53 protein-coding genes and 2 tRNA genes (2 of these 55 cut by a window edge) are annotated in these 55,574 nt (G+C 70.1%); 34 read left to right on the forward strand and 21 right to left on the reverse strand.

Annotated features, from left to right (window positions below; translation table 11 throughout):
• Positions 1 to 305, reverse strand: partial view of a thiamine pyrophosphate-binding protein gene (locus tag ACFYMC_RS06065; RefSeq protein WP_388519494.1) — the start only. The gene continues 1,378 nt to the left of window position 1, outside the view; only the first 305 of its 1,683 coding nucleotides appear in the window; it begins with the start codon at positions 303 to 305; its stop codon lies beyond the left edge, outside the window.
• 25 nt (positions 306 to 330) lie between these two features.
• Complete coding sequence (gene speB / locus ACFYMC_RS06070; RefSeq protein ID WP_388519497.1) at positions 331 to 1,302, reverse strand: agmatinase; 972 nt, start codon at positions 1,300 to 1,302, stop codon at positions 331 to 333.
• A gap of 130 nt (positions 1,303 to 1,432) precedes the next feature.
• Here speB and ACFYMC_RS06075 point away from each other — a divergent pair, with 130 nt between their 5' ends.
• Both ACFYMC_RS06075 and ACFYMC_RS06080 read left to right on the forward strand, forming a co-directional pair.
• On the forward strand, positions 1,433 to 2,908 hold the full coding sequence (locus ACFYMC_RS06075; protein ID WP_388519500.1) for a PucR family transcriptional regulator: 1,476 nt from the start codon (positions 1,433 to 1,435) through the stop codon (positions 2,906 to 2,908).
• 179 nt (positions 2,909 to 3,087) lie between these two features.
• Complete coding sequence (locus tag ACFYMC_RS06080) at positions 3,088 to 3,678, forward strand: hypothetical protein (protein ID WP_388519503.1); 591 nt, start codon at positions 3,088 to 3,090, stop codon at positions 3,676 to 3,678.
• Positions 3,679 to 3,883: 205 nt separating this feature from the next.
• Here the strand turns inward: ACFYMC_RS06080 and ACFYMC_RS06085 are convergent, their stop codons facing one another.
• Positions 3,884 to 4,207: a hypothetical protein gene (locus tag ACFYMC_RS06085; RefSeq protein ID WP_388519506.1), complete on the reverse strand. Its 324-nt coding sequence runs from the start codon at positions 4,205 to 4,207 to the stop codon at positions 3,884 to 3,886.
• Positions 4,204 to 4,413 carry a hypothetical protein gene (locus tag ACFYMC_RS06090; protein WP_388519509.1) on the reverse strand — a complete coding sequence of 70 codons (210 nt, stop codon included), beginning with the start codon at positions 4,411 to 4,413 and terminating at the stop codon, positions 4,204 to 4,206. Before ACFYMC_RS06090 ends, ACFYMC_RS06085 begins: the two co-directional genes overlap by 4 nt.
• Positions 4,414 to 4,573: 160 nt before the next feature.
• Between ACFYMC_RS06090 and ACFYMC_RS06095 the strand changes: the two genes are divergently transcribed.
• From ACFYMC_RS06095 to tesB, 6 genes are all read left to right on the forward strand, one after another.
• Positions 4,574 to 5,368 carry a helix-turn-helix domain-containing protein gene (locus ACFYMC_RS06095; RefSeq protein WP_388519512.1) on the forward strand — a complete coding sequence of 265 codons (795 nt, stop codon included), beginning with the start codon at positions 4,574 to 4,576 and terminating at the stop codon, positions 5,366 to 5,368.
• The gene (locus ACFYMC_RS06100; RefSeq protein ID WP_388519515.1) at positions 5,361 to 5,576 is read left to right on the forward strand and encodes a DUF397 domain-containing protein; all 216 of its coding nucleotides are present in this window, start codon (positions 5,361 to 5,363) and stop codon (positions 5,574 to 5,576) included. The genes ACFYMC_RS06095 and ACFYMC_RS06100 overlap by 8 nt, the downstream gene beginning before the upstream one ends.
• Positions 5,577 to 5,744: 168 nt before the next feature.
• The gene (locus ACFYMC_RS06105; RefSeq protein ID WP_388519518.1) at positions 5,745 to 6,392 is read left to right on the forward strand and encodes a hypothetical protein; all 648 of its coding nucleotides are present in this window, start codon (positions 5,745 to 5,747) and stop codon (positions 6,390 to 6,392) included.
• A gap of 205 nt (positions 6,393 to 6,597) precedes the next feature.
• Positions 6,598 to 7,473 carry a DUF4253 domain-containing protein gene (locus ACFYMC_RS06110; protein WP_388519520.1) on the forward strand — a complete coding sequence of 292 codons (876 nt, stop codon included), beginning with the start codon at positions 6,598 to 6,600 and terminating at the stop codon, positions 7,471 to 7,473.
• 212 nt (positions 7,474 to 7,685) lie between these two features.
• Positions 7,686 to 8,843: an acyl-CoA dehydrogenase family protein gene (locus ACFYMC_RS06115; RefSeq protein ID WP_388519521.1), complete on the forward strand. Its 1,158-nt coding sequence runs from the start codon at positions 7,686 to 7,688 to the stop codon at positions 8,841 to 8,843.
• A 6-nt stretch (positions 8,844 to 8,849) separates the two neighbouring features.
• Positions 8,850 to 9,725, forward strand: a complete 876-nt coding sequence (gene tesB, locus ACFYMC_RS06120; protein WP_388519524.1) for an acyl-CoA thioesterase II — start codon at positions 8,850 to 8,852, stop codon at positions 9,723 to 9,725.
• A gap of 196 nt (positions 9,726 to 9,921) precedes the next feature.
• Here the strand turns inward: tesB and ACFYMC_RS06125 are convergent, their stop codons facing one another.
• Together ACFYMC_RS06125 and ACFYMC_RS06130 are read right to left on the reverse strand one after the other, a co-directional pair.
• Positions 9,922 to 10,713: a phosphatase gene (locus ACFYMC_RS06125; RefSeq protein ID WP_388519527.1), complete on the reverse strand. Its 792-nt coding sequence runs from the start codon at positions 10,711 to 10,713 to the stop codon at positions 9,922 to 9,924.
• 31 nt (positions 10,714 to 10,744) lie between these two features.
• Positions 10,745 to 11,353 carry a TetR/AcrR family transcriptional regulator gene (locus tag ACFYMC_RS06130; protein WP_388519530.1) on the reverse strand — a complete coding sequence of 203 codons (609 nt, stop codon included), beginning with the start codon at positions 11,351 to 11,353 and terminating at the stop codon, positions 10,745 to 10,747.
• A gap of 87 nt (positions 11,354 to 11,440) precedes the next feature.
• On the opposite strand from ACFYMC_RS06130, the gene ACFYMC_RS06135 reads away from it, so the two are divergent.
• The 12 genes from ACFYMC_RS06135 to glmS all read left to right on the forward strand — a co-directional run bounded on the left by ACFYMC_RS06135 (position 11,441) and on the right by glmS (position 27,589).
• On the forward strand, positions 11,441 to 13,057 hold the full coding sequence (locus tag ACFYMC_RS06135; protein ID WP_388519533.1) for a carboxyl transferase domain-containing protein: 1,617 nt from the start codon (positions 11,441 to 11,443) through the stop codon (positions 13,055 to 13,057).
• An 11-nt stretch (positions 13,058 to 13,068) separates the two neighbouring features.
• Positions 13,069 to 15,108 carry a biotin carboxylase N-terminal domain-containing protein gene (locus ACFYMC_RS06140; RefSeq protein ID WP_388519536.1) on the forward strand — a complete coding sequence of 680 codons (2,040 nt, stop codon included), beginning with the start codon at positions 13,069 to 13,071 and terminating at the stop codon, positions 15,106 to 15,108.
• An 11-nt stretch (positions 15,109 to 15,119) separates the two neighbouring features.
• Positions 15,120 to 16,043 carry a hydroxymethylglutaryl-CoA lyase gene (locus ACFYMC_RS06145; RefSeq protein ID WP_388519806.1) on the forward strand — a complete coding sequence of 308 codons (924 nt, stop codon included), beginning with the start codon at positions 15,120 to 15,122 and terminating at the stop codon, positions 16,041 to 16,043.
• A 4-nt stretch (positions 16,044 to 16,047) separates the two neighbouring features.
• Positions 16,048 to 17,208, forward strand: a complete 1,161-nt coding sequence (locus tag ACFYMC_RS06150) for an acyl-CoA dehydrogenase family protein (protein ID WP_388519539.1) — start codon at positions 16,048 to 16,050, stop codon at positions 17,206 to 17,208.
• A gap of 685 nt (positions 17,209 to 17,893) precedes the next feature.
• Positions 17,894 to 18,946, forward strand: coding sequence for an ABC transporter substrate-binding protein (locus ACFYMC_RS06155; protein WP_388519542.1), 1,053 nt, complete (start codon positions 17,894 to 17,896; stop codon positions 18,944 to 18,946).
• A 45-nt stretch (positions 18,947 to 18,991) separates the two neighbouring features.
• Positions 18,992 to 19,885, forward strand: coding sequence for a siderophore-interacting protein (locus tag ACFYMC_RS06160; RefSeq protein WP_388519545.1), 894 nt, complete (start codon positions 18,992 to 18,994; stop codon positions 19,883 to 19,885).
• A gap of 188 nt (positions 19,886 to 20,073) precedes the next feature.
• On the forward strand, positions 20,074 to 21,555 hold the full coding sequence (locus ACFYMC_RS06165; RefSeq protein ID WP_388519547.1) for a pyridoxal phosphate-dependent decarboxylase family protein: 1,482 nt from the start codon (positions 20,074 to 20,076) through the stop codon (positions 21,553 to 21,555).
• On the forward strand, positions 21,539 to 22,852 hold the full coding sequence (locus tag ACFYMC_RS06170; RefSeq protein ID WP_388519550.1) for a lysine N(6)-hydroxylase/L-ornithine N(5)-oxygenase family protein: 1,314 nt from the start codon (positions 21,539 to 21,541) through the stop codon (positions 22,850 to 22,852). Before ACFYMC_RS06165 ends, ACFYMC_RS06170 begins: the two co-directional genes overlap by 17 nt.
• Positions 22,849 to 23,466 carry a GNAT family N-acetyltransferase gene (locus ACFYMC_RS06175; protein ID WP_388519553.1) on the forward strand — a complete coding sequence of 206 codons (618 nt, stop codon included), beginning with the start codon at positions 22,849 to 22,851 and terminating at the stop codon, positions 23,464 to 23,466. The genes ACFYMC_RS06170 and ACFYMC_RS06175 overlap by 4 nt, the downstream gene beginning before the upstream one ends.
• Positions 23,463 to 25,244 (forward strand): IucA/IucC family protein, encoded by a 1,782-nt coding sequence (locus tag ACFYMC_RS06180; protein ID WP_388519556.1) that lies wholly within the window; start codon positions 23,463 to 23,465, stop codon positions 25,242 to 25,244. The genes ACFYMC_RS06175 and ACFYMC_RS06180 overlap by 4 nt, the downstream gene beginning before the upstream one ends.
• A 153-nt stretch (positions 25,245 to 25,397) precedes the next feature.
• On the forward strand, positions 25,398 to 25,676 hold the full coding sequence (locus ACFYMC_RS06185; protein WP_388519558.1) for a hypothetical protein: 279 nt from the start codon (positions 25,398 to 25,400) through the stop codon (positions 25,674 to 25,676).
• A 95-nt stretch (positions 25,677 to 25,771) separates the two neighbouring features.
• Positions 25,772 to 27,589, forward strand: coding sequence for a glutamine--fructose-6-phosphate transaminase (isomerizing) (gene glmS, locus ACFYMC_RS06190; RefSeq protein ID WP_388519561.1), 1,818 nt, complete (start codon positions 25,772 to 25,774; stop codon positions 27,587 to 27,589).
• A gap of 85 nt (positions 27,590 to 27,674) precedes the next feature.
• Here glmS and ACFYMC_RS06195 read toward each other — a convergent pair whose 3' ends face one another.
• Complete coding sequence (locus tag ACFYMC_RS06195; RefSeq protein WP_388519564.1) at positions 27,675 to 28,241, reverse strand: acetate uptake transporter; 567 nt, start codon at positions 28,239 to 28,241, stop codon at positions 27,675 to 27,677.
• A 160-nt stretch (positions 28,242 to 28,401) separates the two neighbouring features.
• On the reverse strand, positions 28,402 to 28,923 hold the full coding sequence (locus tag ACFYMC_RS06200; RefSeq protein WP_388519567.1) for a universal stress protein: 522 nt from the start codon (positions 28,921 to 28,923) through the stop codon (positions 28,402 to 28,404).
• Positions 28,924 to 29,258: 335 nt separating this feature from the next.
• On the opposite strand from ACFYMC_RS06200, the gene ACFYMC_RS06205 reads away from it, so the two are divergent.
• The 4 genes from ACFYMC_RS06205 (at position 29,259) to ACFYMC_RS06220 (ending at position 32,210) form a co-directional block, all read left to right on the forward strand.
• The gene (locus tag ACFYMC_RS06205) at positions 29,259 to 29,567 is read left to right on the forward strand and encodes a hypothetical protein (protein ID WP_388519570.1); all 309 of its coding nucleotides are present in this window, start codon (positions 29,259 to 29,261) and stop codon (positions 29,565 to 29,567) included.
• Positions 29,568 to 29,942: 375 nt separating this feature from the next.
• Positions 29,943 to 31,142, forward strand: a complete 1,200-nt coding sequence (locus ACFYMC_RS06210; RefSeq protein WP_388519572.1) for a helix-turn-helix domain-containing protein — start codon at positions 29,943 to 29,945, stop codon at positions 31,140 to 31,142.
• A gap of 83 nt (positions 31,143 to 31,225) precedes the next feature.
• Positions 31,226 to 31,828 (forward strand): oligoribonuclease, encoded by a 603-nt coding sequence (gene orn / locus ACFYMC_RS06215; protein WP_388519575.1) that lies wholly within the window; start codon positions 31,226 to 31,228, stop codon positions 31,826 to 31,828.
• Positions 31,829 to 32,137: 309 nt separating this feature from the next.
• Positions 32,138 to 32,210, forward strand: a tRNA-His gene (locus ACFYMC_RS06220).
• A 59-nt stretch (positions 32,211 to 32,269) separates the two neighbouring features.
• Here ACFYMC_RS06220 and ACFYMC_RS06225 read toward each other — a convergent pair.
• Complete coding sequence (locus ACFYMC_RS06225; protein WP_388519577.1) at positions 32,270 to 33,310, reverse strand: LacI family DNA-binding transcriptional regulator; 1,041 nt, start codon at positions 33,308 to 33,310, stop codon at positions 32,270 to 32,272.
• A 168-nt stretch (positions 33,311 to 33,478) separates the two neighbouring features.
• Here ACFYMC_RS06225 and ACFYMC_RS06230 point away from each other — a divergent pair, with 168 nt between their 5' ends.
• The 4 genes from ACFYMC_RS06230 to ACFYMC_RS06245 are packed head-to-tail and all read left to right on the forward strand — an operon-like array spanning position 33,479 to position 38,119.
• Positions 33,479 to 34,792: an ABC transporter substrate-binding protein gene (locus ACFYMC_RS06230; RefSeq protein WP_388519580.1), complete on the forward strand. Its 1,314-nt coding sequence runs from the start codon at positions 33,479 to 33,481 to the stop codon at positions 34,790 to 34,792.
• Positions 34,793 to 34,797: 5 nt separating this feature from the next.
• Positions 34,798 to 35,799 carry a carbohydrate ABC transporter permease gene (locus tag ACFYMC_RS06235; RefSeq protein WP_388519809.1) on the forward strand — a complete coding sequence of 334 codons (1,002 nt, stop codon included), beginning with the start codon at positions 34,798 to 34,800 and terminating at the stop codon, positions 35,797 to 35,799.
• Positions 35,793 to 36,635 (forward strand): carbohydrate ABC transporter permease, encoded by an 843-nt coding sequence (locus tag ACFYMC_RS06240; RefSeq protein ID WP_388519812.1) that lies wholly within the window; start codon positions 35,793 to 35,795, stop codon positions 36,633 to 36,635. The genes ACFYMC_RS06235 and ACFYMC_RS06240 overlap by 7 nt, the downstream gene beginning before the upstream one ends.
• On the forward strand, positions 36,635 to 38,119 hold the full coding sequence (locus tag ACFYMC_RS06245) for a glycoside hydrolase family 1 protein (RefSeq protein WP_388519583.1): 1,485 nt from the start codon (positions 36,635 to 36,637) through the stop codon (positions 38,117 to 38,119). Before ACFYMC_RS06240 ends, ACFYMC_RS06245 begins: the two co-directional genes overlap by 1 nt.
• Before the next feature lie 15 nt (positions 38,120 to 38,134).
• On the opposite strand, the gene ACFYMC_RS06250 is transcribed toward ACFYMC_RS06245, so the two are convergent.
• The 3 genes from ACFYMC_RS06250 to ACFYMC_RS06260 all read right to left on the reverse strand — a co-directional run bounded on the left by ACFYMC_RS06250 (position 38,135) and on the right by ACFYMC_RS06260 (position 40,609).
• Positions 38,135 to 38,425 carry a hypothetical protein gene (locus tag ACFYMC_RS06250; protein WP_388519815.1) on the reverse strand — a complete coding sequence of 97 codons (291 nt, stop codon included), beginning with the start codon at positions 38,423 to 38,425 and terminating at the stop codon, positions 38,135 to 38,137.
• Between the two features lie 103 nt (positions 38,426 to 38,528).
• Positions 38,529 to 39,923, reverse strand: a complete 1,395-nt coding sequence (locus ACFYMC_RS06255; RefSeq protein WP_388519586.1) for a sensor histidine kinase — start codon at positions 39,921 to 39,923, stop codon at positions 38,529 to 38,531.
• The gene (locus ACFYMC_RS06260) at positions 39,920 to 40,609 is read right to left on the reverse strand and encodes a response regulator transcription factor (RefSeq protein ID WP_388519589.1); all 690 of its coding nucleotides are present in this window, start codon (positions 40,607 to 40,609) and stop codon (positions 39,920 to 39,922) included. The genes ACFYMC_RS06255 and ACFYMC_RS06260 overlap by 4 nt, the downstream gene beginning before the upstream one ends.
• 69 nt (positions 40,610 to 40,678) lie before the next feature.
• Here ACFYMC_RS06260 and ACFYMC_RS06265 point away from each other — a divergent pair, with 69 nt between their 5' ends.
• Positions 40,679 to 41,248, forward strand: coding sequence for a hypothetical protein (locus ACFYMC_RS06265; protein WP_388519592.1), 570 nt, complete (start codon positions 40,679 to 40,681; stop codon positions 41,246 to 41,248).
• A gap of 170 nt (positions 41,249 to 41,418) precedes the next feature.
• On the opposite strand, the gene ACFYMC_RS06270 is transcribed toward ACFYMC_RS06265, so the two are convergent.
• Positions 41,419 to 42,288 (reverse strand): spermidine synthase, encoded by an 870-nt coding sequence (locus ACFYMC_RS06270; protein ID WP_388519595.1) that lies wholly within the window; start codon positions 42,286 to 42,288, stop codon positions 41,419 to 41,421.
• Between the two features lie 34 nt (positions 42,289 to 42,322).
• Positions 42,323 to 42,718 (reverse strand): hypothetical protein, encoded by a 396-nt coding sequence (locus tag ACFYMC_RS06275; protein WP_388519818.1) that lies wholly within the window; start codon positions 42,716 to 42,718, stop codon positions 42,323 to 42,325.
• Between the two features lie 374 nt (positions 42,719 to 43,092).
• Here ACFYMC_RS06275 and ACFYMC_RS06280 point away from each other — a divergent pair, with 374 nt between their 5' ends.
• Positions 43,093 to 44,481 carry a hypothetical protein gene (locus ACFYMC_RS06280; RefSeq protein WP_388519598.1) on the forward strand — a complete coding sequence of 463 codons (1,389 nt, stop codon included), beginning with the start codon at positions 43,093 to 43,095 and terminating at the stop codon, positions 44,479 to 44,481.
• A 13-nt stretch (positions 44,482 to 44,494) separates the two neighbouring features.
• On the opposite strand, the gene ACFYMC_RS06285 is transcribed toward ACFYMC_RS06280, so the two are convergent.
• From ACFYMC_RS06285 to ACFYMC_RS06305, 5 genes are all read right to left on the reverse strand, one after another.
• On the reverse strand, positions 44,495 to 44,842 hold the full coding sequence (locus tag ACFYMC_RS06285) for a hypothetical protein (RefSeq protein ID WP_388519600.1): 348 nt from the start codon (positions 44,840 to 44,842) through the stop codon (positions 44,495 to 44,497).
• Positions 44,843 to 44,961: 119 nt separating this feature from the next.
• Positions 44,962 to 46,296, reverse strand: a complete 1,335-nt coding sequence (locus ACFYMC_RS06290) for an AAA domain-containing protein (protein WP_388519603.1) — start codon at positions 46,294 to 46,296, stop codon at positions 44,962 to 44,964.
• 8 nt (positions 46,297 to 46,304) lie between these two features.
• Complete coding sequence (locus tag ACFYMC_RS06295) at positions 46,305 to 47,891, reverse strand: hypothetical protein (RefSeq protein ID WP_388519606.1); 1,587 nt, start codon at positions 47,889 to 47,891, stop codon at positions 46,305 to 46,307.
• Positions 47,882 to 49,165 carry a hypothetical protein gene (locus ACFYMC_RS06300; protein WP_388519609.1) on the reverse strand — a complete coding sequence of 428 codons (1,284 nt, stop codon included), beginning with the start codon at positions 49,163 to 49,165 and terminating at the stop codon, positions 47,882 to 47,884. Before ACFYMC_RS06300 ends, ACFYMC_RS06295 begins: the two co-directional genes overlap by 10 nt.
• Positions 49,065 to 49,937: a phosphatase PAP2 family protein gene (locus ACFYMC_RS06305; RefSeq protein WP_388519612.1), complete on the reverse strand. Its 873-nt coding sequence runs from the start codon at positions 49,935 to 49,937 to the stop codon at positions 49,065 to 49,067. The genes ACFYMC_RS06300 and ACFYMC_RS06305 overlap by 101 nt, the downstream gene beginning before the upstream one ends.
• A 135-nt stretch (positions 49,938 to 50,072) precedes the next feature.
• Between ACFYMC_RS06305 and ACFYMC_RS06310 the strand changes: the two genes are divergently transcribed.
• From ACFYMC_RS06310 to ACFYMC_RS06320, 3 genes are all read left to right on the forward strand, one after another.
• Positions 50,073 to 50,666: a histidine phosphatase family protein gene (locus ACFYMC_RS06310; RefSeq protein WP_388519615.1), complete on the forward strand. Its 594-nt coding sequence runs from the start codon at positions 50,073 to 50,075 to the stop codon at positions 50,664 to 50,666.
• A gap of 167 nt (positions 50,667 to 50,833) precedes the next feature.
• Positions 50,834 to 51,463 (forward strand): bifunctional DNA primase/polymerase, encoded by a 630-nt coding sequence (locus ACFYMC_RS06315; RefSeq protein WP_388519618.1) that lies wholly within the window; start codon positions 50,834 to 50,836, stop codon positions 51,461 to 51,463.
• A tRNA-Lys gene (locus ACFYMC_RS06320) sits at positions 51,454 to 51,527 on the forward strand. Before ACFYMC_RS06315 ends, ACFYMC_RS06320 begins: the two co-directional genes overlap by 10 nt.
• A gap of 70 nt (positions 51,528 to 51,597) precedes the next feature.
• Here the strand turns inward: ACFYMC_RS06320 and ACFYMC_RS06325 are convergent.
• Positions 51,598 to 52,863, reverse strand: a complete 1,266-nt coding sequence (locus ACFYMC_RS06325; protein ID WP_388519621.1) for a M6 family metalloprotease domain-containing protein — start codon at positions 52,861 to 52,863, stop codon at positions 51,598 to 51,600.
• Positions 52,864 to 53,276: 413 nt separating this feature from the next.
• On the opposite strand from ACFYMC_RS06325, the gene ACFYMC_RS06330 reads away from it, so the two are divergent.
• A complete protein-coding gene (locus tag ACFYMC_RS06330; protein ID WP_388519624.1) occupies positions 53,277 to 55,067 on the forward strand; it encodes a putative bifunctional diguanylate cyclase/phosphodiesterase in 1,791 nt (596 codons plus the stop codon).
• Positions 55,068 to 55,153: 86 nt separating this feature from the next.
• Here ACFYMC_RS06330 and ACFYMC_RS06335 read toward each other — a convergent pair whose 3' ends face one another.
• Positions 55,154 to 55,574: the end of a glycosyl hydrolase family 18 protein gene (locus ACFYMC_RS06335; RefSeq protein WP_388519627.1), read on the reverse strand. Its footprint extends 1,262 nt past the window's final position; 421 of the gene's 1,683 nt are visible here — the last part of the coding sequence; its start codon lies off the right edge, out of view; the stop codon is at positions 55,154 to 55,156.

Here is a 55,574-nt window from a genome sequence, read left to right on the forward strand (position 1 = left end):
GTCAGGGCGCCCGGGCCGGTGGAGAGCAGCAGCGGGGCTGCCTCGCCGGTGATCCGTCCGTACGCGTCGGCGGCGAAGGCGGTGTTGTTCTCCACGCGCAGGCCGACCAAGCGCAGGTCGGAGCGGCGCACGGCGTCGAAGAGGGCGAGCGCGTGCTGCCCGGGGAGCCCGAAGAGGGTGGTGGCCCCTAGCCCTCGGAGGGTCTCCACGACCAGGTCTGCGCCGGTGCGGCCGGGGGGCGGCGCGAGGGCCGCCGCCGTCTGGGCCGCGGTGGGACGGAGTACCTGGTCGTGGTCGTGCGTCACGCTCTGCTTGCCTTTCGAGGCGGCGCTAGCGGGCCTGCCTGCCCGCGGCGATCTGTCGGCTCATGATCGTGGTCAGCTCGTACGCGGTGTGGGAGGCCGCAACGGAGGTGATCTCGGCGTGATCGTACGCGGGGGCGACCTCGACCACGTCGGCGGAGACCAGGTTGCAGGAGGACAGACCGCGGATGATCTCCAGCAGTTCCCGGGAGGTCATGCCGCCCGCCTCGGGAGTGCCGGTACCGGGCGCGTGGGCCGGGTCGAGTACGTCGATGTCGATGGAGATGTACAGCGGGCGGTCCCCGATGCGCTGGCGCAGCTGGTCGGCGACCTCGTCGGCACCCCGACGGTAGACGTCGGCCGAGGTCACGATGCCGAAGCCCATCTTGGCGTCGTCGTCGAGGTCCTGCTTGCCGTAGAGGGGGCCACGGGTGCCGACGTGGGAGAGGGCCTCGGTGTCGAGGACGCCCTCCTCTACGGCGCGGCGGAACGGCGTTCCGTGGGTGTATTCGGCACCGAAGTAGGTGTCCCAGGTGTCGAGGTGGGCGTCGAAGTGCAGCAGGGCCACCGGGCCGTGCTTCTTGGCGACCGACCGCAGCAGCGGCAGCGCGATGGTGTGGTCACCACCCAGGGTCATCAGTCGGGAGCCATTGCCGAGCAGCTCGTCGGCGGCGGCCTCGACGGTCTCCACCGCCTCGTTGATGTTGAACGGGTTGACGGCGATGTCGCCGGCGTCAGCCACCTGCGCCAGCGCGAAGGGGGAGGCGTCCTGGGCCGGGTTGTACGGGCGCAGCAGTCGGGAGGCCTCGCGGATGGCGTTGCCGCCGAAACGGGCACCCGGCCGGTAGGAGACACCCGAGTCGAAGGGCACGCCGACTACGGCTACGTCGGCGGAGCCGACCTCGTCGAGCCGGGGCAGTCGGGCGAAGGTCGCGGGGCCGGCGTACCGGGGAATCCGGGAGGAGTCGACGGGTCCGCGCGGGGTCTGCTCGGTGCTCATGGAGGTGCCCTTCTGTGTCCGGCCGCCGGGTGGGGGTGCTCCGGCTCCGTGTTCGAGCGTAGGTGGCCAGCGGGAATGCGCGAAGTGTAGGTTTCATCCATAACTCTTCTCCCATATGTGCGGACCATCCATGCAGTCTCCCGCGAGCGACCCCTCTGCTCCCACCACACCGGCCCAGCCGCCCACCACCGGCATCCCCCTGGAGCTGCTGCTCGCGGACCGCGGCCTCGGCCTCCGGCTGGTGGCGGGGGCGACAGGCGTCGTACTACACGGAGTGCACGCCTCCGAGATGCGTGACCCCTCTCCGTACCTGCTCGGCGGAGAACTGCTGCTGACCGCCGGGCAGGAGCTGGGGCCCGGCGCCGAGGGGTATGTGGCACGACTGGTCACCGCCGGAGTAGCGGCGCTCGGTTTCGGTGTCGCGCCGGTCCACGAGGCGGTGCCACCGGAGCTGGCGCGGGCCTGCGAGCGACACGCACTGCCGCTGTTGGAGGTCGCCCCTCACACCCCCTTCACCGCGGTGGCCCGCGCCGTGTGGCGGCTGATGGCGCAGGAACGCACCCGCGAGCTGCGCCGGGTGACCGAGGCCCAACAGGCCCTGGCCGCAGCCGCCGCCCGCCCCGACCCGGTCCCCGCGGTGCTGCGCCGACTCGCGGCCACCTTGAGCGGTTGGTCGGCGCTGTTCTCACCACGGGGCGAGGTCATGCACGCGGCCGGCTCGCCCCCTACCCCGCGGGCAGGCGACGCACTGTCCCAACTCGCCCGCCGGCTGGCCTCCGGCGGCCCCGCCACGGCCACGGACAGCGTCGACTCCCGGCACCTGTCCGCCTACGCCCTCAGCCCGGCCGGGCCCGAGGCCATGCCGCCATCCGCAGCCCCGGCCGCCCGGCTCACCCTCGGCATCGCCACCGGCCTGCGCTCCCCCGGCGACCGCACCATCGCCGGAGTGGCCGCCGTACTGCTGACCCTCCTCACCTCTTCCCGAAGGGAACACACCGCGACGACCGCGGCGACCTTGCTGGAGGTACTCCTCGGCGGCGACCGCGAACGGGCCGCCGGCCGGCTCGGCCCCGGCCCCTGGACGGTCGTCCACGCACGGCCCCACGAATCCGGGACCGGCGAACCGGCCGCTCTGGGCGCGGCCCTCGGCGCGGTGCTCCTGGAAGCCGGGCCTGATCGGGTGCGCCTCCTGTGCGAACACCAGCCGGGCCCGCAAGCCGGCTGGACCCTGGGAGCGAGCGCCCCCGCCCCGGCGGTGGAACTAACGGTGGCGGACACCCAGGCGGCCCGAGCGCTTCGCCGCGCCGAAGCGGCCCGAGCGCCGCTGGTACGGCACACCGGAGCCGGCCTCGACGCGCTGATCGGCCAGGAGGAGGCCCGCGCCCACGCCCGCGCACTTCTGGCACCGCTGGGCCCGGTACTGGTGGAGACGCTGCGCAGCTGGCTGACCCACCACGGCGGCTGGGACCGTACGGCGGCAGCCCTGAACGTGCACCGCAACACCGTCCGCCAGCGCATCGCCCGCTGCGCCGCACTCCTCGACCGTGATCTGGACGACGCGGACGTCCGGATGGAGTTGTGGTTCGCCCTCCGGCACGGCACCTGAGGGCCGCCGCCCGCGCGAGCCGACGACGGAAGCCGTCGTGGGTCGCGCAGCACCTCGAACGTGGGCCGCCGGTGAAACACCCTTTCCGGCACGGGCCTCCCGCGTGATCCACATTTTGCGATCACCACACCTTTGGATCAGAAAGCGAACGACTTCCGGGCACTTCACACCTTTCGAACATGCGGATAAAGTATTCCAGAAGCGGGATCGACAAACCAAGTGAGCCCCTAAAGTCGAAAGTGGCGACACAAATGCTTTACGCTCTGGCGCATGGGCATTACGAGCACACGACTTACACCTCCACACTCGACAGATGGGAGGTGTCAAGCGAACCGTTCACACTGGAACCCTGCGACTGGAAAGTCGCCCACTACAGCCATGCGGCGACCGTCGCATGCTCAGCATGCGAAGCCGACGTGACCATCGGTCGCCACAGTCCAGCGTGGCGAATGAAAGAGCAGCGCAGCATTTTGGTTGAGTATCGAGCACTGAGGAGATGGTCCTGGATTCCCATTCTCATCCCACTGATAATTGGCTACGCCCTCTGGAAAACCTTGCCGGCGGGAAGCTTGCTTGCGCCGTTCCTCTTCATCAGTCTGATCTTCTGCAAAGGCGCGCTGGTCGATCTACTCACGGGCCCCGAGGATGCCGATGAATACGAATTCAGCCCCAAGAACTCGTACGGAAACATAAGACATCGACTGATTCCGCATACACCCCAAACGAGAAAAGGGGAGACCCGCCCGGCATCCTTTTGGGCCACAAGCTGACAAGTTCACGTGGGCTCGTGGTCGATCCACGCCGGCGGATGAGCCGACCACATCTCGACTCGACCGCCAGGCCGCGCGACAGCGAAGGTGCCGCACGGAGTCGACACCGCCCACAGGAATCGGCTGACCCACGCAGGCGGTGTCGCCCCGAGCCCCGGAGAGGCGGCGCCCGTCCCCGCCCCACGCCACGATCACCGCTCGACCCCTACGGCCCCGGGGGCGGCTCGCTTCCGTCGTGAACCGGTACGGGCAGTCGGGCGCCCCGGCTACGCGCGATGCGGTGGAGGTCGCGCAGCGTCTCCGCCATGCAGGCGGCAAGGTAGCGCAGTTGGGCGGAGGTGGCGTGCTGGTCGGCGAGCATGTCGTCTGCGTGATCGAGTAGTTCGACCGCCATCCCGAGCTGGACTCGCTCGATGTTGTCGGCCACGCGGGAGAGATACCCGTGCCCGTCACCGATCAGGTAGCAGGGCTTGCCCTCCGGACCGACCCAGGGCAGCAGCCGCCCTTCGTCGGCGGTCCGCCCAATCACGCGGCCACCGCCCAGCCGCGACTGACACGCGGCGCGAGGTCGACCGCCCGCACGGTCAGCCGCGAGGCCACCTTCAGGCCCCCTTGCCAGCGGGCGGGAGCGGAGCGGCGCAAGGTGGCGTAGCCGTCTGGCGTTTCCCCGGGCACCGGGAGACGCCCGAACGCGTACGGCAACACCTCAAGGAGGCGGGCGATGTAGTGCAACACGTCTTCAACTCCAGCTGGTTGGCGGACGCGTCACCCGAACCTTCGACTCGTCCATCGCGATACACCACTGAGTAGCGGTGCACTCACAGAGTGGGACGAACCGGAGTAGCCTCACCAGTAGTGGGCGTGTGACAACGCCTCTGTCACGTGGGAGTTGACCGTGAGCAACATCTATGGCGACTGGTTGAAAGCCCAGCGCGAGACGGCCGGGCTCACTCAGCAGCAACTGGCCGACGCGGCGATCATGACGCGTTCGCACATCTCCCACATCGAGGCGGGCCGCCGCGTCCCCTCCCGCGAGGACGCCCGGCGCCTGGACAGGGCCCTGAACACGGGAAACGTGCTGAGTAGCTTCCTGCCTGAGGGGGATCCGGCAGTCGCGGACTACTTCGAAACAGCACGGCAGCTCGAACAACAGGCTACCTTGATCAAGGAGTTCGCGCTGTCCGTTGTGCCCGGCATCTTGCAGACACGGCGCTACGCCGAAGCAGTCCTGCGGTCCTGGTTCCCTCCGAGGAGTGAGTCGGAGTGTGACAGGCTCGTTGTCACACGGCTTGAACGTGCCAGGATCCTTGAGGATCCGCTCACGCCCGCGGTGTGGGTACTTCTGGATGAGGCGGTCCTGCGCCGACCGGTAGGTACTCCCCAAATCATGGCGGAGCAGGTGACGCATATCGCCGAATTAGCAGAACGCAAGCGCGTACGCGTTCACGTCCTACCGTTCGGAGCCGGCTACCAGCCGCTACATCAAGGGATGCTCTCGCTGATGTCCTTCGAGGACCAGCCTCCGGCCGCCTACAGCGAGGGGGCGTTCACGGGCAAACTCTACGATTCGCCCACCATGGTCCAGAGGTTGGAACACACCTACACTCTGGCTGTGGGCGATGCGCTCCCGACAACGGAGTCACTCGCACTCCTGAGGGCAATCGCGGGGGAATACGGACACCATGACTGAGCGCAGAATCCAGTACGCGGCCGGATGGAGCGGCTGGCGCAAGTCCTCGTACAGCAACAGCGAGGGCGGAAGCTGCGTCGAGGTGCTGGACGGCCACCCGGCGGGCGTGCCCGTTCGCGATTCCAAGAACCCCCACGGCCCTGCCCTGTTCCTCCCGGCCACTGCTTGGTCCGTATTCGTCTCGGCCGTCCGGGAGGACGCCTTCTGAGGCCGCGGCGATCGTTGACCTGGTAGCGCTCCCAGGAGTTGCGCGGTTCTCTCACGGGGGCCCGATGGCCTGTCGGGGCGCGGGTTCATGGCTTCAGGACCGCTGGTGCGATCTCCGTCGCGGGCCCTGCCACCTGTGGTGTCAGAGTCAGCGGCCAGGATGACGGTCATGGCCAACGAAACGACCTGGCTCGCCGCTCCCCGGTCCGTAGCCTTCGGGGGCTACCACGTGGTGCTCGCCCGCGGGCTCTGCGAGCAGGAGCTCGCTGAACGGCTCGCGGCGACCCTGGTCTACGACGCCGCGCACGTCGTCGTACCGGTCGGGGAGCACACCGGAGCCTCGCTCCTGGAGCTGATGGACGACGCCTACGGAGACTCCTGCGACGGCATCGGGATGCGCCTCGGTTGCGCGGGGGGCTGGACGTACGCGGTCGCGTACGGCGGTTGGCAGGGGGAGTTCCACTCGCCGGCACCCGTCTCACGCGGCGGCGTGCACGTCTGCCTCCTGGAGTACGAGGAGGAGAACGGCAAGCCCGTCCCTCCCCGGTTCGGGTACTTCCACGACGGCCTACTGGTGAGCGGCTGCAACCTGCGCCTGGACGCGTCGTGGGGCTACCAGGGCGTCGACGGCGACCCCGCCACAGCCGCACGCGTACAGGAGCGGTTCAGAGCCGCCGGCCTCCCGGGCCCTGGGCGCGACCAGAACGAGGTCGACCGCGCCGCGCTCGCTGTGGTCGCGGAGTTCTTCGGGCTTGCACTGCCGAGGGACCCGATATTGAGCGGGAGGCTTGCGGCCGTGCTGTTGGAACCGGCGTAGTCCGCGGCCGGGCCGGCACGAGCTTGCCAAGGGTGCTCCCTGCTTCTGGCGGGCGCTCCCCCGGGCGGGCCAGCCCTCGCTGGGTTGGGGAACTCATCGGCAGCCGCTTCTGGTTGGTCCACCCACACGTCGATTCGCGGGAGTCTCCTGCGCACCGGGGGAGGTCCTGGTCTCCGATGTCACTGGTCCCCCATACCTTCGGGGCATGACGACGCCTACGAATCCCCTGACCCAGCTCGCGGCCGATCCGAGCGGGAACAGCCTGGGCCTGAGTCTCCCCGCGGGGAGACTCGTTGACGAGACGTATCAGGGCCCCTGGATCGAGCCTCTGCTCTGGCTGGCCGAGGCGCCCGCGGTTCCGGGCGAATGGGCCGCCCAGGAGGCCGCCTGGCGAGCGGCCGGCCTGCACCCGGTGCTGATAGACGTCGCGGGTCCGCTGGGAGGTCCGGAGGGCTGGGACCTGATGTGCGGGAACCTGTCGTATCCGGAGGACTTCATTGCCGAGGAGGTGCTGGGCGACTACTGGATCGAGATATGGTCGCGCCAGTCTGCCGAGGACCCGCCCGGCCAGCAGGGGGGTGACTCCCCACTGGGCGCGCCGGGAGCGGTCGCCGAGGTGGTCGCCCCGTTCGGCCCGAAGTGGCCGGGGCTCGCGGCGGCGGGGCGACTCGCGGAGGACCCCGATGCATGTGCCGCCGAGGTGGCCGACTCCCTCGTGGGCGGCGGATCCCGGCTGGAGGAGCCTCACCTGGCGCTGGTCACGGCTGACCGTAGCGCCGACATCCCCGCGGCCACCGGCTGGACCGGCTCGCTGAACCACGAGGACGACCCCGGTCTCCTGTCCGCCGTCCTGCGCGGGTGGGAGGAGCGCTTCGGCACGCGCGTCGTGGCGCTCACCGCGGACCAGGTGGTGCTCTCCGTCGCCGCCCCCGTGACTGACCCGTCCGAGGCGGAGGCCGTGGCTGCCGAGCACTTCGCGTTCTGCCCGGACAACATCGGCTGGGGGTCCCACGGCACGCTGCGCGCGTACGCCACCCAGGAGGTGCTCGGTCAGCGGATCTGGACGTTCCGGTGGGCCTGACCAGGGCGGCTGTGCGGCTACCGCGGTCGGTCTGGGCGGCCCCGTGCGAGTGCGGCGTGGACGTTTTGGACATCGGGGTGGAACTGTGGTGCGCACCGCACTGGATCACGAGCTCTGGACAGTCGCGGTGACCGCCGGGTAACTTAAATCTCAACCAAGGTGAGCAAGCGCTTAGCCACGGCGGCGGAGAGCCGCGACGAAGGGAGCCGGCCGTGCGCCGTACCGTATTCAACGAGGACCACGAGGCGTTCCGCGAGACCATCCGCGCCTTCATCGAGGCCGAGGTCGTCCCCGTCTACGACGAGTGGTTCGCGGCCGGCCAGGCCCCGCGCGAGTTCTACTACAAGCTCGGCGAGCTGGGCGTCTTCGGCATCAACGTGCCGGAGGAGTTCGGCGGCGCAGGTCTGGACACGCACAAGTTCGAGGCGGTGCTCTACGAGGAGACCGCCCGCGCGGGCGTGAACTTCGGCGGCTCCGGTGTCCACGTGCTGCTCGCCCTGCCGTACATCAAGATGCTCGCCAACGACGAGCAGAAGAAGCGCTACCTGACGAAGTTCGTCACCGGCGAGGAGATGTGGGCCCTGGCCATGACCGAGCCGGGCACCGGCTCCGACGTGGCAGGTATGAAGACCACCGCCAAGCTCTCCGAGGACGGCACCCACTACGTCCTCAACGGCGCCAAGACCTTCATCACCGGCGGTGTCCACGCCGACCGCGTGATCGTCTGCGCCCGCACCTCCGCCCCCCGCGAGGACGACCGCCGCTTCGGCATCTCGCTCTTCGCCGTGGACACCAAGTCCGAGGGCTACTCCATCGGACGCAAGCTCGACAAGCTCGGCCTGCGCACCTCCGACACCGCCGAGCTGGCCTTCGTCGACGTCAAGGTCCCGGTCGAGGACCTCCTGGGCGAGGAGAACAAGGGCTTCTACTACCTGGGCCAGAACCTGCCCTCCGAGCGTTGGGGCATCGCCTTCGGCGCCTACGCGCAGGCCAAAGCAGCCGTCAGGTTCGCCCAGAACTACGTGCAGGAGCGCACGGTCTTCGGCAAGCCGGTCGCCCACTTCCAGAACACCAAGTTCGAACTCGCCTCCTGCCAGGCCGAGGTGGACGCCGCAGAGGCCGTCGCCGACCGTGCCCTGGAGGCCCTGGACGCCGGTGAGCTCACTGCCGCTGAGGCTGCCTCCGCCAAGCTGTTCAACACCGAGGTCGCACACCGCGTGATCGACAAGTGCCTCCAACTGCACGGCGGCTACGGCTACATGAACGAGTACCCGATCGCCCGCCTGTACGCCGACAACCGCGTGAACCGGATCTACGGCGGCACCAGCGAGGTCATGAAGTCGATCATCGCCAAGTCGATGGGTCTGTAAGTCCCCTTGAACAAGGCACTCTCCGATCTCCTCGATCTGCTCGACCTGGAGCAGATCGAGGAGAACATCTTCCGCGGCACGAGCAGGCCCTCGCTGGTCCCGCGCGTGTTCGGCGGGCAGGTGGCGGCGCAAGCACTCGTCGCGGCCGGCCGTACCGTGCCCGCCGACCGGAACGCCCACTCGTTGCACTCCTACTTCCTGCGAGCGGGCGACCCGGGCGCACCGATCGTCTACTCCGTGGACCGGATCCGCGACGGCCGTTCCTTCACCACCCGCCGGGTGGTAGCCGTGCAACACGGACAGCCGATCTTCCACCTCTCCGCGTCCTTCCAGACCTACGAGGAGGGGCTGGACCACCAGAGCGACATGCCGCCCGCCCCGGACCCGGAGTCCCTGCCGACCGCGGCCGAGGCGCTGCCTCACTACCGGAAGATCTTCCGCGATCCCGACACCGTGGAACGACTGCTCACCGGTCGCGCAGCGGTCGACCTGCGGTACGCGACGACCCCGCCCTGGGGCAGCGTCGGCGAGCCCGTCGAGCCGCGCAGCCAGGTGTGGTTCCGCACCGAGGGCAAGCTCGCGGACGATCCCCTGCTGCACACCTGTCTGGCCACCTACGTCTCCGACATGACCCTGCTCGACTCGGTGCTGCTGGCGCACGGCCGGGGCGGCTGGGCGGTCGGCGACGTGGTCGGCGCCTCGCTGGACCACGCCATGTGGTTCCACCGCCCCTTCCGGGCCGACGAGTGGCTGCTGTACGACCAGCAGTCCCCTTCGGCACACGGCGGCCGGGGGCTGGGCCAGGCCCGGATCTACACACAGGACGGGCGGCTGGCGATCACGGTGATCCAAGAGGGCGTGGTCCGCGTCCCGCGCGGCTGACCCGCCCGCCCCTTCGACGGCGGCCCCCGCCTGTGCGGCGGGTGGGGGCCGCGTCAGTTCTGCTCCGCGCGTTCGGCCCGGCGCGGTTCCCCCAAGGACGCCACCACCAGGCCACGCACCACAGAGCCAGAGCGGCCCATCCGGCCACAGCAGGAGCCAAGCACCTGGCCCACCGGCCGTGAACTGCGCCGGTGACCTACGCTGCGAGCCCCGCCTCGGCGAGCAGGAAGGCCGTCATCAGGTCGTAGGAGCGCGGGTCGGGGACGTGGTCGTCCAAAGGAACGGCGACCTCGACGGTGCCTTCCGCCTCACCGATGAACAGCGCGGGGTCGTTGCAGTCGGCGTAGCCGACCGCGTCCACCCCCCGCTGACCGGCGCAGCCCGCCCAACCGTGGTCGGCGACGACCAGATCGGGGGCGGGGCGACCCTCGCGCAGCAACCCGTCCAAGATCGCGGCCATGGGCTCCGGCGAATGGGTGTGCCACAGCGTGGCGCCGCGCTCCAAGACCGCCACGTCGGCGAACTGGACCACTCGCCCCTCGTCGGCGCCCAGCCCGCCGGGGACGACCACGATCTCGCAGCCAGCGGCGCGTAGCGCAGCGGCCGTGGCCCGGTGGACGTCGAGTAGGCCGCCCGGGTGACCGGTGGCGAGGAGCACCCGCTCGCGGCCGGCGGCGGCCTTGCGCAGTCGGGCCGCCATCCGCTGGAGACCGGCGACGGTCAGCTCGGGATCGATAGTGTCCTGACCCCGCCGGTGATCGGGGTCGGCGTTGACACCGCACCGCTCCACCATGACGGCGAGCACGTCCAGTTCCTCGCTCCAGCGCTCGGCGAGTTCCAGGCCGAACCAGTGGTGCCGGTCACCGCGGCTGAGCTTGCGGTAGTGGGAGAGGTTGTTCTCGCGCGCAGTGGCGACCTCGCCTGCGATGCGGGTCCGGACGAGGTGCTCGATCAGGGCGGCGCGGCTGGGTATCGGCATGGATCCCATTCTGCCGCCGGACGGCCACGGGTGGGCAACTTCAGCCGGCTGCTGGGGTCAGGGCGGCAAAGGCGCCGTGGGCCAGCCGGCGCAGCAGCGCTTCGGCGGCTCCCCGGCCCGGCAACCCGTAGGAGCCGAGGTGCGGGGTGGAGTTCAGCAGGCCGAAGACGGCGTGGACGGCGGTGCGGGCCTCACCCTCGGGCACGGTGGGGTGGAGCTCCCGCACGGTCTCCACCCAGAGCTCGACGTACTGGCGCTGGAGTTGACGGACCAGTTTGCGGTCGGCCTCACGCAGCCGGTCGAGCTCCCGGTCGTGGAGGGTGATCAGCGGTCGGTCGTCGAGGGCGAAGTCGATGTGCCCGTCGATCAGCGAGGAGAGGACCGCGGCCGGGTCGCCGGCGGCTTCCTTCACGCGCCGCCGGCCGCCCGTCAGCAAGCGCTCACTGATGCCGACCAGGAGCTCGGCGAGCATGGCGTCCTTGCCTGCGAAGTGGCGGTAGAGGCCGGGCCCACTGATGCCGACGGCCGCGCCTATCTCATCGACGCCCACGCCGTGGAAACCGCGCTCCGCGAAGAGGCGGGCGGCCTCTTGGAGGATCTGCTCACGGCGGGTCGGAGCGTCGGTCCTGGCGGCGGCGTTCGGGCTCATGAGAAATCATTCTAGACAGGGCTGTTAGCGCTCGTTAACCTTATGGATAGCGTTAACGCTCATTAACCGAGCAAGGGAGCTCGACGGATGCAGCAGGCACCAGTGCTGACGAGCGCCGCGGACCCGGCGTCCGAGGCCTGGCGGACCAATGAGGCCGCCCACCAGGAACTCGCGGAGGACCTGCGGGCCAGGCTGGCCGCCGCCCGCCTCGGCGGCGGCGAGCGGGCCCGCGCCCGGCACACCGCGCGCGGCAAGCTGCTGCCGAGGGACCGGGTGGACACCCTCCTGGACCCCGGCTCCCCCTTCCTCGAACTGGCCCCGCTGGCCGCCGAGGGCATGTACGGGGGCGCGGCCCCGGCCGCCGGAGTGATCGCCGGCATCGGGCGGGTCAGCGGGCGCGAGTGCGTGGTGGTGGCCAATGACGCCACCGTCAAGGGCGGCACCTACTACCCGATGACCGTCAAGAAGCACCTGCGCGCCCAGGAGGTCGCGCTGGAGAACAGGCTGCCCTGCGTCTACCTGGTGGACTCCGGCGGTGCCTTCCTGCCCATGCAGGACGAGGTCTTCCCGGACCGCGACCACTTCGGCCGCATCTTCTACAACCAGGCCCGGATGTCGGGGGCCGGCATCCCCCAGATCGCCGCCGTCCTCGGCTCCTGCACCGCCGGCGGCGCCTACGTCCCCGCGATGAGCGACGAGGCCGTCATCGTGCGTGGCCAGGGCACGATCTTCCTGGGCGGTCCACCGCTGGTGAAGGCGGCCACCGGGGAGGTGGTCACGGCCGAAGAGCTCGGCGGCGGCGAGGTGCACTCCAGGATCTCGGGGGTCACCGACCACCTGGCCGAGGACGACGCCCACGCGCTGCGGATCGTAAGGAACATCGTCGCCACGCTCCCCGGGCGCGGCACGCTGCCCTGGTCGGTGGAGGCCGCCGAGGAGCCGAAGGTCGACCCGTACGGCCTGTACGGGGCGGTGCCGGTGGACTCCCGCACCCCTTACGACGCGCGGGAGATCATCGCGAGGATCACCGACGGGTCCCGCTTCCAGGAGTTCAAGGCCGAATTCGGGCAGACCCTGGTCACCGGCTTCGCCCGGATCCACGGTCACCCGGTGGGGATCGTCGCCAACAACGGCATCCTCTTCTCCGAATCCGCCCAGAAGGGCGCCCACTTCATCGAACTGTGTGACCAGCGCGGCATCCCCCTGCTGTTCCTTCAGAACATCTCGGGATTCATGGTCGGTCGCGACTACGAGGCCGGTGGCATCGCCAAGCACGGCGCCAAGATGGTCACTGCGGTGGCCTGCACCCGCGTGCCCAAGCTGACGGTGGTCGTCGGCGGCTCCTACGGCGCCGGCAACTACTCGATGTGCGGGCGGGCCTACTCGCCCCGCTTCCTGTGGATGTGGCCGAACGCGAAGATCTCTGTGATGGGCGGTGAGCAGGCCGCCTCGGTGCTGGCGACCGTCAAGCGGGACCAGCTGGAGGCCCGCGGTGAGCAGTGGCCGTCCGAGGAGGAAGAGGCCTTCAAGGCTCCGGTGCGGGCCCAGTACGAACAGCAGGGCAGTGCCTACTACGCCACGGCCCGGCTGTGGGACGACGGGGTCATCGACCCGATGGAGACCCGGCAGGTGCTGGGACTGGCCCTGACCGCGTGCGCCAACGCCCCACTGGGCGAAGGCGGCTTCGGCATCTTCCGGATGTGAGGACCTCTTCGATGTTCAGCACAGTGCTCGTGGCCAACCGTGGCGAGATCGCGGTCCGCGTCATCCGGACGCTGCGAAAGCTCGGTGTGCGTTCGGTGGCCGTCTTCAGCGATGCGGACGCCGACGCCCGGCACGTCCGGGAAGCCGATACCGCGGTGCGGATCGGGCCGGCGGCTGCCGCCGAGAGCTACCTGTCGATCGAACGGCTACTGGACGCCGCTCGGCGTACCGGGGCCGAGGCCGTCCACCCCGGCTACGGATTCCTCGCGGAGAACGCCGCCTTCGCGGCGGCCTGCGAGGAGGCGGGCATCGCCTTCATCGGGCCGCCCGCCTCGGCCATCTCCCTGATGGGCGACAAGATCCGGGCCAAGGAGACGGTGCTGGCGGCCGGCGTCCCGGTGGTCCCCGGCTCCTCGGGCAGCGGACTCTCGGACGGTGAACTGACCGCGGCGGCCATGGAGATCGGCATGCCGGTACTGCTGAAGCCCTCGGCGGGCGGCGGCGGCAAGGGCATGCGACTGGTGCGGGACGAGGGGCTGCTGGCGGAGGAGATCGCCGCTGCCCGCCGTGAAGCTCGCTCCTCGTTCGGCGATGACACCCTGTTGGTGGAGCGGTGGGTGGACCGGCCCCGGCACATCGAGATCCAGGTGCTTGCGGACCGCCACGGCCAGGTGATCCACCTCGGTGAGCGGGAGTGCTCCCTCCAGCGTCGCCACCAGAAGATCATCGAGGAGGCCCCCTCGGTACTGCTGGACGAGGCGACCCGGGCGGCGATGGGTGAGGCCGCGGTATCCGCGGCACGCTCCTGCGGCTATGTGGGCGCCGGCACGGTCGAGTTCATCGTCCCGGGAGGCGACCCCTCCTCGTACTACTTCATGGAGATGAACACCCGTCTCCAAGTCGAGCACCCGGTGACGGAGCGGATCACCGGACTGGACCTGGTGGAGGAACAGCTGCGGGTCGCAGCGGGCGAGGCTCTTGGCCGCAGCCAGGCCGAGGTCCGGCTGACCGGCCACGCCGTTGAGGCCCGGATCTGCGCCGAGGACCCGGCGCGGGGCTTCCTGCCCTCGGGCGGGACGGTGCTGGCCCTCGGCGAGCCGGGATCCGCGGCCGACCCCGCGGAGTCGGTGCGCACCGACTCCGGGCTGCTGGCCGGTACGGACGTGGGCAGTACCTACGACCCGATGCTGTCCAAGGTCATCGCCTGGGGCCCGGACCGGGCCTCGGCACTGCGTACCCTGCGGGGCGCACTGGCCGAAACGGTCATCCTCGGCGTGCAGACGAACGCCGGCTTCCTACGGCGGCTGCTGGCACACCCCGATGTGGTAGCGGGCGACTTGGACACCGGTCTGGTGGAGCGGGACCTGAGCCTGCTGCTGCCCACCGGGGTGCCGGCGGAGGTGTACGCGGCTGCGGCACTCTTGGCGCAGCGGGCCACAGAGCGCGGGTCGAGCTGGCAGGACCCGTTCGCCGCCCGAAGCGGCTGGCGGCTCGGCGGCGAGCCGGCGTGGACCGTCCACCACTTGCGCGTCACGGGAGCCGAACCGCTCGCGGTGCGTGTCCGGGAGTGTGCCGGTGGCCGCCGCCTGGAACTGGCCATCGGCGCGGAGCCTGCCGTTCCGGTCCGGCTGGTGCAGGCCGAGACGGGTCGGGCCACGGTCGAACTGGACGGGGTGACACACACGTTCAGTCATGTGGACGGCCCCGGCGGGGTCTGGCTGGGCCGCGAGGGCGACTCCTGGCACGTGCAGACCCACGATCCGGTCGCGGCCGGCTTGGGCGGGGCCCGTCGTGGCGGCGCCGACACCCTGGCCGCACCGATGCCGGGCACCGTCACGGTGGTGAAGGTAGCCGTGGGCGAGGAGGTGACGGCGGGGCAGAGCCTGCTGGTGGTGGAGGCCATGAAGATGGAACACGTCATCTCCGCCCCGCACGCCGGCACCGTCACCGAGCTCGATGTGATCGCCGGTGCCACGGTGGCCATGGACCAGGTGTTGGCCGTGGTCGCCCCGCACGCGGACACCTCCGTGGCCGAGGAGGTGCTCTCGTGAACGGATTGCCGATGGAGGTTGGCACCGACGGCCTCCCCGCGCGGGTACGCATCTACGAGGTGGGTGCCCGTGACGGATTGCAGAACGAGAAGGCGACCGTCCCGGTGGAGGTCAAGGCGGAGTTCGTCCACCGGCTCGCCGACGCCGGACTGGGCACCATCGAGGCGACCAGCTTCGTGCACCCCAAGTGGGTACCGCAGCTCGCCGACGCCGAACAACTACTGCCCCTGCTCGATGACCTGGCCGATCGGGTGAGCCTGCCGGTGCTGGTGCCGAACGAGCGCGGTTTGGACCGTGCCCTGGCGCTCGGAGCACGCCGGATCGCGGTGTTCGGCAGCGCGACGGAGACCTTCGCGTCCCGCAACCTCAACCGGACGGTCGACTCCTCGCTGGCCATGTTCGCGCCGGTCGTCGCCCGCGCCAAGGACGAGGGCGGGCACGTGCGGGGCTACCTGTCGATGTGCTTCGGGGACCCCTGGGAAGGCGCGGTACCAGTTGGGCAGGTGGTCCGCGTCGCCAAGGCCCTGTACGAGTTGGGCTGTGACGAGCTGAGCCTCGGAGACACCATCGGGGTGGCCACCCCCGGACACGTCGTCGCGCTGCTGTCCGCCCTGAACGAGGCGGGCGTACCGACCGAGGCCCTGGGCGTCCACTTCCACGACACCTACGGCCAGGCACTCGCCAACACCCTTGCGGCGCTCCAACACGGTGTCACCACCGTGGACGCCTCCGCGGGCGGCCTCGGCGGCTGCCCGTACGCCAAGAGCGCCACCGGCAACCTCGCCACCGAGGACCTGCTGTGGATGCTCGACGGCCTCGGCATCGAGACCGGGGTCGACCTCGGCCAGCTCACCGCCACCAGTGCGTGGATGGCCGAACAGCTGGGCCGCCCCAGCCCCTCCCGCACCGTCCGTGCCCTCTCCCACAAGGAATGACCCCATGACCCTCGACCACCGGCTCTCCCCCGAGCACGAGGAACTCCGCCGCACCGTCGAGGAGTTCGCGCACGATGTGATCGCCCCGAAGATCGGCGACTTCTACGAGCGCCACGAGTTCCCCTACGAGATCGTCCGCGAGATGGGCCGCATGGGCCTGTTCGGACTGCCCTTCCCCGAGGAGTACGGCGGCATGGGCGGCGACTACCTGGCCCTCGGCCTGGTCCTGGAGGAACTGGCACGGGTGGACTCCTCCGTGGCCATCACCTTGGAGGCGGGCGTCTCGCTCGGCGCGATGCCCCTGTACCGCTTCGGCACAGAGGAGCAGAAGCGGACCTGGCTGCCGAAGCTGTGCTCGGGCGAGATGCTGGGCGCCTTCGGCCTGACCGAGCCGGACTGCGGCAGCGATGCGGGCGGGACCCGCACGACGGCGGTCCGGGACGGGGACGAGTGGGTGATCAACGGCTCCAAGTCCTTCATCACCAACTCGGGCACGGACATCACGGGGCTGGTCACGGTCACCGCCGTCACGGGCCGCACGCCCGAGGGCAAACCGCTGATCTCCTCCATCCTGGTGCCGTCCGGGACGCCCGGTTTCACAGTTGCCGCCCCCTACTCCAAGGTGGGGTGGAACGCTTCGGACACCCGGGAGCTCTCCTTCTCCGACGTCCGGGTACCGCTGGCCAACCTGGTCGGTGAGGAGGGGCGGGGCTACGCGCAGTTCCTGCGGATCCTGGACGAGGGCCGGATCGCCATCGCAGCCCTCGCGACGGGCCTCGCCCAGGGCTGCGTGGACGAGTCGGTGCGCTACGCCAAGGAGCGGCACGCCTTCGGCCGTCCGATCGGTGACAACCAGGCCATCCAGTTCAAGCTCGCCGACATGGAGTTGAACGCCTACACGGCGCGCTTGGCCTGGCGGGACGCGGCCTGTCGGCTGGTGGCGGGCGAGCCGTTCAAGAAGGAGGCGGCGCTGGCGAAGCTGCACTCCTCCACGGTGGCGGTGGACAACGCCCGCGAGGCCACCCAGATCCACGGCGGGTACGGCTTTATGAACGAGTACCCGGTGGCCCGGATGTGGCGCGACTCGAAGATCCTGGAGATCGGCGAGGGCACCAGCGAGGTCCAGCGCATGCTGATCGCCCGCGAGTTGGGCCTGTCCGGCTGACCGGCGCGACATTCGGTGCTGTTTGACGGTCCCGCTGCTTCGACGCGCCTCTCGAAGCAGCGGGACCGATGGCTGACTGGCCCTGTCGGCCCCTGGGGTAGGGCCCTGAACGACCGCCAGGGCCGTACCCGGCCGGAGCGGGGGACGACCTGGCCGTGCGGTCTTCGGGTCGGCCCTCCCCCTCCCGGATCGCCGGTCAGCGCCCGTGGCGGGGTCCCGGCCCGCTCGGGCCACGGTTGCCTTCGACGCCCACCTCGCTGGGGCGATGCATCACCCCGTCGCCTCCGTTCCGGCCGGCCCTACCTCGCCCACGTCGCTGGAACCGTTGTCGGTGATGTCGGCGCCGGAGTTCGAGGCGTCTTCGCTGTTTCCGCCCGGCGCACCGTGGAGCATCCCGCCCAGGCCCACGCCCTTCAGGGACCCTCGGGGACTGAACGCGCCGCCGTTCGTTCGGGAGGCTGTGGAGCACCGATGCGGGGCTCGCGTTCCGGTGTGGCTCGGGTCCTGGCACCCGGACTCCCCCGATATCCCTTTGCGTACGTCACGTTGGGGCTCACCATGCGGGGTCCACGGGCTTGGGGACACAACTACTTAGGACCCCCTTACCTGAGCGAATGAGGTTAGGCTAACCTTTCTAGCGATCGGCCCCGTGGCCACACCACCGCGCACGAAAGCAGACATCCCCATGCCCAAGTCCGGAGCATCCATCCTCAACCGTCGCGGCCTGCTCGCCGCCAGCTGCGCACTCGGCCTCAGCGCCGTGCTCACCGCATGCGGCGGCGGCGACACGAAGAAGGGCTCATCGGACTCGGTCGCCACCCAGGGCGCGGACGCTGAGGCGAAGAAGGGCCCGTGGTCCTTCAAGGACGACCGCGGCACCGAGGTCACGCTGCCGCAGACCCCGAAGAACATCGTGGCCTTCACCGGCACCGCCGCGGCGCTCCACGACTTCGGCGTCCCGGTCAAGGGCGTCTTCGGACCCACGAAGCTCGCCGACGGCAAGCCGGACGTCCAGGCCGGCTCGATGGACATCTCCAAGGTGGAGATCATCGGCAACGTGTGGGGCGAGTTCAACGTGGAGAAGTACGCCGCCCTCCAGCCGGACCTCCTGGTCACCAACATGTGGGTCAAGGACCAGCTCTGGTACGTCCCGGACGAGTCCAAGGACAAGATCCTCAAGGCCGGCGGCCCGAGCGTCGCCCTGTGGGCCGCCGAGACCACCATCCCCACCGCCATCCAGCGCCACGCCGACCTCGCCGCGTCCCTGGGCGCGGACCTCAAGGCCCCGAACGTGGTCTCCGCCAAGGCCCGTTTCGAGAAGGCAGCCGAGCGCCTGCGCCAGGCAGCCAAGGCCAAGCCGGGCCTGAAGGTCCTGATCGGCTCCGGCTCCAAGGACCTCTTCTACGTCTCCGCCCCCAAGCCCTCCGCGGACACCCGCTACTTCCAGGAGCTCGGCCTGACCTTCGTCGAACCCAAGGTCAACGCGCAGGGCTTCTTCGAGGAGCTGTCCTGGGAGAACGCGGGCAAGTACAAGGCCGACATCATCATGCTGGACAACCGCACCGGCACCGCCCAGCCGGCTGAACTGGCCAACGTCGCGACCTGGGCGAACCTGCCCGCCGTCAAGGCCGGACAGGTCGTCCCGCGGGTCACCGAGCCGATCTTCTCCTACGACAAGTGCGCGCCGATCCTCGAAGACCTGGCGGCGGCCGTGGAGAAGGCGAAGAAGGTCAGCTGACCCCGCCGCTCTCGCGGTTCACTGACCCCCGAAGGGATTCGCCCGATGACCGTCACTGCTCCCGCACCGGCCACGGTGGAGTTCCAGTTCTTCACCTTCGAGGTACTGCGCACCCGCCGGATGGGCCACTCGTTCCTGCGGATCACCTTCGGCGGCGAATCCCTCGGGGAGTTCCGCTCCGGCGGGCTCGACCAGAGCCTGTCGCTCTTCCTGCCGCCTCCCCACCGCGCGCACACCCAGTTGCCCACCACAGGGGAGGGCACCTGGTTCGCCGCTTGGCGCGCGATGCCTCAGGAGGAGCGACCGGCCATGCGCTCGTACACGGTACGTGCGCAACGCCGCACCCCCGCAGGGGGCGTCGAGGTCGATATCGACTTCGTGCTCCACGGCTCTTCCCCGGCCTCGGGATGGGCGGCCCGCGCCACCCCCGGCCAACGGATCACGGCGATCGGTCCGACAACGGCGAAGAACCGCTCAGTGCGCTTCCAACCCCCTGCGGACAGCGACCTGTTGGTGCTGTACGCGGACGAGAGTGCACTTCCGGCGGCCACCGCGATCCTTGAACAACTGCCACCCGGGACGCAGGTGCAAGCCGTCTTCCAGGTGCCCCACGCGGAGGACCGCCTGCCGCTGCGCACCGCGGCGCTGGCCGAGATCCACTGGCTGGTGTGCTCCGACGTCAATCCGGCCCGGGTCGAGCAGGCCCGTTCCGCACTGCGGGAGTTGGACCTGCCGCCAGCGAAGGCCCCGTACGCCTGGGTGGCCGGGGAAGCGGGTGCCGTGCGCACCGTGCGCCGCGAGCTGGTGCGGGGGCACGGAATCGACCGCCGCCGAGTGCGGTTCACCGGCTACTGGCGCCTGGGCGTCAGCGAGGAGGAGCTCTTGGCGCAAGCGCGTGCGGGTCGGGCCCCCAGCGAGGATCCCGATTCCGCCCTCTGACCACGGCCGTTCGGGCCACGGGCCCCGGTGCACACCGGGGCCTTTCTTTTCGCACCGGCCCGTCGGGGTGCCCGAGGCGCCCTTCGGCGGGCGCACTTCAGGACGCCGACTTTGGGATGTACTTAGGTTAGGCTAACCTAAGTACATCGCTTCTCGCCCCCCCCCTTTCCCCGCCCGGAGGACAGTTGATGCGTGCGCATCTGCTCAACGAGACGACCGCGGAGCTCTATCGGAGCTACCTCACCGAGGGAGTCGAGCGCGTGGCCGCCAAACTGGCCGCCACCGAGAAGCCACACACCGGGATCTCCGTCGACGAACTCGCCCCGGTCATCGCCGGAATCGACCTGGACCGCCCACTGGCCGATCCGCTCGCCGCCCTGGACGAACTGGAAGAGGTCTACCTGCGGGACGCGGTGTACTTCCACCACCCGCGCTACCTCGGCCACCTCAACTGCCCCGTGGTCATCCCCGCAGTGCTAGGCGAGGCGGTCATGGCCGCTGTCAACTCCTCGCTGGACACCTGGGACCAGTCCATCGGCGGCACGCTCATCGAGCGGCGCCTGATCGACTGGACCACCCAGCGGATCGGGCTCGGTCTGGCCGCCGACGGCATCTTCACCTCCGGCGGCAGCCAGTCCAACCTGCACGCTCTACTGCTCGCCCGCGACGAGGCATGCCGCGTCGTGATGAAGAACAGTGAGCAGGAACTGCCGAAGTCCGAAGTCCTGCCGAAGCTGCGCATCCTCACCTCCGAGGCCAGCCACTTCAGCGTGAAGAAGTCCGCGGCGATGCTGGGACTCGGCTACGAGGCCGTGATCTGCGTACCCACCGATTCCAACCGCCGGATGCAGAGCGCCGCACTCGCCCGCGAACTGGCCGAATGCGAACGGGCGGGCCTTTACCCGATGGCCGTCGTCGCCACCGCCGGCACCACCGACTTCGGCTCCATCGACCCGCTCCCCGAGATCGCCCTGCTGTGCGGCCACTACGGCGCCTGGATGCACGTGGACGCCGCCTACGGCTGCGGCCTGCTGGTCTCACCCACCCGCCGGCACCTCCTCGACGGCATCGAACGCGCCGACTCGGTCACCGTGGACTACCACAAGTCCTTCTTCCAGCCCGTCAGTTCCAGCGCCGTCCTGGTCCGCAACCGCGAGACCCTCCAGCACGCCACATACCACGCGGACTACCTCAACCCGCGCCGCATGGCCGAGGAGCGCATCCCCAACCAGGTTGACAAGTCCCTCCAGACCACCCGCCGCTTCGATGCGCTCAAACTGTGGATGACACTGCGCATCATGGGTGCTGACGGCGTCGGCCAGCTCTTCGACGAGGTGATCGACCTGGCGTCGGCCGGCTGGCAGATCATCGATGCCGATCCGCGCTTCGAGGTCGTCGTACGGCCTCAGCTGTCCACCCTCGTCTTCCGCTACCACCCGACCGCCACCATGCGCCCCGAGCTGGTCGACGAGGCCAACCTGCATGCCCGCAAAGCGCTGTTCGCCTCCGGAGAGGCCGTGGTGGCCGGGACCAAGGTGGACGGCGACCAGTACCTGAAGTTCACGCTCCTCAACCCGCAGACCACCACGGCCGACCTCGTCGCCGTGCTCGACCTCCTCGCCACACATGCCGAGCAGTACCTGGGAGAAGCCCTTGTCCACGCCAGTTGAGTCCCGTGACGTGCGCGACTTCATCGCCATCGGCCTGGGGCCGTTCAACCTGGGACTGGCCTGCCTGACCGCGCCGATCGATGAACTCGACGGCCTGTTCATCGAGTCGAAGCCGCGCTTCGAGTGGCACGCCGGCATGTTCCTGGACGGCGCGCACCTCCAGACGCCCTTCATGTCGGACCTGGTCACCCTCGCCGACCCGACCTCCCCGTTCTCCTTCCTGAACTACCTCAAGGACCGGGACCGGCTGTACTCCTTCTACATCCGGGAGAACTTCTACCCGCTGCGCACCGAGTACAACGACTACTGCCGCTGGGCCGCCGACCGCCTCACCAACGTGCGGTACTCGACCACAGTCACCGAGGTCCGCTACGACGCTCGGGCCGAGGTGTACGAAGTGGCCACCGATCGGGGCGAGACGCACCGCGCCCGCCACCTGGTGCTCGGCACCGGCACCCCACCGCACGTACCCGACTCCTGCGCGAACCTCGGTGGTGACTTCCTCCACAACTCCCGCTACCTCGACCACAAGGCGGAGCTCCAGCGCAAACGCTCGATCACGCTGGTCGGCTCCGGGCAGAGCGCCGCGGAGATCTACTACGACCTGCTCAGCGAGATCGACGTCCACGGCTACCGGCTGAACTGGGTCACCCGCTCCCCCCGGTTCTTCCCCCTGGAGTACACCAAGCTGACCCTGGAGATGACCTCCCCCGAGTACGTGGACTACTTCCACGCCCTCCCCGAGGACACCCGCTACCGTCTGGAGGACCAGCACAAGAACCTCTTCAAGGGCATTGACGGCGATCTGATCGACGCCATCTTCGACCTGCTCTACCAGAAGAACGTGGAGAGCCGCGGTGCCGGCGTCCCCACCACGCTGCTCACCAACACCTCGCTGAACTCGGCCGCCTACGACTCCACCGAGGGCACCTACACCCTGGGGCTGCGCCAGGAGGAACAAGAACGCGACTTCTCGCTGTCCACCGAGGGCCTGATCCTGGCCACCGGGTACAAGTACACCGCCCCCGCGTTCTTGGAGCCGATCCACGACCGGCTGCGGTTGGACGGCCACGGCCGCTTCGACGCGGCCCGCAACTACGCCATCGACATCACCGGCCGTGGCGTGTTCCTCCAGAACGGCACGGTGCACAACCACTCGATCACCTCGCCCGACCTGGGCATGGCTGCCTACCGCAACGCCTACATCATCAGTGAGCTGCTCGGCCGCGCCTACTACAAGGTCGAGAAGTCCATCGCGTTCCAGCAGTTCGCAGCCCCGGAAGGCCACCTGGTATGACCAGCCCGCTCCACCACCACGAGCACGCCGCCGCCGACGTGCTCTACTCCCGCACCGACGCCACCCTCGGTACCTTCGCGCTGCGCCCACTCGACCCCGTCGCCGATGCGGAACTCCTGCACGGCTGGGTGACCCATCCGAAGGCGGGGTTCTGGATGATGCAGTCCGCCACCTTGGCGGACGTGGAGCGCGAGTACGCAATGATCACCACGCACCCGCACCACGGGGCCCGCATCGGCCTGCACGAGGGCCGGCCGACCTTCCTGATGGAGCTCTACGACCCGGGCCAAATCGAGCTCGTCGGCCTGTACGACGCACAGCCCGGTGACGTCGGCATGCACTTCCTCGTCGCGCCCAGCGACACCCCCGTGCACGGTTTCACCCGGGCGGTGCTGACCACTGTGATGGCGGCGCTGTTCGCCGACGGCCGGACCCGCCGGGTCGTGGTGGAGCCCGACGTCCACAACAGGGCGGTGCACGCACTCAACGAGGCCGTCGGCTTCGTGCCCGAGCGGGAGATCGAGAAGCCGGAGAAAACCGCTCTCCTCAGCTTCTGCACCCGCGAGCAGTTCGAAGCGGCCACTGGGCTGCGCACCACCGGAGCTTCCGCATGAACCTCTCTGACGCCATCACCCATCTCGACCCGGAGCTGTGGGCCCGCGCCAACCGGCAACTGGCCCGCAAGGCGCTCGCCGAGTTCTCCCACGAGCGGCTGCTGTCTCCCACCGCGCTGGGCGGCAACCGCTACGCAGTGCGTAGTGACGACGACACCGTGGAGTACCGCTTCACCGCCACCCGGCACGCCCTGGACCACTGGGCGATCGACGAGCAGTCGATCACCCGTCATCGCGGCGAGAACGAGCTTCCCCTGGACGCTCTCGATCTCCACATCGAACTGCGCGAGTCGCTCGGCCTGAGCGCGGAGGTGCTGCCGGTCTACCTGGAGGAGATATCCTCCACCCTCGCCGGCAGCGCCTTCAAGTACACCAAGAAGCAGACCCCGGCCGCGATCCTGGCCAAGAGCGACTTCCAGGACATCGAGACCTCGATGACCGAGGGCCACCCCTGCTTCGTGGCCAACAACGGTCGCCTCGGCTTCGGTATCCACGAGTACCGTGCCTACGCCCCGGAGGCAGCCAGCGAAGTCCGCCTGGTCTGGGTGGCGGCCCGCAGGGACGTCTCCACCTTCACCGCCGGCTCCGGACTGGACCACGACTCCTTCATCCGCGCCGAACTGGGCCAGCGGACCCTGGACCGGTTCGCGGCGCACCTGGCCGGCCTCGGTCTGGAGTTGTCGGACTACCACCTGCTGCCCGTCCACCCCTGGCAGTGGTGGAACAAGACGGCGGTGACCTTCGCCGCCGAGATCGCCAGCCGTCGCCTGGTGCTGCTGGGCGAGGGCGAGGACGCCTATCTGGCGCAGCAGTCCATCCGGACCTTCTTCAACACCAGCGCGCCTCACAAGCACTACGTCAAGACCGCCCTGTCGGTGCTGAACATGGGCTTCATGCGCGGCCTGTCGGCCGCCTACATGGAGGCGACCCCCGCGATCAACGACTGGTTGCACCAGCTGATCGAATCGGACGAGGTACTGCGGTCGGTCGACTTCTCGATCATTCGGGAACGGGCTGCCATCGGCTACCACCACCGCCAGTACGAGCGCGCCACCGACCGTTATTCGCCGTACCGCAAGATGCTCGCCGCGCTGTGGCGGGAGAGCCCGGTGAACGCGATCGACGGCGAGGAACGGCTGGCCACCATGGCTTCGCTGCTGCATGTGGACAGCGAGGGCCGCTCCCTGGTGGGGGCCCTGATCGCCGAGTCGGGACGCACGCCCGCCGAGTGGTTGCGCTCGTACCTCACGGCCTACCTGGTGCCGCTGCTGCACAGCCTTTACCAGTACGACTTGGCGTACATGCCGCACGGCGAGAACGTGATCCTCGTCATCGAGGGCGGCGTGGTGCAGCGGGTGATCTTCAAGGACATAGCCGAGGAGATCGTCGTGATGGATCCCGGCGCCGTGCTGCCGCCGGCGGTCGAGCGGATCCGGGCGGACGTGCCCGAGGAGATGAGGCTGCTCTCCATCTTCACGGACGTCTTCGACTGCTTCTTCCGCTTCCTGGGCTCGATCCTGGCCACCGAGGGCATCTGTGAGGAGGAGGTCTTCTGGCAGGCGGTCGCCGAGTGCGTGCAGGCCTACCAGGAGTCGGTGCCACAGCTCGCGGAGCGCTTCGAACGGTACGACCTGTTCGCTGCAGAGTTCCAGCTGTCCTGTCTCAACCGCCTCCAGCTGCGCGACAACCAGCAGATGGTGGACCTCACCGACCCCTCGGCCGCGCTGCAACTGGTCGGCACCCTGAACAACCCGCTGGCCCCCTTCGCCCGGCGCTGAGCAGCAGACGGTGGGTCTTCCTCGGAAGCCGAGGAAGACCCGCCGCCCCTTATGTCCCTTTTCCGCCTTTCGCTTTGTGCCCGCAGCGTGAGTTCTGCCCGAATTCGGGCAGGATTCTTGCTTTGACTCACCGATAGGCCGCAATATCGGCGAGTGCTCGATCATCGCCCGTCGTCCCACGACGATCTCGTCGACCACCTGGTGCGCAGCACCGCGCTCCAGCGCGGCGAAGCCGTCCGGGTGGTGCTCGACGTGCTGGCGTACTTCGACGAGACGACCGAGGAGTTCGTCCGGCGCCGCCACCGGGAACTGCAGTCCGGCGGACTGGTGAACGCAGAGATCTTCGACCGGATCGCGGCCGAACTACCTCACCGCGCGGTGGCACCACGGGAACTCTCCCTGCGCCAACTGCGGCGGATCGTCTACGGCTGACCACCGCCACGGCGACCCCCGGTCGCCACTGTCCGTCGTCACTGCTCGGGCCCACTTGCCTGCTTGTTCGTCGTTTTCTTGAGGGGCGGAACCCTATGTGCGGAATCGTTGGATACATCGGTAAGCGAGATGTCGCTCCCCTGCTGTTGGAGGGCTTGCAGCGGCTGGAGTACCGCGGCTACGACTCCGCCGGCATCGTCGTCAACAGCCCGAAGTCCAACGCGTTGAAGATGGTCAAGGCCAAGGGCCGGGTGCGGGACCTCGAAGCCCGCGTGCCCAAGCGGTTCGCCGGTACCACCGGCATCGCACACACCCGATGGGCCACCCACGGCGCCCCCAGCGACCACAACGCCCACCCGCACCTCGACCCCGAGAACAAGGTCGCCGTCGTCCACAACGGCATCGTCGACAACGCCTCCGACCTGCGCGTGAAGCTGGAGGCCGAAGGCGTTGTCTTCGCCTCCGAGACCGACACCGAGGTACTGACCCACCTCATCGCCCGCGCCGGCGCCGAGACGCTGGAGGAGAAGGTCCGCGAGGCCCTCAAGGCCGTCGAGGGGACCTACGGCATCGCCGTGATGCACGCGGACTTCGCAGACCGCATCGTGGTGGCCCGCAACGGCTCCCCGGTCGTCCTCGGCATCGGCGACAAGGAGATGTTCGTAGCCTCCGACGTCGCCGCGCTGGTTTCGCACACCCGTCAGGTCGTCACCTTGGACGACGGCGAGATGGCCACCTTGAAGTCGGACGACTTCCGCACGTACACCACCTCGGGCACCCGCACCACGGCAACCCCCGAGACCGTCGAGTGGGAGGCAGCCTCCTACGACATGGGCGGCCATGACACGTACATGCACAAGGAGATCTCGGAGCAGCCGGACGCCGTGGACCGGGTCCTGCGCGGCCGTATCGACGAACGCTTCTCCACCGTGCACCTGGGCGGTCTGAACCTGGACGCCCGCGAGGCCCGCGGCATCCGCCGGGTGAAGATCCTGGGCTGCGGCACCTCCTATCACGCGGGCATGATCGGCGCCTCGCTGATCGAGGGCATGGCACGCATCCCCGCGGACGCCGAGCCCGCCTCCGAGTTCCGCTACCGCAACCCCGTGGTGGACCCCGACACGCTCTACATCGCGGTCTCCCAGTCCGGCGAGACCTACGACGTCCTCGCTGCGGTGCAGGAGCTCAAGCGCAAGGGCGCCCGCGTCCTGGGCGTCGTCAACGTGGTCGGCTCCGCTATCGCCCGCGAGGCGGACGGCGGCGTGTACGTGCACGCCGGTCCCGAAGTCTGCGTGGTGTCCACCAAGTGCTTCACCAACACCGTCGTCGCCTTCGCCCTGTTGGCCCTGCACCTCGGCCGCATCCGTGACCTGTCGGTCGCCGAAGGCAAGCGGATCATCGAGGGCCTGCGCCGGCTTCCCGCCCAGATCCAGGAAATCCTGGAGGGCGAGGAGGACATCAAGAAGCTGGCCGCGGAGTACGCCGACGCCAAGTCGATGATGTTCATCGGCAGGGTGCGCGGCTACCCGGTGGCGCTGGAGGCTTCCTTGAAGCTCAAGGAGATCTCCTACATCCACGCCGAGGCGTACCCCGCTTCCGAGCTCAAGCACGGACCGCTGGCCCTCATCGAGCCGGCCATGCCCACCGTGGCGATCGTTCCGGACGACGGCCTGTTGGAGAAGAACCGGGCTGCGCTGGAGGAGATCAAGGCCCGCAGTGGCCGGATCCTGGCCGTCGCCCACCAAGAACAGGAGAAGGCCGACCACACGATCGTGGTGCCGAAGAACGAGGACGAGCTGGACCCGATCCTGATGGGCATCCCGCTCCAACTGCTCGCCTACCACACCGCACTGGCCCTGGGCCGGGACATCGACAAGCCGCGGAACCTGGCGAAGTCGGTCACCGTGGAGTGAGTCTGCCCGGGGCGCCCGAGCGCCCCGCAACCGAGCACAGGAACGGCCCCCGCCTGCGCGGGGGCCGTTCGCGTTCCTCTCGGCCTCAGCTCGCAGCCACCGCGCCACGCGAGGCGCGCCCGAGCGCCGTCGGCCAGTGCGCGAGCGCCGCGGTGGCGCCGTACCAGGCGAGCAGACCGGTGACCGCCGTCACCCAACCGGCGACCTTGCCCAGAGCGTTGCTCTCGGCGAAGGCGCCGATGCCCATGAGGAGCAGGGACAGTGACAACAGCGCGTACATGCCCTGCCCGAAGAGGCCGGACGGGGCCCCCAGCGCGAGCGTGAGCGCCAGCAGGGCGAACAGGACGAGGAACAGCCCGGCCGCTTCGGCGGAGGTCTTGGCGCCGGCTCCCGAGGACCAGGTGAACCAGAACGCCCCGAGCCCCGCGAACGCGGTGCCGTTGAAGCCGTTCCCGTCTCGGAATTCGAGGACCCCGAGGACGAACAGGGCGACGCCGCCGACGTACATGGCGAGCGTGACGGCGTCGGCGGAGGCCACGCCGTCGACGACGCCCGTCTGGCCGATTCCCAGGGCGAGCAGGGTGAGTCCGAGGGCCAGATGACCCAGGGTGGAGGTCGTGGCGGTGCTTCCCGCGGAGACTTCGCTGTCCACGGCGGGCTCCCTTCGATCTGAAGTTTTGGGTGCTGCGAACCAGCGAGATTTATGTACCCTTCACAAGCACACAATTCACCCCTACGCGTCAGTAGGTTCGCATGTTGTGACCTTTGCCGGTTCAACCCTGCCGCCCGGTCTCACCTGGGAGAACCTCTGATTACGGGATGACAACGACCGGGCGTTGCGCCCTCTTCGCCAGCCGCCCGGCAACCGAGCCGAAGATGCGTCCGACGATGCCGTGGGTGGAGCCGACGACGATCGCGTCGGCGCTGTACTCGCGCCCCACGTCCTCCAGTTCGTGACAGATGTCGCCCCCGCGCTCCACCAGGATCCAGGGGACTTCGGTCAGGTAGTCCGCACATGCGAGCTCCAGACCGAGTACCTCGGTGCGATGGTCCGGCACGTCCACGAAGACGGGCGGCTCGCAGCCCGCCCAGACGGTCGTGGGAAGCCGGTTGGCCACATGCACGATGATCAGCGCGGAGCCGGAGCGACGGGCCATGCCGATGGCGTACGCGAGGGCGCGCTCACTGGAGTTGGAGCCGTCGAAGCCCACCACGACACCGTGCCGGAAGGCTGGATCGCAAGGGTGACGGGCTTCCTCCGCCGCACGGAGGTCTGACGCGGAATCGGCGACCTGCTTGCGGTCCGCGGGTTCGGGGATTTCGTGACCGGCCATGGATGTCTCGGCGAGGAGGTCCTAAGGGAGGGAACGGAGCGTGACGGAGCTGTGTCCGGGAATCATCTTCCCTAGCCCTTACCCCCAAGGGTACGGCGCCATTCCTACCCGGCGCAGCGCATACCGCCCTTGGGAGAGCGTCCCCCGGAGCATGCCGGAGCCGAGGCCGGTTGGCAATGGTCCGTCCCCCAAACGGACACCTGCGACCGACACAGCCAGTGACGATCGGCCCGGGTCGCGCGTTGGACACACGCTCGGCCCGCTACCTGTGCGGGGCCTGCGAGAGCAGCCCCCGCACCGCCCGATCCGCCGCACCAGCCCCAGGGAGCCCCCTCGTGTCCGGTCGCCCGATCCAGTCCGTCCAGCCGTCACCGACGCAACCGGGCGTTCACTCGTCCGCGTCCACCCACGGGGACCCCGCGGGTGACGTCGTCCGGTGGGCCGCCTTCTCCTGCGTTCTGGTCCCGGTCGTGCTGGTGGTCTACGGGACCTCCTTCGGCGGCGCCGCAGTGGCCACCTTGGGCCTGGTCGTGGTCACCGCGGTGTGCCGCGTGCTGCTGCGGCACTCGGAGCGGACAGCAGCCCGGGTCATCGCCGAGCAAGCGGGCGGCCATCGCCGACACGGGCCCCGCACGCAGGACTGACCGGTTCGCACGCCAGCACCCGCCTATTTCAAGCCAACTTCACCACCCCTCATTGGGCTTGCCGGAATGTCCCCTCCGTCCCGCTACCACCAGCGACGAAACCGCAGGAGGGAGTCGGGGACCCTACGCGTACTGGCCACCCTTGTCCGGCGCACTTCCTTCCGACGGCACCGGAGTGGAACGCTTCCTGATCGAATGCTTTACGCCAAGTTGCCAAGTCGACATAGCTCTGCGTGCTGAACTTGTCACGCCGGTATCACGAGAAGCAGTAGATTCGATCATGTATCTACGGCGGGGGACACGTGCAAGGCCGAGGGGAAAAGTGCAGGAGCGACCAGACCAAGGAGTCGCGACACCTGAGGGGGGCTTAGCGCCATGAGCCAGGACTCCATCGCCGTAGCGGAGGCCGCGCGGAAGCTCTCCGGCAGGCGCCGCAAGGAGATCGTCGCGGTCATGCTGTTCAGCGGCGGACCGATTTTTGAAAGTTCCATCCCACTCTCCGTGTTCGGCATTGACCGGCAGGACGCGGGAGTGCCGCGCTATCGCCTGTTGGTGTGCGCGGGTGAGGACGGGCCACTGCGGACCACCGGCGGACTCGAACTCAGCGCACCGTACGGGCTGGAGGCGATCTCGCGGGCAGGCACGGTCGTCGTGCCGGCCTGGAGATCGATCACCTCCCCGCCTCCACTGGAGGCACTTGAGGCCCTACGCCGGGCCCATGAGGAGGGAGCGCGCATCGTCGGGTTGTGCACGGGTGCCTTCGTGCTGGCGGCAGCCGGCCTGTTGGACGGGCGCCCAGCCACCACCCACTGGATGTACGCGCCGACGTTGGCCAAGCGGTACCCGTCGGTCCATGTGGACCCACGGGAGTTGTTCGTGGACGACGGCGATGTGCTGACGTCCGCGGGCACGGCGGCCGGAATCGACCTGTGTCTGCACATCGTGCGAACGGACCACGGCAGCGAAGCCGCCGGGGCCCTGGCCAGACGCCTGGTCGTGCCACCGCGCCGCACCGGCGGGCAGGAGCGCTACCTGGACCGGTCCCTCCCCGAGGAGATCGGTGCCGACCCGCTGGCCGAGGTCGTCGCATGGGCGCTGGAGCACCTCCACGAACAGTTCGACGTGGAGACACTGGCTGCCCGGGCGTACATGAGTCGGCGGACCTTCGACCGGCGCTTCCGCTCGTTGACCGGCAGCGCACCACTCCAGTGGCTGATCACCCAGCGGGTCCTCCAGGCCCAACGGCTGCTGGAGACCTCCGACTACTCGGTCGACGAGGTCGCCGGTCGCTGCGGGTTCCGTTCACCGGTCGCCCTGCGCGGGCACTTCCGCCGGCAGCTGGGGTCCTCCCCGGCCGCCTATCGGTCGGCGTACCGGGCACGGCGGCCACAGGGCGAGGCTTCGTCGAACGGTGAGGCTCCACTGCCGCACCAGCGCATCCCACAGCCCCATCGGGCCGCGGCTGCGTTGGCCGCCAGCGGTCCCTCCGTGGGCCAGCCCGGCCCGCTGGAGATCGGCAAGCCGATCTCGGAGCTGTACGGCAGGGTGCTGCCCGGACAGCGCGAGCGGGCCTGAGGCCCTGACGAACCGGATGTGAAGAAGGCTCGGTGCCCGGCGGATCGGTTGGATCCGCCGGGCCCTCCCATAAGCTGAGACACATGAACGATCGCATGGTGTGGATCGACTGCGAGATGACCGGGCTCTCGTTGACGGACGACGCACTTATCGAGGTGGCCGCACTGGTCACCGACTCGGAGCTGAACGTGTTGGGCGAGGGCGTGGACATCGTGATCCGCCCACCGGACAGCGCGCTGGAAACCATGCCGGAGGTGGTGCGGCAGATGCACACCGCCTCGGGGCTGTTGGCGGAGTTGCCTGCCGGCACCACCTTGGCGGACGCCGAGGCCCAAGTCCTCTCCTACATTCGCGAACACGTGAAGGAGCCGGGCAAGGCGCCCCTGTGCGGAAACTCGGTCGGCACCGACCGCGGCTTCCTGTTGCGGGACATGCCCGCCCTGGAAGGCCACCTGCACTACCGGATCGTCGATGTGTCCTCGGTCAAGGAGCTCGCCCGCCGGTGGTACCCGAGGGCGTACTTCAACAGCCCGGAGAAGAACGGGAACCACCGGGCGCTGGCGGACATCCGCGAATCCATCGCGGAGCTGCGCTACTACCGGGAGGCGGTCTTCGTCCCGCAGCCGGGACCCGACTCCGACACCGCCAAGGCGATCGCCGCGAAGCACGTGCTGCCGTCCGCCTGAGCCTCACGGCTCCGACCACAGGGCCCCGCCGGGACTCTCGGCGTCCTGGGTCACCGATCGGGGTGCCTCCCGCGTGCAGGAGGCACCCCGGCCCGAAGTCTCGGGCGCCGCGAGGAGGCTCCGCGCCGGCCCAGGCGGTCGGTACGTCCCTTCGACTGCGGCGCCCTCGTCCCGGCCGGGGTCCGGAACGGCTCGGGTGGGGCCGACCTCAGGGGCGCGGAGCGCACGGCAGGTGAAACGGGGGCGCGAGCACCCCTTCGGACCCTGTACGCTTTTCCTCGGCCGGTCGGTGACATCCAACCGGGCATGGTGGGTGTAGCTCAGTTGGTAGAGCACCTGGTTGTGGTCCAGGTGGCCGCGGGTTCAAGTCCCGTCACTCACCCTGAATACCGAAGGACCCCTCCGCTCAGCGGAGGGGTCCTTCGCGTTTCGGCGCATCGCTCAGGAGGAGTCGCGGACCACCAGCTCGGTGGGGACCACGATCCCCGGCCGGTCGGCGGCGCCGGACCGGGCGCCGTCCGCGATCAGCTGGAGCAGCACCAGGGCCATCGTGCGCCCCATCTCCTCGATCGGCTGCCGCACCGAGGTCAGCCTCGGGTCCAGATGCTGGGCCACCACCGAATCGTCGAACCCGACCAGGGCCACGTCCTGCGGGATCCTGCGGTCCGCGAGTCGCAGGGCCTGCCTGGCCCCGGACGCCATCACATCGGAGGCGGCGAAGACCGCGTCCAGGTCCGGCCGGCGGCGCAGGAGTTCGGCCATCGCCAGCCGGCCCCCCTCCTCGGTGAAGTCGCCCTCCGCTATCAGTTCCTCCTCCACGGACTTGCCCGCGTCCGTCAGCGCCCGCCGATAACCGTCCAGGCGGCACTGGGAGGCGTACACGTCCATCCGGCCGGTGATGGTGGCTATCGCGGCCCGCCCACGGGAGAGCAGGTGGTCCACGGCCGCCCGGGCACCACCGAAGTTGTCGGAATCGACGGAGGCGAGCGGCTCGGCGGCGGTTCGCCGGCCGCTGACCACGGCCGGGATGCCCAGTTCGTCGAGGAGGTCCGGCAGTGGGTCATCGGCGTGCACGGAAACCAGCAGCACGCCGTCGACCCGGTGGGCCGCCAGGTACTGGGCCAGCCGCTGTCGCTCGCGGTCGCTGCCGACGAGGGTGAGCAGCAGTTGCATGTCGGTGTCGGCCAGGGCCGCGCCGACGCCGCGCAGCACCTCGGAGAAGTACGGTTCGCTAAAGAAGCGGTCCTCCGGCTCGGGCACCACCAGCGCGATCGCGTCCGTACGGTTGGCCGCCAGGGCGCGCGCGGCACGGTTGGGGACGTAGCCGAGCTCGGCCACCGCTGCCTCGACGGCGGCTCTGGTCCGGTCGCTGACCTTGGGCGATCCATTGATCACACGTGACACGGTGCCACGCCCGACCCCGGCCCGCGCGGCCACCTCTTCGAGGGTCGGCCGCCCCCCGCTGCGTCCACGACCATTCATGACTGCCTCCCGGAGCGAAATCTAACAGTCGCCAAAGCAGCGTTCCGCACCCGGTTGCGCACGACCCTTGACGCGACTGGGAGCGCTCCCACAAGGTGTGAGCCACCGTCAACACCATTGAGGGATAAGACTCTTCAGGTCGATCGGCACCGAGCACTGGAGGAGCAGATGCGGAGCGGAACACACAGGGCCATCGCCGGCCTCGCGCTGGGAGCGGCCCTGCTGGCCGGCTGCGCCACGGACGCGGACGAAGCGGCCGACGGAGGGTCGGCGACAGCGCGCAAGGACGGTGGGACCACACTCACGGTGGGCGTCTTCGGCGCCTTCGGCCTCCAGGAGGCCGGCCTGTACGACGCATACACGGCAGCCCACCCGGACGTCACGATCAAACAGACATCCATCGAGCGCAACGAGAACTACTACCCGCAACTGCTCACCCACCTCAGCACCGGCAGCGGCCTGGCCGACCTCCAAGCCGTGGAGGTCAACAACATCGCCGAGATCACCGCGACCCAGGCCGACCGGCTGGTCGACCTGAGCGCGGTGCCAGGTGTGGACCAATCCGCCTTCCTGCCCTGGAAATGGGCTCAGGCCACCACGAGCGACGGACGCACAGTCGGCCTCGGCACCGACATCGGCCCCCAGGGCATCTGCTACCGCAAGGACCTCTTCGCCGCGGCTGGACTGCCCACTGACCGCGAGGCCGTCGGGCGGCTGTGGGCGGGTGACTGGCGCAAGTACCTGGAGGTCGGCAAGGAGTACGGAGCCAAGGCTCCGGCGGGCAAGGCCTTCGTCGACTCGGCCTCCGGAGTGATGTCGGCGATCACCGGTAGCAGTGCGAAGCGCTTCTACGACGAGGACGGCAAGGTCATCTACAAGACCAACCGGGCCGTCCGGGCTGCATTCGACCTCGCAGCCGAATTCGCCGGCGCCGGCCTGAGCGCCAAACTCCAACAATTCACGCCCACTTGGGACCAAGGCTTCTCCAACGGCAGTTTCGCCACGCTGTCCTGCCCCGCCTGGATGCTCGGCTACATCCAGGACAAGGCCGGCGCCGCCGGCAAGGGGACCTGGGACATCGCGCAGGCCCCCCTTCCCAGCAACTGGGGCGGCTCCTTCCTCGTCGTACCGAAGGCCGGCAAACATGCCGAGGAGGCCGCCCGACTGGCTGCCTGGCTGACCGCTCCCGCCCAGCAAGCCCGCCTGTTCGAAAAGCGGGGCAGCTTCCCCAGCGCCAGCGCGGCCTACCCGCTACCCGCCGTCGCCGGCGCCACCCACCCCTACTTCGGCGGCGCACCCATAGGCGAGATCTTCGCTCGCGCCGCTGAGGGCGTGCCCGTGACGGTCCTCGGCCCCAAGGACCTGCTGATCGCCCAGAACCTCACCGACGTGGGGATGCTCCAGGTCGACCAGAAGGGCCGCAGCGCCCAGCAGGGTTGGGAAGCGGCCGTCAAGGCAATCGACAACGCACTGGACCAGTGAGCCCGTTGACCGAGAACGTGAGTCCCGGCGGCACCGCCGGACTCCCCGTCGCGGAGGGGCGTCCGGCACGGCGGCCGGACCCCGTAGCAGGCGTGTGGCGCAGCCGGCGCTACCGGTGGGATCTGAAATGGAGCCCGTACGCCTTCCTCGCACCGTTCTTCCTCTTCTTCACCGCGTTCGGGCTCTTCCCCCTGCTGTACACGGGTTGGGCGGCGCTGCACCAGGTCGAGCTGACGGACCCGAACGCCATGCACTGGGTCGGTCTGCACAACTTCACCCGGCTGTTGGGCGACGAGTTCTTCTGGAACGCCCTGCGCAACACCCTCACCATCGGGCTCCTCTCCACCGTCCCCCAACTTCTGATCGCCCTCGGAGTGGCGCAGCTGCTCCACCACCGGCTACGCGGTTCGGCCTTCTTCCGCGTGGCCGTCCTCACCCCGTACGCCACCTCGGTGGCCGCGGCCACCCTCGTCTTCGTCCTGCTCTTCGGACGGGACTACGGAATGATCAACTGGGCTTCGGGCCTCATCGGGATCGAACCGGTGGACTGGCAGAACGGCACCCTCGCCTCCCAGCTGGCGGTCTCCACCATCGTCATCTGGCGCTGGACGGGATACAACGCGCTGATCTACCTGGCCGCCATGCAGGCGGTGCCCGAGGAACTCTACGAATCGGCCGCCTTGGACGGAGCCTCGCGCTGGCAGCAGTTCCGGCACGTCACCGTGCCCTCGCTACGGCCCACCATCCTCTTCACCTGCGTGGTCTCCACCATCGGGGCAACCCAGCTGTTCGGTGAGCCGCTGCTGTTCAACGGCGCGGCCGGCGCCACCGGTGGCGCCGAGCACCAGTTCCAGACCCTGGGGCTCTACCTGTACGAGCAGGGTTGGGTGAACCTCCACCTCGGTCGTGCATCGGCGATCGCCTGGACGATGTTCTTGATCCTGCTGCTGGTCGGTGCGGTCAACGGCGCGCTGATGCGGTGGCTGCGGCGTCGGGAGCAATCGTGACGGGCGTGACCCGGCTCCGCCGGCCCGGGCGGCTCGCGGCATACCTGACACTGGCCCTCTTCTCGGCCGGGTCCCTCTTCCCGCTGCTGTGGACCGCCATCGCCGCGTCCCGGAACAACACCCGGCTGGCCCAGACCCCACCGCCGTTCTGGTTCGGCGGCAATCTGGGCAAGAACCTGTCGATCGCCTGGACCGACGCAAACATGGGCACGGCCCTGCTGAACACCACCGCGGTGGCCTCCACCGTCGCAGCAGGCACGGTGCTCTTCGCCACCCTGGCTGGGTTCGCCTTCGCCAAACTGCGATTCCGGTTCAAGAACGCGCTGATGTTGCTGGTGGTCGCCACCATGATGGTGCCGCCGCAACTGAGCGTCGTACCGCTGTACATGATGATCGCGCGGCTTTCTTGGACCGACCAACTACAAGCGGTGGTGCTGCCCTCGCTGGTCTCCGCGTTCGGGGTCTTCTTCATGCGGCAGTACCTCGTCTCGGCGCTGCCCAGGGAACTGATCGAGGCGGCGCGGGTCGACGGGGCGAGCTCGCTTCGGTTGGTGTGGCACGTGGTCTTCCCGGCCGCCCGCCCGGCCATGGCCGTGCTCGGCATGCTGAGCTTCGTCATGGCCTGGAACGACTTCTTCTGGCCCGTCATCGCGCTTACCCAGAACGGCAGCCCCACCGTGCAGGTCGCCCTGACCGGTCTCGGTCGCGGCTACATCCCCGACCAGTCGGTGATCATGGCCGGCGCACTGCTCGGCACCCTGCCCCTGCTGCTCGTCTTCGTCCTGTTCGGCAAGCAGATCGTCGGCGGGATCATGCAGGGCGCGGTGAAGGGCTGATGGCGCCCCCTCGGGGGCACAGAGACAAGGGAGCACTGCAGATGGAATTCCCCCCGGACTTCCTGTGGGGCACCGCCACCGCGGCCTACCAGATCGAGGGCGCGGTGAGGGCGGACGGACGCGGGCCGTCGATCTGGGACACCTTCAGCCACTCGCCCGGCAGGACACTGGGTGGGGATACCGGCGACCGCGCGGTGGAGCACTACCACCGGTGGCGCGAGGACGTGGCCATGATGGCGGACCTCGGCATGGGCGCCTACCGCTTCTCGGTGTCCTGGCCGCGGGTGCGGGCCGGCGGACTTTCCTTCTACGACCGGCTGGTCGATGCACTCCTCGATCGACACATCCGGCCCGCGCTGACGCTGTACCACTGGGACCTGCCGCAGAGCTACGAAGAGGAAGGGGGCTGGCCCGCCCGCGACACCGCCCTGCGTTTCGCCGACTACGCCACCGAGGTGGCCAACGCCCTCGGTGACCGCGTCGAGCTGTGGACCACCCTCAACGAGCCCTGGTGCAGCGCCTTCCTGGGCTACGCCTCCGGTGTGCACGCCCCGGGCCGCACCGACCCGGTCGCCGCGCTGCGCGCCGCCCACCACCTGAACCTGGCCCACGGGCTGGGCGTGGGCGCACTCCGGGCGGTACTGCCGGCCACCGCCCGGATCGGCATCAGCCTCAACCCGAGCGCGGTACGGCCACTGACGGCGGCACGGGCGGACCTGGAGGCACGACGCCAGATCGACGCGCTGGCGAACCGGGTCTTCACCGGGCCGATCCTGCGCGGCGGCTACCCTGCCGACCTCAAGGCGGACACGGCCGCCCTCACCGACTGGTCCTTCGTCCAGGGCACGGACGAGCGAACCATCCACCAGCCGATCGACTTCCTCGGCATCAACTACTACGCACCCGCGCTGGTCTCGGCCGGGCCGCCGGACGGAGCCGGCCGGGGCGAAGGCGTCCGGGGCGACGGCCACGGCGCCTCCCCGCACTCGCCCTGGCCCGCGGCCGATTCGGTGGTCTTCCACCAACCACCGGGCGAACTCACCGAGATGGGATGGTCCGTTGACCCCACCGGCCTGTACGACCTGCTGATGCAGTACGCCGGCGAGGCCCCCGGTCTCCCCCTACTGGTCAGCGAGAACGGCGCGGCCTACGCCGACGAACCCGCGCCCGACGGCTCCGTGCACGATCCCGACCGCATCCGCTACCTCCACGCCCATCTGGCCGCGGTGCACCGGGCCCTGGCCGACGGAGCGCCCGTGGCCGGGTACTTCCTGTGGTCCCTGATGGACAACTTCGAATGGTCCTACGGCTACAGCAAGCGCTTCGGCATGGTTCACGTCGACTACGCCACCCAGAACCGCACTCCGAAGTCCAGCGCCCACTGGTACGCACAGCTGGCCCGTACCGGAATCCTGCCCGGGCTGCCGGACCACCGGGGAGTCCTCGGAGCCGGGCCGGGACTGACCGAGGGGAGGTTCCGGTAGCCGTGCGCATCGCACTCAGAGCTGGCCGGGGACCGCCGCGACACCCTTGCGCAGCTCCTCGGCCGTCATCACCGGAACGATCTCGATCTCCGCGTTGACGTCCATGAAGAGCGGCTCCACCACGATCGGCACCTGCCAGCTCTCCTTCAGGTCGAAGACGAGCACGCAGCTGCGCACCCCCTCACTCAGGCTGAAGTAGGCCGCCTCCGGCTTGAGCATGTCCTGAAGTCGCTGTTGGAACTGCGGCATGCCGCCGCTTCTGATCAGCTCGTTCATCGCGACGGTGTCCATATGGGCCCTGAGCATGACGCGCACGGCTGACTCCCTTCGTCCCGACCACCCTCGGGCCGCCGCTGAAGGACGGCAACATCTGCGCCGCCGTCCGAGCCGCCGGGCCCCGCCCTCTGCTTCAGGGCCGGGCTCGACGGCGGATCGAGGCCGCCCGGTGACCGCGCCGCCGGGTGCGCGGCACCCGGCGGCCCCGGTCGTCCAGGGCCAGCCAGACCCGTACCTCGGTTCCGCCGAGCACCGAACGCCCCAGCCGCACATCGCCGCCGGTGGCCTCGGCCACCCTGCGCACGATGTCCAGACCCAGCCCCGTGGAGCCGTCCCTCTCCCCCGAGTTGCCTCGTCGTAGGGCGGCGTCCGGGTCCTTGATTCCCTCTCCGGCATCCGAAACCAAAACGATCACCGCGTCGCCGGCATCGTGCACGTCCACCGCGAAGGCCGTGCCTTCGGCGGTGTGGCGGAAGACGTTGCCCAACATCGCGTCCAGGGCGGCGGCCAGCTCCGGGCGGGGCACCGGGACGCGAGCCGGTCTCTCCACCCCGGCCAAACGGACCTCACGCCCCTGGTCCTCGGCCAATGCCGACCAGAAGCCCATCCGCTCACGGATCACTTCCGAGGCATCGCAGCCGGCACCGGCCCGCTGGGTCTGCGGGCGCTGTTCGCGTGCGGTACGGATGATGGTGTCGACCTCCCGTTCCAGCTGGGCGACGGCCTCCCGGGTCTGCTCGGCGGCCGGGCCCTCGCCGAGTGAGGCGGCGTTGAGCCGCAGCACGGTCAGCGGGGTGCGCAGCCGGTGGGACAGGTCGGCGGCCAACTCCCTTTCGTTCTCCAGGAGCTGCACCACCTGATCAGCCATGGAGTTGAAGGCGATGGCCGCCGAACGCAGCTCTGCCGGCCCTTCCTCAGGGACCCGGGCACCGAGCCGCCCCTCCCCCAGTTCCTGCGCCGCCCGGGCCAGCCGTTTCGCGGGCTGGATCAGGCGCACCCCCAGCCGATCGGCTACCGCGACCGATCCGAAGACCAGGGCTACCGCGACCAGGGCGAGGACCAGCCAGGCGGCGGCAACCCCGCGGCCGGCCTCGCCCGCGGGGACGTAAATCTCCACGACCGCTATCCCCCCGGAGCCGATGGCCACCGGTTGCAGCAGTGCCGACCCGCCCGGGACCTCCGCGGTTGCGGCCCGCCCGATCCGGCGGGTGTCCTCGACGTCCGCCACATCGGCGCGGCTCCGGCCGAGCGCCATCGGAGGCCGGTTCCCTTCGACCGCCGGGAGCTGCGGCACGTGCACGGCCATCCGCCCCGCCGCGCCCATCTGGGTCGAGGCGATCGCCCGGTCCAACTGTCCCCGGTCGGTGGTGATGGAGAGCGTGGGGCCGATCGCGGCGGCCTGCCGTTCGGCATTGGACAGTGCCCGGTCCCGGGCCATCTCCTGCACCACGAGCCCGAGCGGCACCGCGAACGCCACCACCACCATGACGGTGACCGCGAGGCACACCTTGACCAGGGCCCATCTCACAGCGGCGGCTCCAGCTTCACCCCGACCCCGCGCAGGGTGTGGAGATAGCGCGGATTCGCCGCGGTCTCACCCAGCTTCCTTCGTAGCCAAGACAGGTGGACATCGATGGTCTGGTCATCGCCGTAGGACTGCCGCCATACCTCGGCGAGTAGTTCCCGGCGGGGAACCACGACCCCGGGCCGACTCGCGAGGAAGGCGAGCAGGTCGAACTCCCTGCGGGTCAGGTCCAGTACCCGGCCGTCGAGCTCGGCCTGCCGTCGCAGCGGATCAACGCAGAGGCCGCCCACCCGCAGCACCCCTGAGGGTGCCCCCGCGCTCGCCGCACCGCGCGCCCGTCGCAACACCGCGGCGATCCGGGCGGACAGGTGTTCCACCGAGAAGGGTTTCGTGAGGTAGTCGTCGGCGCCGTCGTTGAGCAGCCGGACGATCTCGCTCTCGTCGTCGCGAGCGGTCGCCACGATCACCGGCACATCGGTGACGCCGCGCAGCATCTTCAGGGCCTCCGCCCCGTCCAGGTCGGGCAGTCCGAGGTCGAGGATCACCACGTCGAAGCGGACGTGGGCGACTTCACGCAGTGCTTCCAACGCCGTTCCCACGCTCCGGACCGTGTGGGAGGCATCGGTCAGATGCCGGATCAAGGCGGAACGTACGAATTGGTCGTCCTCGACCACGAGCACACTTGCCATGACCCCGCACGGTACGCCATCTGGGTCAGGACCGGTGCCTGGTAACGGTCGTGGTGCCATTGGGGCAGGATGGGCCCGGTGCACCGAGGATGGGTACGACTGGCTCACTCATTGGCATGGACCTGCGCCACCGGCGCGGCCGTCACGCTGTCGTGGTGGGGTGTCCGTTCCGTCATGGCCGGCACGGCGTTCGATCCGCCGCGGGCCGTGCCGATCGCCGAGCAGGCGCGGGGGGCCGCTTCCACCAGCGAGCCGCAGACCTCCTCCACACATGCCGCGGCGCCCACCGCCTCCCCTGCCGCCAGCCAGGCTCCGAGCCCCGCCAGGAGCGGGAGTTCACCCTCGCAGCGCCCGTCGGACAACGGCGCCCTCGCCCTTCGGCCGCATGGATCGGGACCGTCCGCCGCCGTACGGGTGCAGGGCTATCCGGTGGCCGGCGGGCGGGTGGTCTTCGCCGTTGGCTCCTCCTCGGCGGAACTGGTGTCGGCCACCCCGTCCGCGGGGTGGCGCATGCAGGTGTGGAAGCAACCGAAGTGGATTCGGGTCACCTTCACCCGTGAGGGCAACGCCCCTCGGGAAGTCTCGGTGTTCTGCACCTGGCACGACCATCCACCGCTGGTCGAGGTCTACGAGAACTGACGGGCCGGACCGCCCGGCGCCACGACCCGGGGCGTGTTGCGAAGGTAGCGCCTCCGCCGCGGGGCAGGCGGGACTCTCGCAACACGACTCGGGCCGGCAACTCAGTTGACGGATCGCCAGATGCCAGGGTCAGAGTTGCCTCGGACCGTCAGCGCCGGACCCGCGTCTGCTCAACGGAAGACCGAGGGCGGCGGCGCCGGCGACGGCGTGGCCCCGGCATCGGCCACGGCGGCTGCCCCGCCCGCGAAGTCGACGAGCTCCCGCCCGTGTACGACCCGGCCCGGGTGCGGGTCGGTGGCCACCCGCCGGGTCAACTCGGCTACCGGCAAGGCCCGGTCGGCGGCGACCAGGACCGCGTTGCCGAAGCGACGGCTGCGAAGTACCGCCGGGTCGGCGGCCAGCGCGAGCTCGGCGAAGCGGGTGGCCGCACTGGCTATCTGACCCCGCAGGTGGGCCAGCGGCGGACCGTCAGCGAGGTTCGCCACGTACCAGCCGGTGGGTTTGAGCGCCCGCCGAACCTCGTCGAGGAACTCCACGCTGGTGAGGTGGGCGGGGGTGCGGGCCGCACTGAAGACGTCGGCGATGACCAGATCGGCCCAGCCGTCCGCGATCTTCGCGAGACCGGCCCGGGCATCGGTGGCCCGTATGCGGATGCGGGCCTGCGGGTCGAGGGGGAGTTCGCGCCGCACGAACTGAACCAGCGCCGCGTCGAACTCAACGATCTGTTGGGTTGAGCGGGGGCGGGCTGCGGCGATGTACCGGGCCAGGGTGAAAGCTCCGCCGCCCAGGTGCACCACGTTGAGCGGTTGCCGGGCGGGAGCGAGCAGATCGGCGAGGTGTCCGATCCGCCGCTGGTAGGGGAAGTCCAGGTGGGCGGGGTCGTCGAGATCGACATGGGACTGTGGGGCTCCGTCGATCAGCAGGGTCCAGGCCGCAGCCCGCTCGCGGTCCGGGACCAGCTCCGCCTGCCCCCCGTCGACCTGCTCGACGACGGGGTCGCCGGTGCGCATGCGCCCGCCGCGCCCTCTGCCCTTCGCCATTGGTCCATTATCCAGGGCGTCCGGCGCTCTGCGCTCACCGGCAGCTGTCGGCCGCCTCGATGATCCGGGCAGCCTCGCCGAGCGCGGCCCTCAGTACCGCTGGGTCAGTGAGGGGGTCGGTGGTCTCGGGAGGCAGTAGCCAGCCGGCGCCGGTCAGCGGGGGGCTCACCGCCCGGTCGGGGTTCGCCCTCGTCGTACCGACCGGGGAGTGCTCCTGCGCGTCGAAGTCGAAACGCAGCCCGCGCCCCGCGGTCTGGGTGCAGGCGCTGCCGGGCAGGTCCCAGGCGTCCGCGGTGCCCGGAGGGACGAGGAACCCGAGGGTGTCGCAGGCACCGTCGTGGAGAACGGGGCCGCAGCCGGCGGTCCGGTGCGCGGTGCGGCGCAGGATGTCGACTGCTTCCAGCCCCTGCCGGGCCGGGACCATGACCATGTCGGGGGCGGTCTCCGAAGGCTCCGAGCCGGCCAGGAACCGCTGATCGATATGAACGGGCGAGGGTGGTTCCGCCGCGGTCCGGGTGGTCGTGTCGCTGGTCTCCATGCCGGCCTCCAACAAGGGAACCCCTCCTCCTCCGGGCTGGGAGCCGCCTCCCACTCCACATGGTTCAACGCGCCCGGGCGTCAACGGGTGCGGCAGCGGGCCGCCGCAAAGGATGGCAGTTCATGGCGGATGGTGGGTGAGATATCCCGTTTGTAGCCAAACACCAGGTGAGTCGTCTGCCCCAACCGGTACTTTCGTGCGCGCCGGAGCTGTTCCAATCCGGCAGCAAGAACTCGGCGTTACGTTTCGCCAGAGAGGGCACGGCCATGACCTCGGCATCCGTCTCCCCCACCTCACCTGAACACCCGCCGAGTCCGAACCTCGCCTTTCGACAACTACGCGGCCCACGCTCAGCGGGTGAGTTCGCCGCGGCGATCCGCCGGGCCGGCCGCGAGATCGGCGAGAACGTCTCCTGCGACGCCCGCTACATCGGCCGGGTCGAGTCCGGCGAGATCCGCTGCCCCAACTACGCCTACGAACGGGTCTTCCGGCACATGTTCCCCGGCCTGTCCCTGGCCGACCTGGGGTTCAGCCCGCGCGAAACGGTGCGGGGCCGCCATGCCCGGCGACCGAAGCCCCCCAATTCGCCGTCCCCGTCCCGCGTTCCCACCATCGAGGAGAGCGACGTGCTGCGTCGCGCATTCATGACAGGCGGTTCCGCCACCGTGGCCGTCGCCGCCCTGGGGCTCGCGCCCATGTTGGGCTTCGCCCCCACCGCCGACTCGCTGACCCCGGGAAGTTGGCCACCACCAGGGGCCCGCCGGGCCGGCGAATCGGAAGCCGCCGCCGTGGAAGAGGCGGTACGGCACATCAGACTGCTCGACGACCGCCACGGCTCCGATGGTCTCTACCAGCGGGCGACCGCACCCCTGCACGCCGCGTACACCCTGCTCGACGCCGGTGCCCTACGCCAGTCCACCGCCGACCGCCTGCACGCCGGAGCCGGCGAACTCGCCCTCTCCGTAGGCTGGTTGGCTCATGACTCGGGCCGATTCGAAGACGCCCGCTCGCACTACGCGGAAGCCCTCGCCACGGCCCGGGTTGCCGGCGACGCAGCTCTGGAAGCCCATGCCTTCTCCAACACCGCCTTCCTGGCCCGGGACGCCGGCCGCCCGCGCGAGGCGGTGCGGGCCGCCCAAGCCGGGCAGCGTGCGGCCCGCCATCTGGGCTCCCCCCGTCTGCTGTGCCTGCTCACCCTCCGAGAAGCCGGCGGCTGGGCCGGGCTGGGCGACCGGGGCGGCTGTGAGGAGGCCCTCGGCCGGGCACACACCCTGTTCGGGCAGGGACCCACCGACGGCGACCCCGAATGGATGTCCTTCTTCGGCGAAGCCGAACTCGAAGGGCTGGAAGCCCAATGCTGGTCGGCCCTGCACGAATGGTCCCGCGCGGCGCGCCACGCCCACCGGGCCACCGCGCTCCAGGACCCGCACTTCGCCCGCAACGTGGCCCTGTACACCGCCGAACTCGCCGAGGACCTCACGAGGGACGGGGCGGTGGATGAAGCCGCCGCAGCGGCGAACCGCGTCCTGGACCTCGCAGAAGGCGTCCAGTCCCCCCGGGTCCGTTCGATGCTGGCCGCGACCGCCCGGGCACTTCTTCCGCACCAGCGCTCCGCCCCGGTCGGAGCCTTCCTGGAGCGTCACGCGAAGGCCTGAGGGCCAGCGCCCCTCAGGCCGGGTCCCGGTCGCCCTCGCGCTGGAGGTCCCGCCCGTACTCGATCATCTTGAGCGCGTAGTCCTCGGTCCACCGCGCCCGCTCGGCGATGGACCCGGGGGACAGCCGGTCAAAGCGGCGCGGGTCGGCCAGTTGGGCGGCTGCCAGCGCCTGGAACTCCACGGCCCGGTCAGCGGCTGCCCGGAACGCGAGGGCGAGCTCGGTGGCACGGGTCAGCAGTTCCCGGGGATCGTCCATCGACTCCAGGTCGAAGAAGTGCTCGGGATCCGCAGCAGCCTCCGAAGGCTCGAAGAGCAGCGGTGCGGGCCGCAGCCTCCGCTCGGTCCGCTCGGGCTCCGCCATGCTTGGGTCCTCCTGTCGGTGCTACCGGTCACTCGGGGCGCCCGCATGCGTCCGGTCCGCCCCGGACCACCCTCCATTGTCCAACCCGACGCAAGTGGGCCTGCCGCCCACCGGCCCGGTCAAGGACGCCAGGGGACACGGTGGCCGCTCCACTGGTCCCACGTGGACATCATGGCCTCCCACCCGTCGGGGAACTTCACGGTGACGCCCAGGGCGACCGGGTCCGTCGACGGGTGCTCGTCCAACAGCTCCGCCACCCCCGCCCGGCACACCACCACGCAGGCGTGCCGGTGCCGGGAGGCCAACACGCACAACCGGCCGGTCTCCAGGTGGAAGGCCGTGGCGTCGGGGCGTCCGGAGAGCGGGTGCAGGACGACCGTCAAGTCGTACTCACGCCCCTGGAGCCGGTTGGCGGTGTCCACTGTCACTCCGCTGACCCCCACGGCTGCCAGGGCGACCCGCACCGCGGCGGCCTGGTCCCGGTGGGCGGTGCCCACCGCGATCCGGTCCGCCGTCAGCGGCACCGGGCCCTCGTCCCGCTCGCTGGTGGTGACCGCTCCCCGATCCAGGGCGCGCCGCACCACCTGTGCCAGCGCCCCCACCGCCTCAGGGTCGGTCCGCGGGGCGTGCCGGGCGGGAAGCTCCAAGAGACCCCAACCGGACTCGGCCGCCTCGTCCAGCACCCGGTCCGGACCCGAGCCGTCGCTGACCACCCCCAGCGACAGGCGCCGGTCCCCGTGAGCGGTGCCGCTGCGGAAGGGCGTGTACGGGTAGAAGGCGCCCGAGACCAGGGGCGCCGCGGACGCGGGCAGCCGCCAGGACACCGGGAGCCGGTGCTGGGGCAGCTCGGGATTGTGCGCGAGCAGCGTGGAGACCGCGCTCGCCGACGGGTCGTAGGACAGCCCGGCCCACTGCTCGGCGCCGACGACGCTGAAAGGGTCCAGCTGCCCGGGGTCCCCCACGAACAGGGCCCGCTCGAACAACCCCGCCACTGCCAACAAGGCGTCCGAACGCATCTGGTACGCCTCATCGACGATGGCGTGCTCCCACGGCTCCACCCCCTGGGTGTGGGCCCACTTCGCTGCCGTGGAGATCACCACCGGCAGACCGGTGAGTTCGGCGACCTTCGCGGAGGTACGCACCGCGGGGAGATCGTCCAGCGCCTTGTCGTACGCCTCGACGTCACTGCTGTGCAGACGTCCGACCGGCAGGTCTGGTTCTTTCTCGGCGAGCCGCAGCACCAGGTCGTCCACCTGAGCGTTCGTCTGGGCCACCACCATGAGCCGGCGGCCGGCTGCCGCCAGCTCCCGGGCCGCCCGTACCACCAGGGTGGACTTGCCCGCGCCGGGCGGGGAGTCGACGACCACGCCCCGGTGCCCGCCGTCGAGTGTGTCCGCGAGGATCGCTCGGGTGGCGCGCGCGGCTGCCGCCCCGGGGTCACCTGTCTCTGTCACCGACCGGCTCACAGCACGTCCTCCTCGGTCGACGGGTCGGGGAGCTCCCCCACGACGGGGCCGCCGGGCGGCCCCCCGTGAGTCCACGGCGTCTGCTCCGGGTCCGGGAGCTTTGGTCCGCCGCGCGCGTCGTGCGCGAAGAGCGTCCAGCACAGTTGCTCGCCCTTGTCCGGAACGGTTCCCGACTCCGGCTCACGGCCCTGCCCCATCTTGTCGAGCAGCCGCAGCAGCACGGTGCCGTCTGGTTCGTGGCGCAGGAACTCGGCGGTCTGCGGACGCCCGGCCAGCGCACGGTAGACCTTGACGCCCTCGGTGAGCTGCATCTCGTCTTCACTGACCAGCGTGAGCAGGGGGCGGGGGCGCGGGCGCTTGCCCTCCGTCCAGACCATCTCGACGTGCGTGACCTCGCCGACGAAAGCCTCTCCGGCGAGCCTGCGCCCGGCCATCACCAGCGGGTCGTCCAGCGCCTCGTGGGCATCGAGACGGGCCTGCTCGGTCTCCCGGACCGCCAGCTTCTGCGCCGCGGTCACCGCGTCGTCCCGGCGGGGCTGTGGCGGTTCACCGGCACGCACCCGGTCACGGTGGGCGGTGAAGGACCAGCGGTCCCGGGTCCAGCGTTCCTCGGTGTGCGCCCCGGCGGGCAGCGCCGCCAGCAGGTCCAGGGCCTGCCACACCGCGTTCCAGGTCGGCCTCAACTGGCCCTCGACCAGGGCACGCACCTCGGCCTCGGCGGCCTCCAGCGCGGCGAGGCGGGCCGGCCCCGGACGAGCCGCCTCGCGGACCTCGGTGCGGGCCGCGTCGTAGCGGGCCATGGCGGGGGCGAGCAGCACGTTGTCGAAGGCCGGGTCGGTGGCCGGGCCGGCGGGTGGACACAGCAGCTGGCCTGCGCGGTCCCGGGCGAGTTCGGCGCGCAGGGCCGCTTGTGCGCCCGTTTCACCAGGTGGCGGGGCGATCCAGCCCAACAGGGACCCGAGGTGCTGGTCCTCCAGCTGGCTCTGGCCGGTCGCCCAGTGGCGGGAGAGCAGCTCGGTGGCGGCCAGCAGCAGCGCGCTCCCAGGCACCCGGGAGCGCTCGGCGAGATGGGTGAACCAGCGGCCGAGCAGCGGAACCCGCGGGGGTGCCGGATAGGGCGTCTCGGGGTCCTGTTCGGCGGTCCGGCGAAAACGCATCGACCGGCCGAGCAGCCGGACGTACTCCACCCCGGCCCGGTTGGGGACGACGATCTGCGGCGCATCCGCGCACAGCTCGACCTCGACCTTGACCCGCTTGCCGCTTTCGGGGTCGGTCTCGGTCCGCTCGGCGGGCTCCACCCGGTCCGCGTATCCGTCGAGGTAGGGCAGGACGGACTCGGCCAGCTCAGCCAGGAAGGCGAAGCGCAGGTCCCGGTCGCGGGGCTGCGGCACGACGAACAGCCGCGGCTCGTGGAGGTCGGTGCCCACCAGGGCGCCCAACGGCGCACCGGCCTCACCGGATGTGGTCAACGGGACCAGGACCAGTGGCGCGGCGGACAGGTGCCGGTGGCGGACAGTGGTCAGGGGCTGGGCGCGGCCGTCACGGACGGCCTCCAGCCGGGCCAGCGTGGTGATCAGCGACACGGGACCCCCTGTGCCTGGTCGTGGCCGCAGTGGGGCGCTGGCCCCGCTGCGCTCCGGCTCGGGGGAGCCGCGGACCGGGCGGCGGCCTCCAGCGCCTGGGCTCGCAGCCGGGCGGCCCTGCGCAGGGCCGCCGACGCGGGGTCTTCGAGGTCGGGGGCCAGTCCCCCGCTTGCCGCCAGGGCCTGTTCGACGCGGTCCAGCCCGCCGAGTTCGCCGCGGGCCCCACGCCCCAGGGTGGTGACCGCCCCGGCGGCGCGGGCCCGCTCCCGGCAGTGGAAGGCCAGCTCGCACGCGGACAGGCAGTCGGGGGCGTACGCGGCCTCGACCGCCTCGACGGCCTGGGTCAGCTCAAACCGCCCGGCCGCGGGGTCGAAGGTCGCGCCCGCGGGCAGCTCGGCGGCGATCTCCTCGACCCGTGTGAGCCGGGCGAGTTGGCGTGCGGTGGTGGCACGCTGCTTGCGGACGTCCACGGCGGAGGCGGTGGGTTGGTTGGAGAAGTTGCGGGGGCAGACCAGGAGCACCGAGTGGCCCACGGTCGGGGAAGGAGCGCCGGCGACCTGGGTGAGTTGTTGCGCCACCCGCTCCAGGGCGAGGACGTAGACGGCGGACTGCCGGGCCGCCGCCCCCACCTTCGCGGCGTCCGCGACGCCGTCGATGACGGGGAAGGACTTGATCTCCACCACGGTCCATCGGCCGTCGGGGTGCACCACGACCGCGTCCGGTTCCAGATAGGCGGGCGTGCCCGCGACGTCGAGGGCGAGCATCGGGTGGTCGAGGAGGGTCCACTCGCGAGCGGTGCTGGCCTCTCGCAGGGCGAGAGCGGTGCGGGCGGCGCGCCCCTGTGGTCCGGCGGCGGTCAGGTCCGGTGGGGAGTGCGGTGCGGGGGGCGGTGCGGGGACCTCGGGGGCGCCCAACGCGCCGAGTTGCTCGTGGAGCAGGCGCAGGAGTTCGGTGCCCCCGTCGGCCTTCACCCGCGCCTCGAAGGCGTTGCCCCGGACTATGGCGAACTGCGACTGGCCGAACGAACTGGGGGCACCGAGTGCGGCGGCGAGCGCCGTCTTGTCCACGCCGGCGCCGTCGAGGAGGGCACGCCGGCGGCAGCCCGGGTTCGCCGCCAGGGCGGCGAGCGCACGGGCGTCCAGCGGGCGCGGCGCTACCGCTGGGCCGCGCAGGTCAGCGAGGCGCTGCCGGAGAGTCGTCTGCGACGGAACGCGATGCGGCGCGTTGGGCGGGGATTGGCTCACCCGCCGAAGTGTCCCATCCACTGCTGACATTGGGTGAGCCGGTGGGCGCGAAACGGCCCGCCGGGCGCGGCCGAATCCGACCTGCGAGGCGTAGTGCGCCGGGGGTCAGGAGCAGCCCCAGGCCCATCACGGCGGCCCCGGCGGCGGCGTCGAGGAAGTAGTGGTTCGCGGTGCCGAGCACGACGGCCGTGGTCAGGATCGGGTAGGCAGCCCCGGCGGCCCGCAGCAGCGGCGAGCGTCCGTGGCGCCAGAGGATCACCCCGCACCACAGGGCCCAGCCGACGTGCAGGCTGGGCATGGCCGCGTACTGGTTGGTCATTCCGCCGAGGCCGCGTGGGGCGCTGGCTTCGCTGCCCCACCAGCCGTAGGCGCTGTACTGCGCCATGGTGTCGACGAAGCCGTGGGCGGCGTCCAGCAGACGTGGTGGACAGGTGGGCATGAGGGTGAAGCCGACCAGCCCGAGGAGCGTGGAGATCATCAGCCAGGTGCGGGCGGCGAGGTAGTGCGCGGGGCGGCGCCGGAAGAGCCAGACCAGCACCGCTGGCGTGACGAGGTAGTGCAGGGATGCGTAGACGAAGTCCGCGGGCACGCCGAGCCACGGCTGGTCGCTGAACAAGCGGTTGAGCGGGTGCTCGGCGTTGATGCGAAACGTTTCCTCGAACTGGAGTATCGCCAGGCCGTGGCCGACCGCGATGTCGGCGTCACCGCGGGCGAGCAGCCTGCCACCGGAGTAGACCGCGTACATCACGCCGACAAGCAGCAGTTCGGCCCACCACTGGGCGGGCCGGTTCCGGTTATCCATCGTTCGCTCCACTCGCTCAACCGTACGGTTGAGGACGCGGGAGGACACCGGCGGGTTGTCCGCCGTTCACCTGCGCGATGATGGACGGCCGGCGCACGGCCACTGCACTACGCCCGACCTACGGAGAGAATCACGATGGCACCGCGGATCCTGTTGGCCCGGCATGGACAGACCTCGTGGTCGCTGTCCGGCAAGCACACGGGTCGCACGGACGTACCACTGCTGGAGGAGGGGCGAGCCGGCGCGAAGCTGCTGGGCGAGCGGCTGCACCGGCAACCGTGGGCCGGGCTCCCCGGAGTCGAGGTGCGCACCAGCCCCCTGTCCCGGGCCAGCGAGAGCTGCGCCCTGGCGGGTTTCGCCGAACGGGCCACTTCCTGGGACGCCCTCATGGAGTGGGACTACGGCGCCTACGAAGGCATGACCCCGGCCGAGATCCAGGAGGTCCGCCCCGGCTGGCTGATCTGGCGGGACGGGGTGCCGCAGGGCGAGGCCGTCGCCGACGTCTCGGCCCGTGCGGACGAAGTCATCGATTGGGCCCGCTCGGCGGACCGGGACGTCCTGGTCTTCGCCCACGGCCACATCCTGCGCACCCTCGGCGCACGCTGGCTGGGCCTGGACGCCTCCTTCGGCGCCCGGATCCGACTGGAGCCCACCTCGCTGTCGGTGCTGGGCTGGGCTTACGGGGAACCGGCCATCGAGCGCTGGAACGACACCGGCCATCTGGCCTGACCCTGGAGCCGGTCGGCGGAGATCCCGCGTTCCGGGCGCGGGCGGGGCCCCACCCAACACCGTCCTGGCATATGCCCGGGCGAAAGATACTCCATGCCCACGCGCACTGTCCTGGATTTTGGTAACACAGCGAAAGCGCGACCTCGCTGCACGTACACCTGTTGGTCATGGACGTGTGGCAGCACGAGATGACGCGTGAGCAGGCAGCAGGAGCGGCGACCGACGGGCACCGGGCGGGTGAGGTCACCCCGGCCGGAGCGGCCTGGTTGGCCAGCGCCTGCCCGTACCCGCGCAGCACCCTGTCGCTGTGGCAGGCCCGACCGTGGGCACCCGCGGTCCTGCCCTGCGGCTCGGCCTTCGACGTGGTGAACGTCCCCGCCGTGTTCGGGCGCCGAATGCTGGACCGACTGTGGGAAGAGGGCCCGGGATCCGGACCGGTGGCGGTCCACCGCGGGCGGATGCTGCTGTTCGCCGCACCCGGAACGGCGCAACGACTTCCCGCGCTACTGAACTGGGAGGAGTGGGGAGGAACGTCCCCGGCACTGCTGTGCCACGGCACCGGCGACGCGGTGACCGTTCCGCCGCTGCGGTCCCCGACGCCCCGGGGCCAGGCGCTCGGCGCGGCACGATGGATGGTGGCCCCCGACACCCGATCCCCGTGGCTGCCGGGCCCGGAGGTGATGCTGTGGGCCTGCGTCCGAGCGACCCGGGCAGCCTCGGCTGCCACCGTGCAGGTATCGATTTCTCCCCCCGCCGATCAGGATGCTAAGGTCTACGACGTCAGCAGGCGCCGCTAGCTCAGTTGGTTAGAGCAGCTGACTCTTAATCAGCGGGTCCGGGGTTCGAGTCCCTGGCGGCGCACAGACGAGAAGAAGGCCCCCGCGTGAGCGGGGGCCTTCTTCGTTCGCCCGGCCCGGTTCCCGGCAGCGGCTCAGGCAGTGATCTTCACCGTGTAAGCACCGGACGGGGTCCGGTCCGCCACCTCGACGCGCACCCGCTCGCCGGGCACCGTATAGGACTCCCCCACGCCCAGCGGGGCGTCCGCCAGTGGTGGGTACACCGACTGACCCCAGCAGGCCTCGGTCTGCGGATGGGTGTCGAGCACCTCAATCGGTCCGGCACCCGAGGGGGCCTCGTTGCGCACTCGGTAGATCAGCACCCCTTCCGTGCAGGTCCGGTCGTCGTTGCCGGCGGAGCCGCGCGCCTCGATCGCGATCGCACTGCCGGCACCGGTCCGCACCACCGCGAGCCTGGTGCCGCCGACGGCTCCGGGCAGGCCCGGGGAGGCGAGCGGCTGGAGGGTGTGCAGGGAGGTTCCACCGCGCACGCAGTCGATCTGCCGGGGATCCAGCCAGCCGAGCTTCCACTTGTGCCAGGCGAAGAGGTCAGGGGACATGCCGAACTGGCTCCCCATGACGTCCCAGTCACCCACGTAGGTGTCCCAGTCGCCCTTTCCGTCGTCCGGCCGGTGATAGAGGTCGGGGAGGTCGAAGACATGCCCGGTCTCGTGGGCCAGTACGTTGCGGTCCGGTGGGTGCGCTTCGAAGACGGTGACAATACGGCGCAGGTCGACGCCGTCGGCGCGCAGCGGGCGGTCGAAGTTGACCACCTTGGTGGCATCGGAGTCGACGCCGGGCGCATCGGGGTCGGCGACGAAGTAGACGATGTCGTAGCGACTGAAGTCCACCGCCCGGTCCGCGATGGCCACCGCGTCGCGCAGGTAGGCGGCCCGGTCGGCCGGCTCCCAGTCCCGCCTTATCCCGTAGGCGGTGGAGGGCCTGGGCATGGTGATCCAGTGCTGTTCGGGGTGGGGGATCAGGCGGAACCGCCCGTAGGAGGCGCGGGCGAAGAAGTCACTGGTCGCCGGGAAGTAGTCGGCCGTCAGCTCTTCGGGGGTGGTGCGGGGCCGGGAGTCCGGGAAGGCGAGGAAGACCATGACCGCGCTCAGGGTACGCACGGGTCTGGGGTAGGCGGAGTTCCAGCTGTCGAGGCCCAGCGAGTGGTGCGCCGTCGTCCGGCTGAGCGCACAGGGACCCGCAACCGGTTCGGCGACCGCAGGTCCCGCGACAAGAGACATGCCCGCGAGGGCCGCTAGGGAAGTGAGCATGGCGGCGGTGGTCCGCCACGGGAAACGCTCCACTCCCCCGGGTGTCTGCTGACGCGGCACGTCGACCTCCGGGTGGGGGATTCGGGACATCCCAACCACTTTGTAGTGATCATCATCTAAATGTCCTGTTCCAATGCCCCACACGAGTGAGCGAGCGAAAGCCAAGCACCCTACGGAAAGTCACATTCGACCAAAGGCAACCTCTGCATGAACAGGAATAAGCGGAGTCGGTCAGTCGCTCTCAGAACCGATCGGATGGCACGGCGTCACACCCACCTACCGGGGGTGGCGAAGCTGGTACGCCCCTCCCGGCAACCTCTATGATCGGCACACTTTCCCGCGTGGACTCCGTCTTCCGGACGGTCCGTCCCACCCGACCGACGGTCGCCGACAGGCCAGTACGAGACCAGCACGAGACCCAGCACGAGACAACAGCACTGCGGGAGCGAGCGGTGAGCGGAACCTCAGAAGGAACTGGTTCGGCAGCCGACAGCACCCGATCAATGGTTACGGAAAGTGATCGACTTTCTGCCGTAACCAGTCGGGGCGCTGCCGAACTGCGCGACTACCGGGCCGCCTTCCACGCGGCCCACCTCGCGATGGCCGTCGTCGACCGCGACGGCTACATCGTCGCTGCCAACCTGGCCCTCGCCCAACTCCTCGGCTCCGAGGCGTCCTCACTGGTGGAACAACGCGCGGCCGACCTCGTCGACCTCACCGCGGAAGCCCGCACCTGGAGCGCCTACCAGGAGGTCCTGCGCGGCCGACAGGCGCGGCTGCGCTGTACGCGCCGCCTCAAACACCCAGACGGGCACTCGCTGTGGACTGAGGTTTCCCTCGGGCCGGTTCCCGGCAGTCGAGACGTCCTGCTCTCCGTCACCGACATCAGTGACCAACGCGATCTCCAAGCCCGCCTGCGCCACTTGCAGATGCACGACCCGGTGACCCGGCTCCCCAACCGAACCCTGTTCTTCGAGCGGCTCTCCGCCGCTCTGGACGCCTCCTGTTACGGAAACGGACATGGCACGAGCGGCCGGATCGGCCTGTGCTACCTGGACCTCGACGGATTCAAGGCCGTCAATGACACCCTCGGCCACCGCACCGGCGACCGGCTGCTCGCCGCGGTGGCCGCCCGCCTGACCACCTGCGCCGACGGATACGGCTACGGTCGCACCGGCGGGCACCTCGTCGCCCGCCTCGGCGGCGACGAATTCGCGCTGCTGGTCGAGGACTCCACCGGCACCGAGCAACTGGCCGACCTGGCGCAGTGCGTGCTCAACGCGGTGCAGGAGCCCTTCGACATCGCTGGGCAGCGGTTGTCGGTGTCCGCCTCCATCGGAGTCGTCGAGCGGACCGCCGCCGACACCACTGCCACCGAGTTGATGCAGGCCGCGGACACCACCTTGTACTGGGCGAAGGCGGACGGGAAGGCACGCTGGACGCTGTTCGACCCCGAGCGCAACGCACATCGGATGACCCGGCAGGCACTGTCCTCCTCGCTGCGCCCCGCTCTGGAACGCGGCGAGTTCGAGCTGGCCTACCAGCCGCTGGTCCACCTGGAGAGCGGAGCGGTACGGGGGGTGGAGGCACTGATCCGCTGGAACCACCCGCAGTTCGGCACTCTGACGCCGAATCGGTTCATCGGTATCGCCGAAGAGGACGGCTCCATCGTCCAGTTGGGGCGCTGGGTACTGGGCACTGCGTGCCGCCAGGCCCGGCGCTGGCAACTCGACCACCCCGACGAAGCCCCCGTGTTCGTGAGCGTCAACGTCGCGGTGCGGCAGGTCTGGGACTCCGACCTGGTCGGCGACGTCGCAGAGATCCTCGCCGACACCGGTCTCGCCCCACAGCTGCTACAACTGGAGCTGACCGAATCAGCCGTCATGGGTTCGGCCGGGCGACCACTGCAAGCACTCCAGGCACTCAGTGACATGGGGGTGCGGATCGCGATCGACGACTTCGGGACCGGCTACTCGAACCTGGCCTACCTGAGCCGCCTACCGGTCTCCGTCCTCAAGCTCGACGGGTCCTTCGTCCACGGCTTCCGGTACGAAGAGGGCGGCGGCCACCCCAATCCGGCCGACGAGACCATCGTCGAGGCTCTGGTCCAACTCGCCCACCGGCTAGGACTCACGGTCACCGCCGAGTGCGTGGAGACCGTCGGACAGGCGGCGCGGCTGCGCCGGGTGGGGTGCGACACCGGACAGGGCTGGCTCTACTCTCCGGCCGTGGCTCCGGACCTGATCGCCGGGATGATCGGGATGGTGCCGCTCCTGCGGACCCCGGCGAGCTGAGCGAAGAACGCACCCCAAGGCCAACGGGCCGCCCCGCACCGCCGGATGGGGTGGGGGCGGCCGTCACTCGGCGCGAGGTGGGGGGATCAGCAGGCGCCGAGGTCCTGCCAGACACCCCACTCACCGGTCGTGCCTGGCGCCTCGTTCTGGGTCCACCACTTGGCCTTCCAGTCGTGGCCGTTGTGGCTGACCTCCGTGCCGCCGGTGTAGACGGTGCCCGCCACGTACGCCGGAGCCGTGCAGCCCGTGGTCGGGGGCGTGGTGGGCGGCGTCGTCGGGGGCGTCGTCGGCGGGGTGGTGGGCGGCGTCGTCGGGGGCGTCGTCGGCGCGCCGAGGGCGTCCGAGATCTGGTTCAGCAGGGTGGCGTTGTTGTCCAGGCCGAGCAGCGAGTACATCATCGCGCCGGCCAGCCCGCGCTGGCGCCCGTAGTCGACCCGGGCCTGGATGGCCCGCTGGTCCAGGCCGGTGAAGAACTCACCGTCCTTGTAGAAGTACGAGGCCTTGGCC

It is taken from the genome of Streptomyces sp. NPDC006879 (genome assembly GCF_042869595.1).
Classification (GTDB): Bacteria; Actinomycetota; Actinomycetes; order Streptomycetales; family Streptomycetaceae; genus Streptomyces.

Excerpts from the sequence above, each read along its gene's own strand:
- speB (WP_388519497.1), bottom strand. The coding sequence starts at position 1,302 with ATGAGCACCGAGCAGACCCCGCGCGGACCCGTCGACTCCTCCCGGATT.
- ACFYMC_RS06075 (WP_388519500.1), top strand. The coding sequence starts at position 1,433 with ATGCAGTCTCCCGCGAGCGACCCCTCTGCTCCCACCACACCGGCCCAG.
- ACFYMC_RS06080 (WP_388519503.1), top strand. The coding sequence starts at position 3,088 with ATGCGGATAAAGTATTCCAGAAGCGGGATCGACAAACCAAGTGAGCCC.
- ACFYMC_RS06100 (WP_388519515.1), top strand. The coding sequence starts at position 5,361 with ATGACTGAGCGCAGAATCCAGTACGCGGCCGGATGGAGCGGCTGGCGC.
- ACFYMC_RS06105 (WP_388519518.1), top strand. The coding sequence starts at position 5,745 with ATGGCCAACGAAACGACCTGGCTCGCCGCTCCCCGGTCCGTAGCCTTC.
- ACFYMC_RS06110 (WP_388519520.1), top strand. The coding sequence starts at position 6,598 with ATGACGACGCCTACGAATCCCCTGACCCAGCTCGCGGCCGATCCGAGC.
- ACFYMC_RS06125 (WP_388519527.1), bottom strand. The coding sequence starts at position 10,713 with ATGGGATCCATGCCGATACCCAGCCGCGCCGCCCTGATCGAGCACCTC.
- ACFYMC_RS06130 (WP_388519530.1), bottom strand. The coding sequence starts at position 11,353 with ATGAGCCCGAACGCCGCCGCCAGGACCGACGCTCCGACCCGCCGTGAG.
- ACFYMC_RS06135 (WP_388519533.1), top strand. The coding sequence starts at position 11,441 with ATGCAGCAGGCACCAGTGCTGACGAGCGCCGCGGACCCGGCGTCCGAG.
- ACFYMC_RS06140 (WP_388519536.1), top strand. The coding sequence starts at position 13,069 with ATGTTCAGCACAGTGCTCGTGGCCAACCGTGGCGAGATCGCGGTCCGC.
- ACFYMC_RS06145 (WP_388519806.1), top strand. The coding sequence starts at position 15,120 with ATGGAGGTTGGCACCGACGGCCTCCCCGCGCGGGTACGCATCTACGAG.
- ACFYMC_RS06150 (WP_388519539.1), top strand. The coding sequence starts at position 16,048 with ATGACCCTCGACCACCGGCTCTCCCCCGAGCACGAGGAACTCCGCCGC.
- ACFYMC_RS06155 (WP_388519542.1), top strand. The coding sequence starts at position 17,894 with ATGCCCAAGTCCGGAGCATCCATCCTCAACCGTCGCGGCCTGCTCGCC.
- ACFYMC_RS06160 (WP_388519545.1), top strand. The coding sequence starts at position 18,992 with ATGACCGTCACTGCTCCCGCACCGGCCACGGTGGAGTTCCAGTTCTTC.
- ACFYMC_RS06165 (WP_388519547.1), top strand. The coding sequence starts at position 20,074 with ATGCGTGCGCATCTGCTCAACGAGACGACCGCGGAGCTCTATCGGAGC.
- ACFYMC_RS06175 (WP_388519553.1), top strand. The coding sequence starts at position 22,849 with ATGACCAGCCCGCTCCACCACCACGAGCACGCCGCCGCCGACGTGCTC.
- ACFYMC_RS06180 (WP_388519556.1), top strand. The coding sequence starts at position 23,463 with ATGAACCTCTCTGACGCCATCACCCATCTCGACCCGGAGCTGTGGGCC.
- glmS (WP_388519561.1), top strand. The coding sequence starts at position 25,772 with ATGTGCGGAATCGTTGGATACATCGGTAAGCGAGATGTCGCTCCCCTG.
- ACFYMC_RS06200 (WP_388519567.1), bottom strand. The coding sequence starts at position 28,923 with ATGGCCGGTCACGAAATCCCCGAACCCGCGGACCGCAAGCAGGTCGCC.
- ACFYMC_RS06210 (WP_388519572.1), top strand. The coding sequence starts at position 29,943 with ATGAGCCAGGACTCCATCGCCGTAGCGGAGGCCGCGCGGAAGCTCTCC.
- orn (WP_388519575.1), top strand. The coding sequence starts at position 31,226 with ATGAACGATCGCATGGTGTGGATCGACTGCGAGATGACCGGGCTCTCG.
- ACFYMC_RS06225 (WP_388519577.1), bottom strand. The coding sequence starts at position 33,310 with ATGAATGGTCGTGGACGCAGCGGGGGGCGGCCGACCCTCGAAGAGGTG.
- ACFYMC_RS06230 (WP_388519580.1), top strand. The coding sequence starts at position 33,479 with ATGCGGAGCGGAACACACAGGGCCATCGCCGGCCTCGCGCTGGGAGCG.
- ACFYMC_RS06245 (WP_388519583.1), top strand. The coding sequence starts at position 36,635 with ATGGCGCCCCCTCGGGGGCACAGAGACAAGGGAGCACTGCAGATGGAA.
- ACFYMC_RS06250 (WP_388519815.1), bottom strand. The coding sequence starts at position 38,425 with ATGCTCAGGGCCCATATGGACACCGTCGCGATGAACGAGCTGATCAGA.
- ACFYMC_RS06260 (WP_388519589.1), bottom strand. The coding sequence starts at position 40,609 with ATGGCAAGTGTGCTCGTGGTCGAGGACGACCAATTCGTACGTTCCGCC.
- ACFYMC_RS06265 (WP_388519592.1), top strand. The coding sequence starts at position 40,679 with ATGGGCCCGGTGCACCGAGGATGGGTACGACTGGCTCACTCATTGGCA.
- ACFYMC_RS06270 (WP_388519595.1), bottom strand. The coding sequence starts at position 42,288 with ATGGCGAAGGGCAGAGGGCGCGGCGGGCGCATGCGCACCGGCGACCCC.
- ACFYMC_RS06275 (WP_388519818.1), bottom strand. The coding sequence starts at position 42,718 with ATGGTCATGGTCCCGGCCCGGCAGGGGCTGGAAGCAGTCGACATCCTG.
- ACFYMC_RS06280 (WP_388519598.1), top strand. The coding sequence starts at position 43,093 with ATGACCTCGGCATCCGTCTCCCCCACCTCACCTGAACACCCGCCGAGT.
- ACFYMC_RS06285 (WP_388519600.1), bottom strand. The coding sequence starts at position 44,842 with ATGGCGGAGCCCGAGCGGACCGAGCGGAGGCTGCGGCCCGCACCGCTG.
- ACFYMC_RS06300 (WP_388519609.1), bottom strand. The coding sequence starts at position 49,165 with ATGTCAGCAGTGGATGGGACACTTCGGCGGGTGAGCCAATCCCCGCCC.
- ACFYMC_RS06305 (WP_388519612.1), bottom strand. The coding sequence starts at position 49,937 with ATGGATAACCGGAACCGGCCCGCCCAGTGGTGGGCCGAACTGCTGCTT.
- ACFYMC_RS06310 (WP_388519615.1), top strand. The coding sequence starts at position 50,073 with ATGGCACCGCGGATCCTGTTGGCCCGGCATGGACAGACCTCGTGGTCG.
- ACFYMC_RS06315 (WP_388519618.1), top strand. The coding sequence starts at position 50,834 with ATGGACGTGTGGCAGCACGAGATGACGCGTGAGCAGGCAGCAGGAGCG.
- ACFYMC_RS06325 (WP_388519621.1), bottom strand. The coding sequence starts at position 52,863 with ATGTCCCGAATCCCCCACCCGGAGGTCGACGTGCCGCGTCAGCAGACA.
- ACFYMC_RS06330 (WP_388519624.1), top strand. The coding sequence starts at position 53,277 with ATGGTTACGGAAAGTGATCGACTTTCTGCCGTAACCAGTCGGGGCGCT.